This window comes from Acetivibrio straminisolvens JCM 21531, from assembly GCF_000521465.1.
Taxonomy (GTDB): Bacteria; Bacillota; Clostridia; order Acetivibrionales; family Acetivibrionaceae; genus Hungateiclostridium; species Hungateiclostridium straminisolvens.
The window spans coordinates 1-43,812 of record NZ_BAVR01000030.1; the positions used below are offsets into that span (position 1 = coordinate 1).

Sequence of the window (43,812 nt, forward strand, 5' to 3'; positions counted from 1 at the left end):
TTCACGAAGTTTTATATTGACTGATATCCTTCTAAGTGGTAAAATAATTGGTAACAGTAAAAAAATTGATAATAAAGGCAATGAAGGGGTAAAGTAGATTATATATTCTTTTTAAGCGAGCTGGGGACGGTGCGAGCCCGGTAAAAGGATTATAATTGAAGTTCACCGCCTGAGCTGTTGGCTGAAAAGCTGAGTAAATCGCTAAAGTAGGCTTAACCGGAGCTTTCACCGTTAAAAGAAAGGTTGTATCGGATTATTTGTATGTAGTCCCGTACAATAATGAGTGGGCATTATGCAATTTGGGTGGTACCGCGTGGAAAATACACTCCTCGTCCCTTAAGAAATAAGGAATGAGGAGTTTTTATTTTGCCTCTTGGAATGAAATGAAAGAGGCAAAAGCGAAGGGACTCGATGTCCCGAGCTTTTATTTTATCTTTTGAAGTAAAAATCTAAGAAGCAAAAGCATAGAAGCTGGAAAATATTAAAAAAATAATATATGGAGGTTATTACTATGATTATTGTAATGAATCAGAATGCTACAAAAGAACAGATTGACAACGTAGAAAAAAAACTTTTGGATCTGGGTTTCAAAACTCATCCATTGTCGGGGATGTAAAAACAATAATTGGTGCAATTGGAGATAAAAGACTTCTTAACACCCACTCCATATCTACTATGCCGGGAGTTGAAAGCATTGTTCCCATCATGAAGCCTTATAAGCTGGCAGGCAAAGAGTTAAAGCAGGAGCCAACCATTGTTGAAGTAGGCGATGTGCGAATCGGAGGCAATGAAGTAGTAGTTATGGCCGGCCCCTGTGCAATTGAAAACGAGCAAATCTATGTTGAAACAGCAAAAAAAGTAAAAGCGGCAGGAGCAAAAATACTTCGTGGCGGTGCTTCAAGCCCCGTACATCCCCTTATGCCTTCCAAGGCTTGGAAGAAGACGGACTTAAAATAATGGCTGTTGCCCGTGAAGCAACCGGACTAAAACTTGTCACCGAGGTTGTGGACACAAGAGATGTGGAACTTGTAGCTTCCTACACAGACATCATTCAAATCGGCGCAAGAAACATGCAAAATTTCAGGCTGCTTAAAGAAGTTGGAATGTATAATAAACCTGTACTCTTAAAGAGAGGATTGTCCGCAACCATTGAAGAATGGCTGATGGCTGCCGAATATATTATTTCCGAAGGCAATCCCAATGTAATACTTTGCGAACGGGGTATCCGAACTTTTGAAACAGCCACAAGAAATACTATTGACATGAGCGCTATTCCTGTGGTAAAAGAACTGTCCCATTTACCAATAGTGCTTGATCCCAGCCATGCAGCAGGTACATGGAAGTATGTAGAGCCCCTTTCAAAAGGTGCAATAGCAACCGGAGCCGACGGATTAATCATTGAAGTGCATAGCCAGCCTGAATGTGCTTTGTGTGACGGTCAGCAGTCCTTGATCCCTTCAAGGTTCGAACAGCTAATGAAAGAGCTTGAACCTGTAGCTCTTGCAGTGGGAAGAAAACTGTAAAAGAAGTTTTTTAAAAGAAAAAGTAAATGAAAAAGCTCAAAGACATATAATTTAATGTCTTTAGAGCTTTTTTACTTGCTTAAGTAGGTATCTATATCAATCTGCACCGCTTCTCTGAGCTTGCCTATTTCATCATAGCTAACAACAATATTCTTTCCTATTTCCTTTGCGTAGTACAGCGCCCTGTCAGCATAATCAACAACCTTTTTTATATCGTCAGAATGTGTAGGAAATTGGGCAACACCGCAGCTTACGGTAACTTTACCTTTGTTATTGCCTTCACCGGCAAACAGATTCTGCTTTTCAAGCTGACGCCTAATCCTGTCTCCTACACTTTTGGCAGTCTCAAGGTCAAGGTCCCTTATGAGAACCATAAACTCCTCTCCCCCATAACGAAAAGGAATATCCGTCTTTCTGATACTTTGCATTATTATGTCGCCAAAAAGCGACAGAAGCTTATCTCCCCAGACATGACCATAAGTATCGTTGAATTTCTTAAAATTATCAATATCAAACATGAGTATATTTAACGGTTTTTTTGAATACTCACAGTAAAGCGCTTCTTCCTCAAGTTTCTGATCCAGCATATGCCTGTTGGCAAGCCCTGTAAGCTTATCCGTCCTAGCAAGCTTAAACTCCCTTTTATGCATCTCATCATATCTTTTGACTTCCAAAATAACTATTGACACACCGTATGCGACCAGCAAAACGAAAAAATCTCTTATTAGAAGTTTCAAAAAGTTTAATTCTTCAATATTATCCGCTTTTACCAGAATAGATGAAACCGTGTAAAGCATTATACTGAAAATACTGATATTTATGGTGCCCGAAACATCTTTACCAATACCGTAATATGCAATTACAAAAAACATGAGTATGTATATATCGGAATCAATTCCATTAAAAATGTAGGAGAAAGCACAAATGAAAACTATATCGAAATAAAAAGCAAGACTTATAAATTTCTTTATCCAATTATTCGGCCGCATGAACAAAAGAATCAAAGTTTGAAATCCGTTGTATAAAATTGCCAGTAAAAAGGTAAACCAGAAAGACTTTTCTGTCCGCGAACAACCAGAAACCAGAAAAAAAAGAGGTATAACAAGCAACAGAGCCATCCATCTGAAATAAACAAAATTTCTCTGTTGGCGAAAGCTATTGGCCCGCTTTTCCTTTAAAAATCCATTTATTATATCATTCATCGTATCTTTTTTTCCCCAAAACGATAGAATATTTTCCCTTTACATACTCATATTTTATATTTGTTTTTAATTTTTGTCAATTACTCATCTTTCAAACCTATACAAACTTCTTCCATATTCCCTCCCAATAAAGCATTACAGCCATCCCTAAAAGTATAAGAGCTGTACCCAATACAAGATTTAAAGTAACTCTTTCACTAAGAAATACAATTGCAAACAAGCTTGCCAAAACAGGCTTCAGAAAAAAGACCATAGAACCGCTGCCGGCCCCCGTTCGGGTCAACCCCATAAAATAAGTCAGGTAAGCAATCCCTGTGACAAAAACCGAAAGATATACAACCTGGAGACATGCCGAATAATCGAATTTAAAAACCGGAATATCCTTTATCAATAAAAAAGGAAGCAAGGCAAGGCTGCCGATTAAAAATGAATAGGCATTCATTTTTAGGCTGCCGATTTTAGATGATGCCCTTCTGCCAACCACAGTGTATAGTCCGTATAGAACCGCCGACATCAATGCAAGAAGGGGACTTAATATATTTATATCCCCAAGAGCCTGTCCATCAATGCTTATTGCCGCTATGCCCAACACGCCAAGAAGCATGCCCACAGCTTTAAACAAAGGTATTCTTTCCTTGTCCATAATAGCTGCAAAAATTGCTACAAATATCGGATTGCTGCTAAAAATAACCGCCACTATGGCTGCTTTGGCATACGCAATACTTAAACTCAACTGAAGCAAATTCATACTGAATACTACGTTGAGAATTCCTGCCAAAGCAACAATTGCCAGGTTTTTTTATCAATTTTCAAATCATGCTTTATCAATAAAAACAAAAAGAGCAGAGAACCTCCGATAAAAAACCTCAGAAAATTGATTTGAAAAGGGTTGACTCTACCTATAATTGTTTTGCTTACCACCTCATATGTACTGAAAAAAATTACCGTAATCATTAGAAAAAGATAGCCAAAGTTGTATTTTTTCACTGTTTTCCCCCGCTTTAACATATCATACTTACTAAACAACATCTCATTACCGCAACCATAGGACTTCTTTACTATTTGATGCCGCCCAATTTAAGTCAATATAACCATTAACACAGAAACGATATCGGTGTATAATTAAAGTGTAGGATGGTGTTATAATAATTAAAATAGGGTGAGTTCTATGATAGATATTGTAACTTGCGAAATATGCGGAAAACTATATAATCCAAACGGTTTCTTCAAAGTATGTCCTATGTGTCAGGAAAATGACGAACTTGATTTCAAAAAAATCAAGGATTATCTTAATTTGCACCCTTGTGCCAAAATCTTTGACGTAGTAACAGACCTTGATATTTCTGTAAAGAAAATCAAGCGTTATCTTCGTGAAAGCAGGCTTGAAATCCTAGAAAAGGATAATCATTTCCTGTTCTGCGAAAGCTGCGGAAAAAGCATACGCACAGGCAGATACTGCGACGAATGCTATAAGAGCCATCACAAGAATATGAAAGCCGTATATTCCGACAACAGCAACACCAAGCACTCAAACTCCATACGCTTTAGAACCGACAGCCACTCAAAGCGTGCCTCATCAATTTAGTTTGCTCATGAAATATCACCCAATACTGCTTTTACACATTTTTTATGCGATGTTCATTTCTGTGCTCTTCATCCGGTTTTCACAAATATCCGCTTTTTCAGCGACATCAATGTCCGGCCTTTCGAATACATCCTTTTATAAAATATCACTAAATATCTTTTTCGTAAAGCATTTTATAAATACTGTAGAAATTCTCCACCCTTTTAGTGTAAATCTCTGTTTCTTTGTAAGGTATAACATCAAGACTTTCTCCCGTTGCGCTGTACTTGCTGTCGTTCAGCCAGGAACGCACACATGCAGCACCGGCATTGTATGAGGCCACCACAAGGACACGACTGTCAAACTGCTTCTCCAAGTTGTTTAGCAGCCAGCATCCAAATTTTATGTTTGTATCAGGATCGTATAAATATTCCACCTTAAAATCCTTTATACCCATCATTTCTGCAATCCAGAATGCCGTATCATCGGTTACCTGCATGAGCCCCCGTGCATTTTTAGGCGAAGTTGCATCGGGGTTAAAGCTGCTTTCTGCTTTTATAATTGAAAAAACAAGGTACGGGTCCAAATTATATTCGGAAGAATACCTGAAAACGTATTCCTTATATTTCAGAGGAAACAGCATTTTAATAGCTCCTTCTAAAATGAATACAATAGAAACCAATACCACTGCAAAAATAAAAATAACTTTCAAATTTCTTTTAAATTTGCTAGCCACAAAAATACCCACCTTAACGAATTCTTTTTGCCATGCTAAGACCGCTTGTTATAGTTTGCTTCAACCATTCTTACAAGCTCTTCATAAGTACCGTCGTTTTTAATTATTACATCGGCAAGGCTGCAATAATATTCATCGCTTAACTGCGCGTTTATTCTTTCCAATACTTGTTCATAAGTTAATCCGCTTCTTTCCATTACCCTTTTTATCCTGTTTTCCATATCTGCCACTACCACCCAGACTTCATCAGCAATATCAAGGAATCCATGCTTTATCGGAATAGGTGCATCTATAACAATAGATTTTCCCAATCCCTTTAAAATTTCATGTTTTTCTATAATAATTTCTGCTACATGTCTGTGAGTTATGCTGTTTAAAACCTCTAATTTGTCTTTATTGTTGAAAACCTCTGCCGCAAGCTTTTTCCTGTCAATTTCTCCGTCGGGCAGAAGTATTTGAGACCCAAAGTATTCCACTATTTCCCTGTATGCTTTACGGTCTTTTCGGGTAATATCTTTTGCAATAACATCAGCATCAATTATCTGGGCACCCAGTTCGCCCAAAATTTTAGATACTGTGCTTTTTCCGCTCCCTATTCCTCCGGTAACTCCAATTGTCCTCAATTTCAACATCCCTCTATATCATATTACTTAGTCTCGTACCAGTTGTTCCCCGATTTAACCTCTACAACCAACGGTACTTTCAGGCTTACGGCATTCTGCATGCCTTCGGACAGAATCTTTTCGACTTCTTCCTTTTCTTCCTTGAAAACCTCCACAATAAGCTCATCGTGAACCTGGAGTATCAGCCTGGACTTAAGCTTCCTCTTTTTGAGTTCTCCATGTACCTTTACCATCGCAATTTTGATTATATCCGCAGCACTTCCCTGTATCGGAGTATTCATTGCAATACGTTCTCCAAAAGACCTTATGTTGAAGTTGCGCGATTTTAGCTCCGGAAGATACCTTCTTCTTTTGAACATTGTGGTTACAAAGCCTTTTTCCTTGCCCTCTTCTACAATGTCATGCATGTATCTCTTTACATTGGGATACCTGTCCAAATAACTGTCTATATACATCCTTGCTTCTTTCCTGCTTATCTTAAGATCCTTGGCAAGGCTGAAGTCCCCTATTCCGTAAACAATTCCGAAATTGACAGCCTTCGCTCTTGATCTCATAATAGGAGTAACCTCTTCCTTCGGTATTCCAAAGACACTTGCAGCGGTAGAAGTATGGATATCTTCGTTATTTAAAAACGCATTTATCATATTCTCATCATCGGTTATATGAGCCAGAACCCGAAGCTCAATCTGAGAATAATCCGCATCAAGAAGCTGATAATTCTCATTTGAAGGGATAAAGACCTTTCGTACCTTCCTTCCCATTTCAAGTTTTATGGGAATGTTCTGGAGATTGGGCTCTGTACTGCTTATCCTTCCCGTCACCGTCACCGTCTGGTTGAAACTGGAATGAATCTTTCCCGTATGAGGATTTATGACAGCCAGAAGTCCTTCTGCATAAGTGGATTTGAGCTTTACAAGCTGTCTATATTCCAGTATTTTTTCCACAATTTCATGCCTGTCGGACAACTCATCCAATACTTCCGCATCGGTTGAATATCCGGTCTTTGTTTTCTTTATAACCGGAAGGCCCAGTTTCTCAAAAAGGATAACCCCCAGCTGTTTTGGAGAATTGATATTAAACTCCTCTCCTGCCAGAGTGTATATTTCCTTTGTGACAACATCTATCTTTTCCTGCAGCTCTTTTGAAAACTCCACAAGGGCATTTACATTAACCTTAAAACCGTAATATTCCATATCTGCCAAGGCTCTTACAAGCGGAAGCTCGATATCGTAATAGAGCTGCTCCTGATTGTTTTCTTTAAAAAGACCGTCTATTTTCCGGCTGACTTTGTTTATGACATAGGGATAAATGCCGACAGTCTTCGAAAGAACATCGGGCTGCATATCCCGGTATAGGGTAAAATTTTTGCCTTTCCCCGTCAGCTCCTCAACTGCCTTGACATTCAAGTTTAAATACTCCTGAGCCAGCTCGGATATTGTATAGGTATCCTTTGACGAGTTTATTATATAAGCTCCAATCATGGTGTCAAAAGCCAAACCGTTAAAGTCTATTCCCCGATTATTTAAATATACTATAAAATTCTTGAAATCATGACCGTATTTTTTATATTTTCATCCTCTAATATGTCCTTAAACTGCCTAAAAAACTCATCTTCATCTATATTGCCGGTAAAGTCCACATACCATGCTTCATCTTCTTTTGATGAAATTGCAAGAGCAGCAAGCTTTTGAGAAAAACTTCCCGTTTTATCAAGCAAATAATAGATATAAACTTCTCCATCTCTTTGGATATTGTCTTTTAAATCCTTTAGCTCATCACTTTTTTTAACAATTTTAATCTCCATCTCTACACTATCCTGGCTTTGGACATCATTTAATCCAAACTTATCAATAAAGCTTTTAAACTCCAGCCTTTTAAATATCTCATAGGTCTTTTGCCTGTCAATCTCCACCATTTTAAGCTCTTCAATATCACAAAGGGACGGCATATTCCTTTCAATCCGGGCAAGCTCCCTGCTCATTAAAGCTTGTTCCTTGAAAGTCTCAAGCTTTTCCTTAAGGCCTTTCTTTTTGATGCTGTCCAATGAGTTATAGAGGTTTTCGAGATTATTATACTCTCTTATGAGATCCAAGGCCGTCTTTTCACCAATACCGGGAACCCCGGGAATATTATCGGAGGTATCTCCTGCCAAAGCCTTGACCTCAATAAACTGTTGGGGCTCAATGCCGTAAACTTCTACAATCCGGTTGTAGTCATATTCCTCAACCTCTGTCTTCCCGCCTTTCGTTCTGGGAAGTTTAAGTCTTGTGGAAGGTCCCACCAACTGATAGGCATCCCTGTCTCCAGTAACCAGTATTACTTCCATTCCCTTTTTCTCGGCGCACAATGAAATGGAACCCAATATATCGTCAGCCTCAAAACCCTCCATTTCAAGCCTTTTTATATTCATTGCATCCAAAACGTCCTTAAGCAGAGGAACCTGAACCCGAAGCTCTTCCGGCATGCCTTTCCTGTTTGCCTTATAACCTTCGTATTTGTTATGCCTAAAAGTTGGAGCTTTAAGATCAAACGCAACACAAATATATTGGGGTTTCTCCTCTTCAATAAATTTTTGCATTATATTTATAAAGCCATAAATTCCGTTGGTATATGTACCGTCGGATGTTACCAAAAGTTCACGGAGCCCGTAGAAAGCTCTATTAAGAATACTGTTTCCATCTATAGCCATCAATTTTTGTTTGCTCATTCTATAAACCTCTCAGTTTCTTTATCTTTAAGTTGATATTTTATCATATCGTTTTTTCTGCAATTAGTATAACTTTATCCTTTATTAGTAGGATTTCTCTTTTTAGTTTGTTTATCCGTCAAGCATTTAACTGTGCCGTCATTATCGATAATTAAAGAAACATTTTCTCCTTTCATATACATTGTTTCCCCTTCTTTAACAGGAATGCTTACCTCAAGGCAGCAATCATCGGATACCAAAACTGCATATCCGTTCTCAATCCTCTTTACCACTGCATCTATAAACAATTTTAACCATCACCTTTTTTTATTTTGTCTGATAATACTGTCCACATAAGGAAATAATCTTTCCCGTATTTTAATGCTAAAAACAAGTAATCGTACACATACAAAATAATTGTACACAAAAAAGGGACAGCAGTAAACAGCTGTCCCTTAATTTTTTATACGTGTTATAATACTTATTTAAGACTATTGGATACAAACTCAGCTTCATTGCACTCGAGGCGATAAATCAGCTTATCAAGTTTGTCTTTGTTGATTTCATCTATTTCAACAATTTCCAAACCGTACTCGTTGTATATTTCCCGGTTTATTATCCTGTTTATTTTTGCTTTAAATTCTAAAGATTGTATTTTGTCAATAGAAGCACTTACAAACACATTTACAAGGCTTTGAGGCTTGATTTCTTCTCTGAAAACTGCTCCCACTCCAGTCATGCTGATATTCTTAATTATGGCATATATGCCGGTATCCGATCCCTTTGTATAAAACCTTGACTGAAAATTAGTGAGGTATCTTTTTGCATTTCTATTATTCTTTACTCTGCTGACGCTCTTTATTGTAACCTCTACCAGCCATGGATAAGTTACTTCGAACTCGCTTATTATCCCATTAATAATATATTCATACTCTCCCTGCATAACCTGGCAGGAAACCAAATCGCCTTTAAATACATTATTTTTCAAGAACTCTTCAGGAATTCTGAAATAGACGCACTCACCTTCAGTCTTTTGTATAACCGAGAGAACCGGTTCAAAAATATAGCCATGCTTAATACTGATAACAGCTCCTCGCTTGAAAATCTCTTCTTTTTCCTTAACAGACAATACGTATTCTTCTTTCTGAATCGGAACCCAATTGGACAACTCGACATTCATCATTATGATCCCTCCTTAGACTCGTGGACATTTCAATCCTTTGAAACACAAAACCACAATGATGATGTATATTCGACAAAGCGAACAAAATATCCTTCTTAATATGAAGAATTTTTCTTTTTTAACATATATCCTACTCTTTAAGTATTGATATTTCGACTTTTATCGTTGCATCTTGGTCATTTAATTTTTCATCCAAGGAGAGATTTACGCCATATTCTTTTTTCAGCTCGTTTACAAAACTGTTGTATTTTGTACTGTCCACATCAAAACTCAGCACCTTTTTATTCTCATCCGGGCTGGAAACGGAAGCATCTTTCGAACCGTATGTTTCAATTTCTATATTGCACAAATGGGCAATATTATTAATATTATCCGTTTCTTTTTCAATATCCGATGAAGTGATTGTAATATACACGTCATAAGAAGGCGCATTTAAAGCTGTAATCATTGAAAGTGCCGGTTCTTCCGAAGGAGGATCCACTGGAGAAGAAGCATCATACTGTCGAAATCCTTTCGCTTTAGTATCTCCAGCCCCAATATCATATTTTTGGTCTTGAGAAGAGTCCTTAGAACCTTCATTGAATAAAATTTCTATTTGAGAATCCTCCTCATGTCCAAATATATTGGAATTATTATCATGATTTAGAGTAGCTTCTGATGCTCCCCCGTTTTTCATTAACAGTTTGTTGCTGTCTTTTGGAGCATTGCCCAATAAACCCCGGGTTAAAATTAGGCTTCCTGCAACAAATACCAGTACAAGTCCCGCAGCAATAGATGATGCAAAACCGGCAAACTTTTTCCTAAATTGCACAGTCTTGTTCTCTAATTCATTTTGATTCTTTTCGGCCACAAGTTTCTCATGAAGCTCCTCTTTAAATCCTAAAGGAAGCTCAACCTCCTCAAAAGAGCCCAATACGCCGACAATTTCTTTTAGTGCATCAAGCTCACTTTTACAGCTTTCGCATGTTTTTATATGTTCATCAATCTTATTTCTTGTCTCATTGTCCAACTCATTATCTATATATAAAGACATTAATTCAATTACTTCATTACATTTTTTCATTTCCAACCCTCCTTTCAATATTATTTGACGTATTCCTCATTTATAAGTTCCTTCTTTTTTTGAAGTATTTTTTTTAGAGCCTGTCGAGCCCTGTTGATTCTCGACTTAACCGTTCCTTCGGGACATTTTATTATGTTGGCTATTTCTTCATAGCTAAATCCCTGAATATCTCTTAGCACAATAACTGTCCTGTACTCTTCAGACAACATGTTTATCGAATCCTTTACAGCCCTTTTGAGTTCATTATCCTCAGCTGCCAGTTCAGGACCCGGTGAGTCATCCTTAATCTGACGTTTTATTTCATTCCCGCCAATTTCAACGTCTTCATCGAGAGAGACAACTTTCTTATTTTTTCTTTTACGAATCTCATCGAGGCAGGCATTCGTTGTGACCTTATATATCCATGTATTAAAAAGGGAATCTCCTTTAAAATTCTTTATAGATTTATATGCTTTCAAAAAAACTTCCTGTGCCAACTCACTGGCATCATCATAATTTCCCAGCATTCTGAAAGCAATATTGAATACTTTCTTTTGACAGCCTTCTATAAGCTGCTCAAACGCTTCAATATCGCCCTTTTTAGCCCTGTTTATCAATTCCTTCTCCGTATTGCTCATATTACCAGCCTCACCTCCGGCTCCAAAATGATATGAATCCAACTATTGAAAACTAAAAAATATCATCTAAAATGCATCTCAAATTCTTATTATACAATTTTTTTTATCGAATTTAAACCGTAACAGTTATTTTTCATATAAAATTAACATAACCTCATCCCATATATTACCAAAGGTTTTTTTATAATTTATAGAATATACTTATCATTAGATTAGATTAAAATTAAAAGGGGTAGTACTATGATCAATACAATTCTAGTAATTGATGACAATGTCTTTGACAATGCCATCATCAAAAATTACCTTTACGGTGAAAGATACAGCATTGTTTCCGCTTTAAACGGACGCGAGGCTTTAGAGCTTATTGAAAGCCGCAATATCGACTTGATACTCCTTGACATAGTTATGCCTATAATGGACGGATACGATTTTTTGAAAGAATTTTCAAAAACATCTTATTACAAGGAAATTCCCGTAATTGTTACATCAAATCTCGACAGCACAGAAAATATAGAAAAAATTCTCGAGTTCGAAATATTTGATTATATTATAAAACCAATAGAGCAAATCAATAAATTTATACTTTCAAACAAAATTAAATCGGCTCTAAAATACAGAAATGCTATTTTAGAACTTAATAAAGCCACAAAGCTCATTAATCAGTTATCAATCAAAGAAGCATAAATCTATCATGCAAAAGCACCAGCCGTATAAGCTGGTGCTTTTGATATTTTACTATTGAGTAAGTCTATAAGCCGGGTTCTGTATTTGATAGTCATCTATCTAGCTATATATTTCTATATAGCTCAAGCCACCTACCCGGGACTGGCGGGCCACCTTAACGTCCCTCTATACGGTGTTGCTCCAGGTGGGGTTTACATAGCCGGTAAGTCGCCATACCGCTGGTGAGCTCTTACCTCACCTTTCCACCCTTGCCATACTGAAAACCGAAACAAATTGCTTCAATTTCCAGCAGGCGGTATATCTCTGTTGCACTTTCCTTGAAGTCGCCTTCACCGGGAGTTACCCGGCACCCTGCCCTATGGAGCCCGGACTTTCCTCGTGTACGGCCTTTCGGCACTGTACCCGCGACTATCTGGCTTACTCAACATTTTTAGTTTTCATCAGTAAAATATATTATACGGACACAAGATACAAATGTCAACAAATTTTAAATGGATCCTCTTCCAAATTGCTTTTCATAACCTCAACTTGTGGAAAATTCTCTTTTATTAACTCAACAAGCCTATCTGCAATAATCCTTTCAGTATTAAAATGACCGGCATCTATAACGCACATTCCCATTTCCAACATGTCCATAGCATCATGATACTTTACATCTCCGGTAACCAGTACATCCGCTTTTGATTTTGCAGCCTCCATCACTTCCCGGTCAAAGCTGCCGCAGAATACTGCCACTTTCCCAATCTTCTTCCCGATGCCGCCAATTACTCTTACATTTTTTACATTAAGCTTTTCTTTTACAACAGCTATAAATTCCTCAAGGCTTTTGGGAGATTCAAGTACACCCACATTTCCCATGCCATACTGTTTTCCATTTATCTCAAGGGGGTAAATGTCATAAGCCACTTCCTCATAAGGGTGAACCTTTATCATCGCTTCTATTGCTTTTTTAAGGTCTTTTTGGCTGACTACAGTTTCCAGCCTGTACTCGTCAACCTTCTCCAGATTACCCGTAGCTCCAATATAGGGATTTGTCCCTTCCAAAGGCCTAAATGTCCCCGTCCCTGCTGTCATAAAGGAACAGTCACTGTAATTGCCTATCCACCCGGCTCCGACCCGGCTCATTGCATCCCTGACCGCATCCACATTGTCATGGGGTACGAATACTACTATCTTGTAAAGCTTTTCAGCCTTGTAATCCTTAAGATTGCTTATATCCGTAAGCCCTAAAAGCGAAGAAAGGTAATTGTTAACTCCCCCATGGGCAACATCCAGATTGGTATGGGCACTGTAAACCCCAATATCGTTTTTTATCAACCTGTAAATGATACTTCCCTTTGGGTCATCCTCATTTATCCTTTTAATGCCTTTAAATATGACAGGATGATGGGATATAATCAAGTCAGCTTTTTTGGAAATAGCCTCATCCACAGTCTTTGAATTGACATCGAGACATACAAGAATTCTTTCTATGAGGCTTTCCCTGTTTCCCACAAGCAGCCCGACATTGTCATAATCCTCCGCAAGGCTCTTTGGGGCCAGTTCCTCCATGTATTTTATTATCTCTCTTGCTTTAATACTCATAAAACCACTCCTCTTAAGCTTTTTCTTTGTATTCCATAAAAAGCTTTGATATTTCATCTCTAATCCTTACGGTGTCCATTCTTTTCTTGGAGTTTTTATCGTTCATTTTCTCCATTTCCAAAATAATTTTTTCCATCTGTCCTATTTTCTTTTCAATAAGCTCCGGTAAAAGCGGGTCTTTATTTTCAAAAAGCTTCTCACCGATATAATAGTATGCTTCCTCTTTTGATTGGGCCTTGCCCGTCCACTTTACAATCATGGCATTGTATATTCTGTCTTCCTCTTTTGCAAGCTTCTCGTCAAAAATATCAAAACCCTTTTCGTAAAGCCACTGGCGAATAAGTTCTATAGCATTCATCGGTTGAATAATCAGCGCCTTTGCTTTTTGAGCCTTGGCAAGACTCCTTTCCAGTATTTCCTTTATGAGCTGTCCGCCCATTCCTGCAATAATTATAACATCAACCTCGTTTTCCTCTATGGGGTCCAATCCGTATCCTATCCTGGTACTTATGTATTGTGAAAGACCATATTCATCTATATTTTTGTCTGCAAAACTTATAGGGCCTTTTCTGACATCACAGGCCAATGCCCTTTGACACTTTTTATTCATCACAAGATAAATGGGAATATATGCATGATCCGTCCCGATATCGCATACAATATTGCAATTAGGGGTCATATCTGCAATAAGTTTCAAACGTCCCTTTAACTCCATGACAGCTTCCTTTCATGATAAAAGTTTGATATCGTACGGTAACAATTATATTAGATTTTTTGAGCATAATAAATAGTATAAAAACATTTTTAAAATTTATAAAAGGAGATGTTTTAATGATACAAAGCCAGAGGCTTGCCACAAGGGACACAGAAAGACCTTTCGAAACGATAATCGCCGGTATCTCAAAGCCTTTAAATCAAATCACAATCAATAAAAAAAGCACCCCTGTCTCAAGTCAAAGAGAGTCAAATGAAAATTTTGACACCTTTATTGAGATAAAAATAAAATAAGGAGTCATTCTCGACTCCTTATTTTATTTCTTATTGGTGGGCCTTCAGGGACTCGAACCCCGGACCAACCGGTTATGAGCCGGTTGCTCTAACCAACTGAGCTAAAGGCCCGCTTGGCTCCTCAAGTAGGACTCGAACCTACGACCCTGCGGTTAACAGCCGCATGCTCTACCGACTGAGCTATTGAGGAATATATTTGCCTTAGCAACAACTTGCCAGGCACAGAATATATTATACTTATGCATCCCCCCAAGGTCAAGAATTGTTTTGCAGTCATTATAAAGATTTACAGCCGTTTTCCTTTTATTTTCAACTCCTTTCTTCGATTTTCATGATATGAATTTTTTTCGTAAACTATTTGCCGCCCAAAAGTTCAAAACTAATTGGTTGTCCTGGGGGTTTTATTTCTATATTCGAGCAAAAGCTCCCTTAGCTCAGTGGCATGCTTTCCTTCTTCCTCTGCATATCTTTTGAAAATTTTCTTTATCTTTTCGTCATCTATTCTTTTAGAATACATTTCATAGTCCCTTACCAACTCCATTGAATTCTCCCATGCCCTAAGCAGTCTGTCATAAGTTGTGATCTCCACTTCGTTTCTGTTCATCTCATCCATGTTCTTCACTCCATTGTAAATATTTTTATTTCATTCATATATTGCTTCAAACGATATTATTTTATGCAGCTATATTAAAAATCCCATTGTCTTGAATAAATTAATGTCCATATTCCAACTATGTTCCTTTGGTGTATAAACATGTTAAACACTTTTAAATAAATTTAAAAAATGACTTGATTTTTATTATTATATCTATTAATATACTACTAGTATAATAATTATACTCCCCTAGATCCTGCAAATAAGCACTCAGCTAATTTGCGGGATATTTTTTAATCAATTCGTTAAAATATTTTCACCGGTTTTACTTTTCAAATTCCAATAAAAGCTCAGGACATCGAGTCCCTATGCTCTTGCCTCTTTCATTTCACTCCAAAAGACGCTAAACGAAAAAGAGCCAGGTTACAGTTCCTGACTCTTAAAATCAATCCAAATAGTCCTTTAATTTTTTACTCCTGCTCGGATGTCTCAACTTTCTCAATGCTTTTGCTTCAATCTGACGAATTCTTTCCCTTGTGACATTAAACTCTTTTCCAACCTCTTCAAGGGTTCTGGCCCGTCCGTCATCCAAGCCGAATCGAAGTCTTAAAACTTTCTCCTCCCGGGGAGTCAAAGTATCCAAAACATCCATCAGTTGTTCTTTCAAAAGGGTATATGCAGCTGCCTCCGACGGTGCCGGAGCATCATCGTCGGGTATAAAGTCCCCAAGGTGGCTGTCTTCCTCTTCACCAATAGGCGTCTCAAGGGAAACAGGCTCTTGGGATATTTTCATTATCTCCCTTACCTTTTCAACAGGCATATTCATCTCCTTTGCAATCTCCTCAGGATGAGGTTCTCTTCCCAACTCTTGCAGGAGCTGTCTTGAAACTCTTATGAGTTTGTTGATGGTCTCAACCATGTGAACAGGTATCCTGATGGTTCTCGCCTGGTCCGCAATCGCTCTTGTAATTGCCTGTCTAATCCACCATGTGGCATAAGTACTGAATTTGAAACCTTTTCTGTAATCAAACTTTTCCACTGCTTTTATAAGTCCCAGATTCCCCTCTTGAATTAAATCAAGGAAAAGCATGCCTCTTCCAACGTATCTCTTGGCTATACTTACAACGAGCCTCAAGTTTGCCTCAGCCAATCTTCTTTTAGCTTCGGTATCCCCCTGCTCCATCCTGTGAGCCAGCTCGATCTCTTCATCTGCAGTTAAAAGAGGTACTTTACCAATCTCTTTTAAATACATTCTGACAGGGTCATCTATACTTATACCCTCGGGAATGGAAAGATCCAAGTCATCTTCCGTGAGTTGGATATCCTCCATTTCCGCCTCAATATCTCCTACTACATCTATGCCCATATTTTCTAATCCTTCGTAAATTTTTTCAATTTGCTCCGGATCGATGTCAATTTCATCAAAAGCATCCATAATTTCTTTGTATGTCAGCATGCCTTTTTGCTTACCTTTTTCAATAAGCTCTTGCACAATTGCTTTTTTATCGCTATTGGGTTTCACTTACTGCCCCTCCGTTCATTAAAATGTATCTCTCTACATATTTTTCATTTTCAATAGTATTGTCTTCAACTCCAACTTCAGCTTCTCCGAATCTTCAACCGACAGATTTTCGGAAGAAAGCAGTTGAAGAATCTCTTTCTGTCTGTTCCTCAGTCGGTATAATTCCATTTTACCAATTATGTCCATAACTGCCTTTATGTTATCATCAAAATTACATTCCCCCTGTATTAATTTCGCAAATACGCTCGAAGATTCTTCACCGGCCAAATTTATGAGCTCGGCCGGAACTATTCCCTTCTTGTCTTCAAAGCGTTTAAAAATAATCTTTGCAATTTCTTTGTTTTTTTCATTTTCAAATTCATCAATATTTACTCTGTCTTTGACAACTTTATATAATGAATTATCAATGCTAAGCAGGCACAGCAACATTCTTTCACAATCTACAATTGTATCGTATTTGCTTTTTTCGCTGTTTCTCTCACTCTTAAGCCTGTTATTGTCAGGTTTCGCCACTATCGGCTTAAATCCTGTCTTTGGCTTTATCCTTCTCAATACTTCTGCATATATAGATTCTTGGCTAATATCATATTCATTTGAAATTTTCTTAATAAACATTTCTCTTTCCATATTGTTGTCAATCTTTGACAACAAATCCGCAGCCCTATTAAGAAAATTAATCTTTCCATCAGTAGTATTTGTATCTATGGTGGATTTTAAAGCCTTTATTTTATACTCAACTAATGAAAGTGCATTTTCCACCAAGTTTTTAAACGCTTGAGGGCCGTTCTTCTTAACAAACTCATCAGGGTCCTTCCCTTGAGGTATAATAAGAACCTTTACATTGCAGCCAATGTCACTTAGCAAATCAAGCCCTCTCATTGTAGCAGCCATCCCTGCAGTATCTGCATCGTAGGATATAATTATCTCTTCTGCATATTTTTTCAGTAATCTTCCCTGGCTTTCAGTCAAAGCTGTGCCAAGAGAAGCTACAGTATTTATTATTCCAAACTGAAATAGGGATATTACATCCATATATCCTTCGACTACTATTATTCTTTTTTCACCCGAATTCTTGGCAAAGTTTAGGGCGTAAAGATTTCTCCTTTTATTGTAAACCAGCGTTTCCGGAGAGTTCATATACTTTGGAGAAGAATTGCCCAAGACTCTCCCGCCAAAACCAATAACATTTCCCCTTAAATCAAATATTGGAAATATAATTCTGCCTCTAAACCTATCGTAACAACCGCCGCTTTTACCTTTTAAAACCAAGCCGCTGTCCAAGAGTATCTCATCGTTATAGCCTTTTTTCTTTAAATAACTGTATAAAGCATCCCACTCTTCCGGGGAATATCCCAGGCCAAATTTTCTTGCAATGCCTGCACTGACTTTTCTATTGCTCAAATACTCTCTTGCAGCAGAATTTTCTTTCTCATTAAGCTTCTCATAGAAAAAACGAGCCGCTTCAATATTAATTTTCAAAAGCTCCTGCTTTTTCGGGCGATATTCCTTTCTTCTTCACTGCTTCCTTCGGGCAGCTGTATCCTTGCTCTTTCTGCCAACAGCTTGATTGCTTCAATGTAGTCAAGGTTCTCAGCATCCATGACAAACTGTATGACGCTTCCGCCCTTGCCACATCCAAAACAATAATATAGCTGCTTACTCGGGTCTACACTGAATGAAGGGGTTTTCTCACTGTGAAATGGACATAGTCCGAAATAGTTCTTGCCTTTTCTCTCCAGTTTGACGTACTCCCCCACAACACTCAAAATATCATTGCTAATTCTAATTTCTTCAATCAATTCTTCCGGATAATGTCTATACATTCTATACTCTTCTTTCCAAAACAACTCCTTTATAAAAACTTTTCATTTAATAAATAGACCGTTTACCATAGTTCAACTATATTCTTCGACATATTTGCTCATATTCCTTCTTTTTTTGCTAATCGGCATATTTATTTCTAAACCAAACAAATACGCCCCACTATTATAGCATGGAAGCAAAATTAAAAATACCATAATACGATTTTATTTTATTCTTCATAAAAATAAATTTTCCTTCTTTAATTAAAAACAAATATTTTTAGATATTCTTTCAACTTTATTGCCAATTTATACGTTTAGCATAAATTCAAGCCCAAAAACAAAAGTTATTGGGCTTTTTATGTCTAGTGCCATGATTTAGGTATAAATATTTCGTGAAATTTTTTTACTGCATATCGATCGGTCATTCCGGCAATATAATCGCAAACAACCCTGTCTATATCCGTATGTTGAAGCATTTTTGCCGCTTCATCCGAAAGAAATTCAGGCCTTCTTTTAATGTAGTTGTAAAGCTCTTTTATAATATTTTGGGCCTTCATTTCATCCTTTTTGGCCTCTGACCCTATATACACATTGTCAAACATAAATTCCCGCAGTTCATTCATTGCCTCCTGAAATTCACTGCTCATTTTTACTGTGTCCTTGTCTTTACTATTGGTTATAATATTTACAATCATATTGTTTATCCTTCGGCTGGAACTGTTGCCCAACACTTTGGTACACTCTTTAGGAAGACTGTCTTCCGAAATAATACCTCCTCTTATGGCATCATCTATATCGTGATTTATGTATGCTATTCTGTCGGCAAACCTTATAATCTGTCCTTCCAAAGTTGAGGGAATGGTGTCTCCGGTGTGGTTTAGTATCCCGTTTCTTACTTCCCATGTGAGATTGAGTCCGTTGTCTTTTTCCAGTATATCAACAACTCGTAAGCTTTGCTCGTTATGCTTAAACCCATGGGGCATATCTCGTTTAATACTCTTTCACCGGCATGCCCAAAGGTGTATGCCCTAAATCATGACCTAAAGATATTGCCTCCGTCAAGTCCTCGTTTAATCGCAGGCTCTTTGCAAGAGTCCTTGCTATCTGCGAAACCTCAAGGGTATGGGTAAGTCTCGTCCTGTAATGGTCTCCCTCAGGAGAGAGAAAAACCTGTGTTTTATGTTTTAATCTTCGAAAAGCCTTTGAATACAATATTCTATCTCTATCTCTTTGAAATCGCGTCCTTACATCGCACTCTTTTTCTTCATGCAGCCTGCCGCGGGATTCGGCACTTTTGCCGCAAAAGGCGACAAAATTTCGGCTTCAAGCTTTTCCAATTCTTCACGTATCAGCATAACAAGTTACACCTCCCTACAAATAAAAAAACACCTGTATTTATTATATTATACAAAATCCACAGGTTCCCTTCCAAAAAAAACATAATATTTTTATTCGCATACTTAATTACATATTAAGTATTTCCAATTTTGATTATAATATTTCTTGTATTTTTAATTCCTTTTCCACCGTAAGATCAATATACTTGTCATCTACTTATAATCGGTCTTGACACATGTCTTGGATTTATATGCACAATTTCACATACTTCACCTGTATTAAGCTTTGCAAAATCTCCAATATAATACGCAGCTATATTACTTAGAAAAGCATTGACCACAGCTACATCAAGCTTACCGACATATTCTTCCTCCATTATATGAAATACCTCAAAAGGACTCTCTTTCTCTCTATATACCTATTTGATGTCATAGCATCATAAATATCCGCTACTGCTATCACCTTTGCCATCATGCTTATTTTATCGCCTTTAGCACCGGTAGGATAGCCGCTTCCGTCCTCCCTCTCATGGTGCATTAGAACAGCAATGCGTATCTCCCGATCTATCTCGGGTTCCTTTTCAAGCATTCTGTAACCGTAAACAGTGTGTTTCTTAATCTCTTCATATTCATCCGGAGTCAGTTTTGAAGGTTTGTTCAAAATTTCCTTAGGTACCTTTGATTTGCCTATATCATGAAGCAACCCCGCCTGAACAAGCATAAGGAGTTTATCCTTGCTAAAGCCCATCCATTTTCCCAATAGCATGCAAAGAAGAGATACATTTATAGAATGAGTATAAGTATATTGGTCCGCACTCTTGATTTGATTTATACATCTTACTATATCCCTTTTTTCGTCCAATCTTGCAACCACAGAAGTAACAACTTTGTCAACCTTATCCATATTAAGATTTTTCCCGACAGCCGCATCATAAAGAACACTCTTAAAACAATTGACACTCGCATTATATGAAGTATTAAAGCTCTCGGAGATTTCCGAAGAGGAGAAGTTATTTTCCTTCTCTACAACCCTAACCTTGCTGTAGTTAAGGTTAAAGAGCTTCTTTATCATGTGATCGTCCAATATTGTTCCTTCCGAAATCACTATTGATCCATAATCATTCAGTATGGTTTCGGCAATTCTCATGCCCGGTTTTACTTCTCTTAGAGGTAAAAATACTTTTGACACATTATTCCCCCAATTCTAAGTATATTAAATTTTTTATTTATATTATTATCGTATTTTTTTCCTGTATAGTTTATAAATATTTGAATTCAATTCTTTGATGGTAAACTTTTTGCATTGATGATGTATGTATTTTATGTTAACATTTATAAAGTGCATCAATACTTTTTACTGTATTATTAGTATTTTTATAACCATATATGGATTACGTTAACTTGTGAGGAATAAAAATTAAATGAAATTGTGACTTAAATGAAATTTTTTTCACCAAAATACTGAAAACCATCCCCTAAGGGATATTTATTATAATTTATATCATGTAAAGGGGTGTTCATCAGAATGCAATTAAATAATATGAAGAAAATAGAAAAGATAGCCAAAGAATTTAATAAAATAAACCGTCTTTCAAAACTTATCATAAAATACGGATTTTTTACTTTCATCGCAATGTTTTTGCTTGGAGCATTGACAATTCTCATGTATCAGACAGTACTTTATTCAAACGACTATACTTATTATTTGGGAACCCTGATTGTAAAAACCAGCTTTACCATTCTCGCAGAAGCAGTAATCGGAGGTCTGGTTATCGATTTTATAACAGCAAAAGGTTAAGAACTGATTAATCCCGAATAAGGGATTTTTCAATTCTTAACCTTTATATTTCTCCATGCTTCTCTTTGCTTTTGATATCAATTACCTTATTCTTTTCATCTACAAACAGTATTTTCGGGCTAAATGACTTTGCCTCTTCCCTGTCAAATATTCCATAGGAAATTATAATTATCAAATCGCCGGGATGTACAAGCCTTGCGGCAGCACCATTGAGACAAATCATCCCGCTTCCTCTCTCTCCTTTAATGACATAAGTTTCAAACCTGTTTCCGTTGTTATTGTCAACCACCTGAACCTTCTCATTTTCCATTATATCGGCAGCATCCATCAAATCTTCATCAATTGTAATGCTGCCCACATAGTCCAAGTTCGCTTCGGTTACTGTGGCACGATGAATCTTAGATTTCATCAATGTTATAAACATACTCTTTACACCTCCACAATTATATTGTCAATAAGCCTTGTGTTCCCAAATCTTACAGCCAATGCTATAAGGACTCTTCCTTTAATTTCATCAATATTTTCCAAAGTGTCGGCATTTACCGCTTCAACATAATCAATCACTGCATTTTTTTCTGTCTGTATTCTGTCAATTATATATTTTTTGATTTTTTCCCCGCTAGTTTCACCTTTTTTTTATAAGCTCTTCCGACTCCATCAAGGATTTTGAAAGTATTAGTGCCGATTTTCTCTCCTCGGGGCTTAAATATACATTTCTCGAGCTCATGGCAAGTCCATCTTCTTCGCGTACTATAGGACAGGTTATTATTTCAATATTCATATTAAGATCTCTTACCATTTTCTTTATCACTGCCACCTGTTGGGCATCCTTCTGTCCGAAATATGCCCTGTGAGGCTCGACAATATTAAAAAGCTTGGCTACAATCGTCGTCACACCTCTAAAATGTCCCGGTCTTGATTTGCCGCAAAGAACTTCGGTTATACCCTCAACATTAACATACGTATTATATCCGTCAGGATACATTTCTTTAACGGACGGAGCAAAAACCACATCAACTCCTGCCGATTCCGCAAGCTTCAAATCTCTTTCCATATCCCGCGGGTATCTGTCAAAGTCCTCATTAGGACCAAACTGTGTCGGATTTACAAAAATGCTCATAATGGTATAGTCATTATTTTGCAGCGACATATTTACCAAGGATAAATGGCCTTCGTGAAGATATCCCATTGTAGGTACAAAGCCAATTGTCCTTCCCATGCTCTTTTGTGTTCTCACTATAGCTTTTAAATCACTGATTGTCTCAATTACTCTCATGTTGTTTACTCTCCTATTTTTTTATGTCCAATAGTACAATATTAATACATGCAATATTTAAATGTCAAATTTAATTTTATCAAGCTCATCAATAATCCAATCATCCACTATAAATGAATTTTTTGCTGTTGGGAATATTCCGCTTTGTACTTCTTCTATATAGCTTTTTACCGCCGTGGATATTGTTTCTCCCATGTTGGCATATTTCTTTACATGCTTTGGAGTAAAGTCCGTAAACATTCCCGTCAAATCCTGTATGACAAGCACCTGCCCGTCACAGTCCGGCCCGGAACCGATTCCTATTGTAGGTATGTCCAGCCTTTTGGATATAAACGCCGCAAGCTTGTAGGGTACACACTCCAAAACCACGGCAAAAGCCCCTGCTTTTTGCAATAAAAGTGCATCCCGGTATATTTTTTTTGCTGTGTCAATAGTCTTGCCCTGCGCCTTGTGGCCCCCAAAAACATTTATAGACTGGGGAGTATATCCAAGGTGCCCGACTACAGGTATTCCAGCGCTGATAATGGCCTTTACGTCTTCAATTATGTCCTCGCCGCCTTCGAGCTTTACAGCCTTGCAGCCCCCTTCGGATACAAGTCTTCCGGCATTTTTGACACTGTCATTCTTTCCTGTATGGTAGGATAAAAACGGCATGTCTGCAACAACCATTGCTCTTTTGACTCCCCTTACAACTGCCTTTGTATGGTGAAGCATATCATCCATTGTCACCCGAGTAGTATCCTCGTATCCCAAGACCACCATCCCGAGGGAATCGCCTACCAGTATGGAATCCACTCCGGATTCATCTAAAATTTTAGCTGTCGGATAGTCATAAGCCGTCAGCATGCTGATTTTTCTTCCCTCTTTTTTCGACTCTATAAAACTTGCTGTTGTAAACTTGTTATTCATAATCATACCTTCCCTTTTTTAATTACCACATTGCACATCCTTTAACACATTCGTATGGTAAATCTCGTTTTCACCTTCAAGAAACACTTTTTTCCAAATCAAAAAAGCCAATCCGACAGGATTGACCGATATTCGACAATAAAGGCAAATATATTTCCCCTATATCCCCCTGTCTCTGTCCCCTTTTACGGATCAAAGCAGAATGCAATAAAAAAATCAATTCTTCTCGTTTAATATCTACAGTGCGGTTCAAATTGATACCACCTGAGTATAGTTAAATATTAGCACAGTCAAAGTTATAAATCAATAATTTCAACAGAAAAATTGAAATTTAATGCAAATTGATAGAAGTTTTACCTCTATCCAATTTGCATATTAATTATCATAGTTAATATACTCTCTTAAGCCTTTGCAGGTGCAGCAGCCTTTCTCTCTGCTTGCTTTTCCTTAAGCAATTCCCAAAGAGGAGTTGCAATAAATATTGAAGAATAAGTTCCGCTGATAAGACCGATTATCAATGGGAAAGTAAACTCCTTCATTGAACTGATTCCGTTATACGCTGCGAAAGCAAAAACCGTTATTACACATATTAACGTGGTCACAGTAGTATTTATCGTCCTTGACATGGACTGAGCAATACTGCTGTTTACAAGAGTGCTTATGGATTCCTTTCTGGATGCCTTGCTGTTTTCCCTTATTCTGTCATATATTACTATAGTATCGTTAACAGAGTATCCCAGTACAGTCAGTACAGCTGCTATAAAGGACTCATTAACAGGTATATTGAATACGGCATATACCGCAACCATCATAAGAACGTCGTGAAGTACTGCCACAACAGCAGTAAAGCCTGCTACAAGTCCCGACATGATATTAAATCTTATTCCAATGTATAAAATCAACAATACCATGGACAAGGCAACTGCAAGCAAACCTTTTGTAAGCAATTCGGCTCCTATCGAAGGGTCAACATCCCTTACTATCATTTCACCGTATTCCTTTACATTAAGTTCGGATTTCAATGCTGTAAGAACTTTGTTGCGCTCATCATCGGTAAGCTTTCCGCTGGACTTTATAACAAGAAAACTGATAGTTTCATTGTCGTGTGTGGTATCGAATGTCTGAGACTTTTGGGCATGAATACTACTTTTCCCGATAGCTTCTTTTGCAATATTCTCGGCCCTATTCGCATCAAAATCTCCGTTTTCCATCTGTATTTCTATTTGGGTTCCACCCCTAAATTGAACATCAAGATTAAGTCCTTGCCTTGCTATCAATGCAACAAGACCAATTAGCAACAATACAGAGGACAATATGAAAAAGTATTTTCTCTTACCGACGTAATCAAACATTTGCAGTACCTCCTTTAGCTCCAAAAAGCCACGGTTTTCTTAATACTCGGATTTCTGACAGGGCAGTCAAAACAATCTTTGTTGCAAATATTGCTGTAATGAAGTTGACAATTATACCAAGCCCAAGGGTAATGGCAAAGGATCTAACTGCTCCTGTTCCAAAGTAATAGAGAACCCCCGCAGTTATCAATGTAGTCAGGTTGCCGTCAAGTATTGCTGTAATTGCCCTCTTAAAGCCCAAATCAACAGCAGCATTAACAGTTTTACCGCTCCTAATTTCTTCCTTGATTCTCTCAAATATAATTACATTGGCATCAACACTCATACCCACAGTAAGAATCAAACCTGCTATACCCGGAAGAGTAAGGGACATGCCGCTCAAAACCAAAACCAATATAATAGCTGCAATCTGCCCAAGGAGCGTAATATCCGCCACCAGTCCCGGAACTCTGTAATACAAAAACATAAACAACCATACCAAAAGAATTGCAACTGCTCCTGCATATATACTTATATTAAGTGCATTCTCACCGATAATCGGGCTAATATGGTTGACATCCTTTGCCTCAAGCTTAAAAGGCAAAGCACCGGACCTTATTATGGCTGCAAGCTCTTTTGCTTGTATTATGGATTCTTCCTGGCTAGAAGTACCGAGAGTAATTACTGCTCTGTCCTTACCGCTTATTTTTTCATTGACTATAGGAGCTGAAATCATCTGATCATCAAGATATATAGCAATTTTTTGACCAACCAGTCTTTCAGTTGCCTCTTCAAACTTTTTAGCTCCCTCATCACTAAATATCAATCTTACATTAGCTAATTGCGTTTCGGGGTTTGTCTCAGCCACAGCGTCTACTATGTCCTTACCCTGAAGAACTATCCTGTCGGTCATTTCATAAGCTCCCGTTTCAGGATCAAACTTGTCTTCATCAACTTCTCTGAAAGACATCATTGCCGTAGCTCCAATATCGCAATGGTATCATATGGGTTACCATATTCACTGCCTTTTTTGTACGGTATTTCAACAAGTACTCTCTTGTTAACCTTGTCCACCGTTACAGTCTTGTCATAAATTTGCTTTCCTTCAAGTCTTGTATCTATTATTCCTTTAACAGTATCCAACTCATCATCAGTGGGTACTATCCCATCGGGAGCCGTAAGAACAGCACTGACTCCACCACTTATATCAATTCCGTATCGGATACCTTCATAAGCTCTGGGAATGGAATAATCTGACTTCGGAATGTTTAGTCCGACAAGAACAATAGCGGTCATAGCTGCAATAATCGCCAAAACCAAGAAGCTTTTAATACCGCTGACTAATCTCATTTGTAAAATTCCCCCTTTTAAATCTTTTCACATGTGGATATTATATAACTACAACAAATTCGCGTCAATATACTATTTTCTCACAATACACCACTATAATACATAATTCTACAATACCAAACTTTTCCTTTAATAAAAATACATTTTAAAGAAGATGAGTTCCGTTGATTATAAGCTGAAATTTAAGCCCTAAAAATTCAGCAGCCCTCCGATTCATGGTCATTCGAACCAAGAAGATTTCAAAATAGTCCATTACCGGGCAAATTTCTGTATCTATATGAAGCTCTAAAACCACCACTTTCTTTTCGTTATCCACATATAATTCAGAGCTATCAACTGCATAGTTTACTCTGTCATGAATATCAAAGGTAGCTATGTCATTGTTTCTGACCCGGGTCCTGTGAACATCAGATTTGTCCGCTAGAATAAGAGCTGCAGAAATATTGCTTACAGGAGCTCCCGAATTCTCATCGTGATTTCCGATAGCCATCATTATTTCCGCCGCTTCACTGTAGCCCATACCCATCTTGGTCAAAATGCCGTAAGCCAATATTGCACCCGAATGGGCGTGATCTATCCTGTTTACCGCATTTCCGATATCATGGAGATAACCGGCAATTTTGGCAAGCTCAACTTCCCTTTCGGGAAATCCCAATGTCTCAAGTATTTCTCCCGCCTCTTTAGCAACCAATCCGACATGCCTAAAGGAATGCTCAGTATATCCCAATGCTGCAAGCTGCCTGTCCGCCACTTCAAAAAGCGACTTGATTTCCTCGTTGTTTTTTAAATCCTTTAATGTTATGAGCCCATACAAAACCTCCCATATATGACGGATATTTTTTACATCTCCTGCGCCTTTATCCACAAAGCACATTCCACTCTCTTTTTCTCCAGTTCGCAGCCAACTTTGTACGGAACATTGATATCGCTGTGAAAATTATATGAATTGGCAGCACAACCTCCGCTGCAGTAAAATTTTGCCCAACAGCTGTCACATTCTTTTTTGGTGTATACATTCGAGTTTTTGAAATAGCTTTGAATATCTCTGTCAAGGACTCCCTCTTTGACATTACCCATTTTAAACTTCTCATTTCCCACAAACTGGTGGCAAGGGTAAATATCTCCTTCGGGAGTAATTGCAAGATACTCATGTCCCGACCCGCAGCCTGTCAACCTTTTTACGATACACGGCCCCTGACTTAGGTCTATCATAAAATGAAAGAAATTAAACCATTTTCCCTCTTTGCTTCTCTTCACATACTCATATGCCAGTTTTTCATACTCTTCAAACAATTTAGGAAGGTCTTCTTCCCTCAAATCATATCCGCTGTCTTTTGCAGCTACTACAGGCTCCACCGAAATCTGCCTAAAGCCCTCATCGGCCAAATGGGTAACATCCTTGGAAAAATCCAGGTTTTCTCTTGTGAAAGTCCCGCGGACATAATAATTATCCTGGTTTCTGGACTCTGCTACATATTTAAACTTCGGCAGTATATCTTCATAACAGCCTGTGCCGTCAACTCTTTTGCGCATTCTGTCGTTTACTTCCTTGCGCCCGTCAATACTCAGTACAATGTTGTGCATGTTTTCATTTATATACTTTATATTATCATCATTCAAAAGCAAACCATTCGTTGTCAATGTAAACCTGAAATTTTTATTATGTTCCTTTTCCTTTTGCCTTGCATATTCAATAATTTCTTTGACCGTTTCAAAATTCATCATCGGCTCTCCGCCAAAGAAGTCCACTTCAAGGTTTCTCCTATTTTTCGACTCCGAGATTAAAAAATCAATGGCTTTTTTGCCCACTTCCGGCTCATCATGCTTCTTTGGCCGCCAAAATTTCCGGTGGATGCAAAACAGTATTTACATCTTAAATTGCAGTCATGGGATATATGAAGACACAGTGCCTTTACCACCGACTTTCTGTTCATGGAAGGAATATATTCCTTGTAAGGATCTTCAGAATAAATTAGCCCATCCGCTCTTAGACTCTCAATCTCTTTTAGAGCCTCCTCAATCTCATCGGCACTGTACTTGCAAATAAGCTTATTCTTAATCTCGTCAGCTCTACAATCCTTATAATAATCCAATATGTCAAAGGTTATATCATCCACCACATGAACAGCACCACTGTTGACATCAACAACTATATTGGTGCCCATTAACGAAAACTTGTGAATCATTGTCATCTTACTTAACCACCTTGTTTTATACAATTCCTATAAAATTAAAATAGTGCTAAAAAAGTGAAAAAGCGAAATATTTGTTTCACTTTTCACTTCATTGACTGTACCGAAATCAGATACATATTATTTTCTACCCTTTATGTAAAGGATTACTTTTTTTCGCAGCTTTGGTTTGCTACGGTGCAGGAAGTCTTGCAAGCTGACTGACAGGAAGTCTGACATTCGCCGCATCCACCTTTTTTCAAGCCATCTTTTAATGTTGATCCGTTTAAAACCTTAATATGCTTCATTTGCTTTCCCCCTATAGTGAAATTTACACGTTGTATTATAACACAAATTGCTAGTGTTGAAAAGAACAATGTATAAAACAAATAATCTTTTTCTACATCTTTAACTTTTTCAAAAGTTCTTTAAAATACATAGGAATCGGCGACTCAAATTCCATATACTCTCCTTTTACGGGGTGGACAAATCCAAGCTTTTTTGCATGAAGTGCCTGTCCGTTTACATTATATACATCATTTTTCCTTCCATAGACAGTATCACCGATAATGGGATAGCCAATATAGGACATATGCACACGTATCTGATGAGTCCTTCCCGTTTCTAAAGTAACTTCAATATAAGTGGCATCTTTAAATCTCTCAAGCACTTTAAAACGGGTCACAGCCCGCCTGCCGTTCTTGGTATTCACAGCCATCTTTTTTCTGTCAACGGGATGTCTTCCAATGGGAGCGTCAATTTTCCCCTGCTCCTCGCGGATTATGCCATGGACCAGCGCAACGTATACTCTTTCAATATCGTGGTCTTTAAGCCTTCTGGATAGTCCCTCATGAGCAGCATTACTTTTTGCAACTACCAGCACCCCGGAAGTATCCTTATCAATCCTGTGAACGATACCCGGCCTTATAATGCCGTTTATGTCGGAAAGATTGTCACCGCAATGATTCAAAAGAGCATTTACCAAAGTACCGGAATAGTTTCCCGCCGCAGGATGCACCACCATACCCTTTGGCTTGTCCACCACTATAATGTGCTCATCCTCATATAATATGGGCACACTAATGTCTTCTGCCACTACATCAAGAACTTGCGGCTCCGGTATTTTTGCCAGTATCTCGTCCATGGGCTTTACCTTGTAGTTTGATTTTACTGGTTTTCCGTTTACAAGTATCATCTCATCGCTTATAAGCTTTTGAATATATGACCTGGAATAATCTTTGAGCTTTCCGCAAAGCCACGCATCAATCCTTATTCCGTTGTCATTTGAAACAAATGCAATTTCCTCCATAACCTCTCCATGCCCTAATTTATGCAATATATCTTAAATCCTTATTTAATAATATTATTCCTTATGTTCCTTATATATAAACAAAGTATAATAGGCCAGCAATATGGTTCCCACTACCACAAAGGTATCCGCAGCATTAAATACGGGAAAATGGTAACTGCCGAATTGAAAATCAAGAAAATCCACAACCCCTTCGGGCCTAAATATCCTGTCGATGAGGTTTCCCAATGCTCCTCCGAGAATCATGCTTAGGGAAAACCTGTAAAACTTGTTGCGGTTTTTAAAAATAAAGTATGCCAATAATGCCGAAAGAGCTATTGTAACGGGAACAAGTATATACCTTCCGTTCTGCATGATGCCCCAGGCAGCACCGGTATTTCTCCAATGAGTAAGATAAAAAAAGTTGTTGATTACACTTATTTTGTCTCCAAACTCAATATTGCTGATTACAATATACTTTGTCAATTGGTCAATGGCTACAAAACCAGCTATCAATATTAAAAACAACATACAAGCCCAGCCTTCCTCATAGATTTGTCAGTAAAATTATATACGCTTTCCATCATGATGTAAAGTTTAATTGAATATATCTTATCTCATTCAACAGGTATATACCACTTGGTAAAATCATAATATCTGCCCCATACGCTGGGATTTAGCTCGCCTCTTAATCTTTTGTTGTAAATAACCGCTTCATTATAGAAGTATAACCCCAGATAAGGCAAGTCCTGATTTATTATTTCTTTCATGTTAATAAAATAGGCTTTTTTCATTGACGGATCCTTTTCCTTTAAAATCAAGGACAAATACCTGTCAACCTGTTCATTGCTATATCCTGATATATTAAGACCCGTTCCGATTTCTGCAGATGAATACAGGAAAGATATATCCGGTACCGATGTTACGGTACATCCGATAAACACCATGTCAAATTTGCCGGTTTGTACCTTCCCAAGCTCCTCATCCCATCTGACCTTTTTGATTTCTATTCCTATTCCCGCTTCTTTGAGCTGCTCTTTTATCTTTTCCGCCACAGCCAGCCGGATCTCATTGTCATCATTCACCATCAACTCCAATGAGAGAGGGGTGTTTACGCCGTTAATCCTCTTGTAATAAATGCCGTTGTTATCCTTCCACCCGCTGTCAACGAGTATCTGTTTTGCCTTCTCCACATCCCTCTCGTACGATACAACGTTGGTATCGTTGAGCCATGTATCGGGAATAACAGGCAAATCCGACGCCACAGCCTCTCCGGGCATAATACTGCTTATAATTTGTCCTCGGTCAACAGCATATGCTATAGCCGTTCTTACTTCCTTTTCCTTTAGTATTTTGTTCGAGAGATTAAACGCAATAAACTCAAATTGATTACTCACATGTTTTTTCAAAACTATATCCGTTCTTCCGCTATAACCTATCCAATTGGTTCTGTCTGCAGTAATAACATCTACTTCCTGAGACTGAAAAGCATTCATTACAGATTGATTCTTACCGTATATTTTTATATTGACCTCTTCGATATAGGGAAGGCCAATACTGTTTTCGTCCCCACCACCTTTGTTCCACCAGCTTTCATTGCTTGTAAGCCTGACATACTCACTTTTTTTGTATTCCGCAAATTTATACGGTCCGGTACCTATCGGACTGTTATTTTTCGGAGTTGTCAAAATATCTTCCCCAAGAAAATAATGCTTTGGGATTATGGGAAAAGTCATTAGTTCGGGAGTGAAAGAATTGGGACTTTTCAAAAGCACCTTAAACGTCGTGCTGTCTTGCGCCAGAAAGCTTTCGACATTTTCGAAGCATGTCTTGTACGGACTGTTCACACCCGCATTCATTATAGTACTCGCCGTAAATTCCACGTCTTCTGCCGAAAACGGTATGCCGTCATGCCAATAAACATTTTCCTTCAAGTAAAATGTCCATATCATCCATCGTCGGATCCTTCCCAACTCTCGGCAAGAAGAGGCACAGCCTTCTGATTCCCATCCAACCTCACAAGGCTTTCAAACACAAAACAGGAATACTCCTTCACATAGGCATTGGCAGTCAATATGGGATTTAAGGTATCGGGCTCGGTGGAAAACAGATTCAAAACACCGTTCTTTACAGGCCCTGTATCCAGTACGTCATCCATACCGCCATTTAGAAAATCGTAATCTTTGTTTTCTTCTTCCAACAAACTGCTTAAATCGATATTGCAAGCTGAAAAAACAGTGCTAATAATCATCAGCACAGTAAGCAAAAACACTCTTTTTTTCAAAGCGTATCTCTCCCTGATTGTATTCTTCGTATATTTAACTTCTCCAGGACTTTTCCTTTGCAATTTCATTTATCTAATTATCTTTACACACTATCCGTTTATCTTCATAATCCCGACCATCGTCCCCGTTTTGCCATTATCCCCTCTGTGGGAAAAGAATAAATCCTTATTGCATTTGGTACATATACCGCTCAATACAATATTCTCCTCTTTTACTCCTTCCTCTATAAGAGTCCTCTTAATTATTGACGGAAGGTCAAAATGCCACTTTTGGTCTTTTCTTTCACAAAACTCTACGCTCCAGTCAATTTTCGCCTTAAACTCATCATACACATCATCGCCTACTTCAAAGCAGCACTTGCCGATGGAAGGCCCGATTGCGGCAACAATATTTTGAGGCTCACATAAAAAATTCTCTTTCATTTTCCTTACCGCCTCCTTCGATATTTTCATCGCTGTGCCGCGCCATCCGGAATGGGCAATTGAAATAACCGTCTTTTCAGGGTCAAAAAGAAAAACCGGAACACAATCGGCATAAAACGTAACCAGAGTAACCTCTTTTGAGCCGGTAACAAGACCGTCATAGCCTATAATATCGCTTTCCCTTTTTATACCTTTTCCCCTGTCTTCTTCCGTCACCACACGAATTCTGTTTTGATGCACCTGATTGGAAAATACCATACTGTCAATGTCAATATTCAAGCATCGGCCACTCTTCTGTAATTCTCCTCAACATTTCTTCTATCGTCAGTTTTGTTGAACGCCATATTCAAAGAATCATACTCACCCTTGCTCACTCCGCCCCGCCGTGTGGTAAAGCAGTGGGTGATAATGTTTTCATATTTTAGCAAGTTGTTAAACTGAATAAACTCAACATGATTCTTCGTTTTGTACGTAATATTCTTGTTTGATGCAAATCTGCTGTCCAAAACCGGTATCCTCCATCTAAGCAAATTTGTTTCATACCTTTAATATATATATGAATATATATGAATAATAACATACATTATTCCTCTAAACAACATATCAATTTATAAATTGCGCATAAGAATAACTTCCCGAAAACCTTGAGATATCACAGCAAAAGCCTGTGAACCGACCGCAACGCAGCCACAAAACCCTTATATTACCAATTGACAATAAACAAAGGCATTTTTTAATACGAAGTTTAAGTCAATGCAATAAAAGCTCGGGACATCGAGTCCCTTCGCTTTTGCCTCTTTCATTTCATTCCAAGAGGCCAACTATAAAAAGACTGCACTTTAGGTTTTATCCTAGTTGTGCAGCCTTTACATTTCTAACTGTATTTCCCTTTACTGACGTTTTCAATTGCCTGAGCACTACTTAAAATGTTTGCTCATAATTCCGTAGTAAACAGGCATTCACGTATTATTACTCATGGAAGAAATATGGAAGAGCATCATAAATATAGTGTCTTACATATCCCCACCAGTGGGTAAGACCCGGAGCTACAAGGAAGTAGAAATTACCCTTGGAAAAATCTGAAGTATATACAAATTGCGGCTTCGTTTTCATAGCTTCAATTTGAGGTACCATATTAGCATATGCAATATCCTCGGAGCCTGTGGCCGCAAGTACAAAGTACTCCCTGTTTGAAAGTCCGAAATTATTAATTGATGCAACAAGGGCATTAGCTTTTTCCTGACCGGAATTTCCAGCCCAGTAGTCTCCGCTGAGAGGCATAAAATATGCAACGTAATCAAGGCAATTAGCCATTACCGTCCATGTTGTCAATCCTCCCATTGAGAATCCTCCAAAGGCTCTGTGCATTCTGGAAGCTTTAATTCCCTCAGGTGTTGTTGACTCTGCATAAGTAGAGTACTTGCCTTCTACAAAAGGAATTACATTTGCTCTGAATTCCTGATAAAAATTCTGGGCTGTGCAGTTTCCTCCATTGAAGGTTGGTGTTACCACTATCAAAGGCTCAAGCTCATCGTTCATAATCATGTGGTCAAGGATATTTTGCAATTTAACGTCATTGCTGAAAATTGTATTTTCATTTTCTCCACCGCCATGCATTAGGTAGAAAATGTTATATTTCTTGTTGGAGTCATAGCCGTACGGAAGATATACATTTAAACTCTTGGTTCCGTTTATACCGGTGTAAGTTTCTTTAACAATTCTCCCTGCCTGAGAACACGTATTCAGATAATTATCGGGAGCGGCCCTGTATTGCAGGGCCGCATCATAGTTAAAAGGAGTTTTATTTTCATCAGGCTGTTGAGAGACTTCCTTATAAGGCAACTTATCAATCATTTTCAAGAGATAGCGTGAAAGAATTGTGATGTCAGTGCTGTTTACTTTTCCATTCTGGTCAACGTCAGCTGCAAGCTGGGATTGCTCGCTGAGAGTTATTAACTTCAGTACGCCTCTCCTTAACATTGTCAAGTCGGTAGAGTTAATAGAACCGTCCAAGTTTACGTCTCCAGCTTTAACTTTAGGTTCCACAGGTCCATCAATTACAGTTCCGGCAATAGCTCCGATTGCTTCATCTATATAGAAGTTGATAGTATCGTCTGCTGTTTCCACATAGACATACATATCAGTTGCATCAGCAGGAATTCTGTATTCAGGGTTGTACAAGTGAACCCATTGGTTTGGAAGTGCATCCTTCATATCAATAGTATCATATCTGGCTTCACCGTTTGCATCCACATACTGCAGTTTCATGCAGAATGTTGTTGAGGTAGCACCTTCAATAAACATTGCAACAGAACTGAAACAATATTTATTTCCGGGCACAAATGTTCTTGGGTTTAATGCACGCTGCGCTCCGTTCCATGCAGCTGTACGATCCCTTATTAAAAGGGACTCCGAGCCTTTATATGCTGTTCTGCCGCTTGTCAGAACTTCTGCAGGTCCCCTACCGGTCCATTGTCCTACACTGCCTTCGAAGGTATCATGATAATAATATCCGTTTTCATCCGGCTCCTCCGGATTACCTCCTCCGCCGCCAACAGGATTGTCGCCATCGCCCCATTCGGACTGTGGAATAATGGATGCCACCGAATTGTATGCCGGCTTTGGTTGATTGTTTCTGTCAAACAAAAGAGGTGCATTTTCAGAACCGATCCACGTATTGGCATCATTCGGTCCCCATACACAAACAGCTGTAACCTTTCCTTTGTTGGAGGTTTTGTTTATATCAACAGCTGCCTGGAAAACAGCTTTGTATTTGTCAGCCTGCTGCTGTAAGCTAAATTTACCGTTTTCAGTGCTAATATCAAGCTCGGTAATCTGGACATCACAACCGATATTTATATATTTCTGCAAAGCTGCTTTATAATTTTGAATACCTGAAAATCCATTCATATCCGAATTGATATGGGATTGCATTCCCACACCGTCAAGCAAGCCCTTGTTGTATAAAGATGTACATATTGAAGCAATACAGTCTCTCTTATGATCCCAATATTCGTTGTAATCGTTGTAGTAAAGTTTACAATTTGCCGGAGCATATTTTCTTGCATATGTAAATGCCTTCTCAATAAACTTGTTGTCTCCGTAAATTTGAACCCATGGAGATCTACCGTTTCCGTATCCAGGTTCTCTCGCCCCGCCATAATTTCTGGTCCTGTTTGAATCATCACTTACTGCCTCGTTTACAACGTCATAAGCATAAAGATTTAATGAAGGATACTGTCTTTGTATTTCGGCAAACATATTTTTTATGTAGCTTTCCATACGTTGATCCATAACTGATGCGGATACCCAATTGCCGTTGTCCTGGAAATTGTCTTTGAAAAACCATTGCGGTGTTTGACTGTGCCATACAAATGCATGACCTCTTACAGCTATATTATTTCTTGCACAGAAGTTTAATATACTTGCCGCACGGTTTAGAGATACTCTGATATTTGTATTGGTTGAACCTGACTGAACCAGTGTGGCATCAGGCTTCATTTCATTCTCACAGGTGATACTGTTAAACTCTCTTATAATCATTGCCGTTATTGATGAATTGTTTACTGTTCCTGAGTTAAGTACCGAACCTACTCTGAAATAGTTTGCATATATATCCTTTAATACACGATTACCTGCTGCAGATACTGTATTTTCTCCGATTGCTCTTTTTTCAGTTATAGTTACATCATCAAAAATGAAATCTGAAGTGCTGTCGGTTGTAATAGACAAAGTAATATCCAAAGCAGTTTCAGGTGCCTTATATTTTGTTGAAATCTCAACCCATTCTCCTCCGGCAACTTCTTTGGCTGCAATTACTTCCGATTTACGTTCTTCTGTTTCTGCATCAAGGTAAGACAATGAAAGTTTGAAGTTTTCAATGCCAGTCCCGCTGTGCTTTACAAAAACGCTGTAATTATATTCCTTACCGCCATCAACATAAAAACCTTTTTGGGAATAGGCACCGTCATCTTTAGATGAACGATTTGATACCATCATACCTCTTGTATCATTATTTCCCTGGTTTTCCACTGCCGTTAAAACAGTATCAACTCCTATATTGCACCATCCGTCATAGTTAATCTCGAAGTCGTCATAAACCACTTCAAAATCAGCATAGATTTTGCCTATGTTTAAGGGCAATACGGAAAACACTCCAATCAGTACTACAAGAGCTGTCATCTTTGCCAGAAATCTCTTGATTTTCATAAGATACCTCCTTTTAAATCTTTTAAAAAACTATAAATAATGTTGTTAGGGAAAATATAATATTGCTTTGGAAAATTCAACAAAATATACCCTTAATTCATCCCCCCTTTTTATTAAAACACAATTAATTCTTTTTGAGAATATGTAATTTTGCAGACTGAAATTGCTTAATCTCACCCCCTACTTATACTTAATTCAACATAGAAAGTTACGAATTCTGAGATAAAGCATGTTTCTACGACTTATTGCCCCAAATTTCCCCTTTGCGTTATTTATTCGTAAGACATGCATTTTTTCAGTTGGGATTTTAAATGCAATTTCAATTTTTTTTACTCAAAAGTTCAATTTCTAAAACAGAATCCGGCGAAAAACCTCAAAAGCATTATAAATCAATACATAATATAATAATTGCCATATAATACTTAGATATGGTAGAATAAGTGCAAAGTTCTATAGAATTTGATTGTTGGCCAGTGTTAATAATACGTTTAAAAAGGGGGCGAATTTCAATGGTGAATAACTTAAAAAATATTATAGCAAAGCAAAAAGAAATCCTCTCAAGTCTCGAAAATGAAGTTTCCAACATCGAAGCCAACGATATTGTAAAAGAAAACCAAAAATTAAAAGAAGAGCTCGAAAAATATAAATTGAGCCTTAAGAAGGAGGAAAGCGAAAACGAAAAGCTCTCTGTAGAAAACAAAAATCTGAGAAATATATTATACGAACAGTTTTACAACGAAAAAATCAGTATTTTAAACTCAGCAGAAAAAAGAATGGATGCTTACTTTAAAGCGCATGTTGAAGGGGAAATGAACAGACTGGCAAGATTTGAGCTGTCGGTAAAAAGACGCATAGATGAAATGACAAGAGTACTTAGGGCCAACAGAGTAAACCTTCAGGATGAAATTTTTGTAAAGCTTGAAGAACTGCGAAACCTCCTTAATGTTAAAGTAACCGAGGCCCGCCAAGAAATTATGCGGCAATCGGGAGCCTTCAGTGAAAGAAGAAACGAAGGCCTTGCCCAGCTAAAGCAAGAGCAAGTTACGGAAGAGGAAATAAAAGCCCGGGCAAAGCAAAACAATATCGAATCCCTTATAGCTTAATATCCTCAACAAGCTGGGTATATTTTTGCTCATTATAGGAGTAATCACAGCATCACAATTTACATATTTCAGGCTGCCGGACCCCTTAAAGAGTGTCTTTACCTTTGCAGTCGGTATTGTGCTGCTTATAGCCGGTGAAATATTAAACCGCAAAAAACCCAATGTCTTTTCATTGGGTATAACCAGCGGAGGTATTGCAGTATTGTATGTAGCTCTTTCCCTTAGTTACTTCCAGTTCAATATACTGGGAATGTATCCCGCTTTGGGATTGTGTATCCTTATAACCGCAGGGGCTTTTGTGCTTTCGCAGCGGTACAATTCCCAAACCATATCGGCTTTTGCACTGATTGGAGGATACCTCCCCATCTTCTCCATAGCCGGCAACGACGTAATAGTTTATGGTGCCATGGTTTACTTTGTCATCCTGAATATTTTGGCACTTATTATATCTGTCAATAGAAAATGGATTGTAACGGCATATATAGGATTTGTGTTAAACGTTATAGGTTCCATATATATATCATCAACAATGTTCGGCGGACTTTTCACAACACGCGAATTTTCTTACAACTCCATTATAACCATAATTTATATTTTATTCGCCTTTGTAATCTATACTCTTATCCCTATAGCAGGAACCTTCAAGCAAAAACTTAGTTTTAAAGCTTCTGACATTGTGCTGTTGTCGTTAAACACCTTTGTCAGCAGCCTTCTTCTTTACTGGGCATTTTATGCGTCCAACCTCGGAGACTTTACCGGAGTTCTTGCCCTCGCCTTCTCAATTATTTATTTGTCGCTGGGAAGGTTTATTGAAAGAAACATGGCAAAGGAAAAGAAAGTTACTACACTGTTTTATCTCACGGGACTCACTTTTGTCGTATTGATAATACCTTTCCAATTCGGAAAAGTATGGCTGTCTTTGGGCTGGCTGATTGAAGGTATTGCTCTGCTTTCCTACGGTATATGCAAAGAAATGAAAGGCTTTAAAAAAGCGGGAGTTGCAATTTCACTCCTTTGCCTGTGGACCTTTATATGCTTCGATGTGCTGCTGTATCGAGATTCTCTCTTCACCTTGAAATATTTTGCAATAACTTTAGGCAGCATTATCGTCCTTGGGACTCTCATATACAAAAAAAATCTGGCAGACGATGCATCAAAACTGTTTAAATACGCTTCATCCATAAATCTCTTAATCTTTCTGCTATATGTAATCAACAACGAACTAAGACCATTTTTATACGGGTTTATTGAGGACACCGGCTTTAATTTAAATTATATGATTGTTTCGGCAATGATTCTTACAAGCTTCCTGGTGGCATATACCTTCCAAGGATAAAGATTTTGTGTGACAATGTTATAAAAGGCATTTCCATCACAATATATACTTTGGCATTGCTGACCCTCTTTTCCTTAAACTTCACTTCACCTGTAAAAGGGTATATTAACCAAATGCCTTTGCCAATCAGCATTGTCGGAACCTTGGAGCTTGCTATAATAGCTTTTCTGTCTATTCTTGCGGCAAGGGATTTGATATTGTATTTCGTAATAGAGCGCAAGCTGGGTATTGAATGGTATCCTCTTGTAATATCTCTTTACTTTGTAATAATACTGACACAAAATCTAATAACCCAATACGGACTTGAATTCAACAATGCAGTAATAAGTATTATTTATCTTGCCACAGCCCTTGCGTGGATAATATTCGGATTTGGCAGAAGATATGTATTTATACGTCGCTTTGGTCTTGCCATGTCCATACTTTCGGTAGCAAAACTTTTTATTATCGACCTTGCTTTCTTGACCCAGGGTTATAGGATATTGTCCTACTTTGTGTTTGGTATAGTACTCTTGGCAATATCTTTTGTATATCAGTATTTCAATAAAAAATTAGAAAATTTATGTGAGGTAATGCCCGATGATAAAAAAAGCACTAATTAGTATAGTTTTGTTTGTTGTTCTCTTTAGCTCAAGTGTGTATGCCCTTGACTTTGCTTACACTGCCCGTATTGAAAATGCGGGAAGTAAAAAGTATAAGGCTATTCGGCTCACGCCCAGAATATACAACAATATCGGCTCAAACATGGCAGACCTTGTACTCTATGACGAAAACGGCGAACCTGTTCCCTATTTTATAAACAGCTTTGCAGAAAGCGAATTCGAAGCAAAAAAGAGCTACACAATGAATCTTGTCAACTCCTTTGTAAAAGGCGAGGATTATTACTTTGACTATACTGTCGAAAATCTTCCCGATGAAGATGTCATCGCAACCTCCATTGAAATAAAAACCGGCAAGGATGGCTTTGCAAAAAGAGTAGAAATCCTCGGAAGCTACGACAATATCAATTGGGAAAAGGTTCAGGACGATATTCTGTATAATGTAGACGGCATCAAGAAACTTGAAATAAACTTTGATACCGTAAAAAAGTACACCCATTATCGTTTTAAAATACCAAACAATCTAGAAAAAATTTCTTTTTCGTCAGTGGAACTAAGATATAATATAGTTTATCACGAAAAAGAATATTTTTCGGAAACCATTAATCCCGAATACACCGTTCTTGAGCAAGAAAATAAAACTGTGGTAAAAATCAATGGGTTAAAAAACCTGAAACTTACCGGCATTACATTAAAAACAGACAGCACTTTTAAAAGAGAAGTAAGTTTTGACGGCAGGGCATCCAAGACCCTTTACAATCTTAATTTCAATGACACGCAGTACACCGACTTGACCCTTCCCGTAGAACACTATAAAGTTGACTCGGATACTTCTGAGTTGGTAATAAACAATAAAGACGACAAACCCATAAACATACAGGGAATTGAAGTGAAATATCTGTTTGATGAGCTGGTATTCGAAGGTTCGAGTTCAAAGGAGTATGTTCTCAAGTTTGGCAGCAACGAAATTTCAACTCCAAAAAGCTATGACATCTCAAGTTACAGAGAGTATATTTTAGATGAAGGATATGATATTTTAAACATCAAGGAGATTATCGGGGAACCGCCGAAAGCCACTGAAAATCCGCCAAAATACGATTATAAACTGATTTTTAATATTTCGATTTGCTTAGTTGCTGTAATTATGGCTGTAATAATATTTTTAAAAATAAAAAATAGTTTCCATAAGCTACCCACTTTATGTTTTTTAACTTGCATTTTTGTGTTAAAATACGGATATATTATTTATCAGGAGGTTCAAAACACACATGAGCAATACATCAAATAAGCATATAAATTTGGAAAGCGGCAGATTGAGTGTCCAAATCGCCCATCCGGGCTCGGTATACAACGGTTCCCGTTTTGATTGGACTGCTTTTATCACCAAAATAGTATTAGACAACAAATACTCCTTTTGCGTGCCCGAATCCGAGATTCCCGGCCAAGGCTCCGGCGGCTTCGGGTTATGCAATGAGTTTGGAATAAATACCCCCATAGGCTACGATGAGGCAAAACCTCAAGAAAAGTTTCCGAAGCTCGGAACCGGTCTTTTGACCCGTCCGGATGAGTCGGATTACTTCTTCTTTGACAAATATGAAGTTGAGCCTTTTCCCGTCAAGATTTCAATGGATGCTAATGCTGTGGTATTCGATGTGGAGCCTGTAGATTGCAACGGGTATGCCGTCAAAATGACCAAGGCTGTCACTCTAAAAGACAATATACTGACCGTCGATTATTGTCTTAAAAACGTGGGAAGCAAATCAATAAAAACCGAAGAGTACTGTCACAACTTTTTTTCCGTAAACAACAACAGGATTGGAGACGGATTTGTACTGAAATTCCCCTATGATATCAAACCCATAGAAATACCTGAAGTAATGAACATAAAAGGGAATGAAATTCGATGGAACTTCGTGCCCAAAGGTGATTTCTACTGCCAAATAGAAGGCTTTGAATCAGTACGGCAGCATTATTGGGAATTGGTATATGAACCCGAAAGAGTCGGTATCAGAGAATACAGTGAATTTGAGATTTCAAAAGTTGCGGTATGGGGTACTACCCATGTTGTAAGTCCGGAAATATTTATAAATGTAGATATTGCACCGGGGAAAACTCAAGAGTGGACAAGAAGATATGAATTCTTTACTTTCTAAATCTAAATTTGTCTATTAAAAAAAGCGGGGCAAGCTCAAAGCTTCCTCGCTTTTAATTCTCTCATCTTCAAAACTTCATTTCTTTAGTCTTTATTTGCAATCTTTGCCCAAGTGTCCTTAAGGGATACCGTTCTGTTAAATACCAGTGCCCCCTCTTTTGAATCCACAGCATCAACACAGAAATATCCCAAACGGAGGAACTGGAACATATCTCCTGGTTTTGCACCGGCAAGTCCCGGCTCCAACTTGCATGAACTTAATACTTCCAATGAATTTGGATTTAACTCTTCAATAAAGTCAACATTTTCATCGGCACCGGGATTTGGCACAGTAAACAAATGGTCATACAGACGCACCTCTGCATCAATGGCATGGTCTGCCGAAACCCAGTGAATGGTCCCCTTCACCTTGCGCCCGTCAGGAGCATTTCCTCCCCTGGACCCTGGATCATAGGTGCAGTGTACTTCAATTATTTCACCTGTTTTTTCATCCTTTACAACATCCACACATTTTACTATATATGCGCTCTTAAGTCGGACCTCCTGTCCGGGAGCCAGACGGAAATACTTCTTTGGAGGGTTCTCGCAAAAATCATCCTGCTCAATATAAAGAACCCGTGAAAAAGGCACTTTCCTGGTTCCCGAATCGGGATCCTCGGGATTGTTCTGAACCTCAAACTCCTCAACCACTCCCTCGGGATAGTTGTCGATAACAAGCTTTAAGGGTCTTAGTACCGCCATTACTCTTTGAGCCTTTTCATTAAGTTCCTCCCTAATGCAGTGTTCAAGGAGCGATATATCGACGGTACTGTTGCTCTTGGCAACTCCTATGCGGGCACAGAAATTCCTTATAGACGACGGAGTATATCCTCTCCTTCTAAGACCCGATATAGTAGGCATTCTCGGGTCATCCCATCCCCTCACGTGCCCTTCCTGCACAAGTTTTAACAGTTTTCGTTTGCTCATCACAGTATAATTCAAGTTCAGACGGGCAAACTCAATCTGGCGGGTCTTGCACTCCATATTCAAAGTTTCTATAAACCAGTTGTATAGCGGCCTGTGGTCCTCAAACTCCAGTGTACAAATAGAGTGGGTTATCCCCTCAAGGGAGTCGGATATGGGATGGGCAAAATCGTACATCGGATAAATGCACCACTTGTCACCGGATCTGTGATGATGAGCCTTCATAATTCTATAAATTACCGGGTCCCTCATGTTGAGATTGGGAGATGCCATGTCTATTTTTGCTCTCAGCACTCTTGAACCGTCCTCAAATTCACCGTTTTTCATTCTAATAAACAAATCCAGGTTCTCTTCAACACTTCTGTTGCGATACGGACTTTCCCTGCCGGGCTCTGTCAAAGTACCTCTGTATTCCCTTATCTCATCGGCACTCAAGTCGCAAACATAAGCCTTTCCCATCTTAATCAGCTGAATTGCGTACTCATACAACTTGTCAAAATAATCGGATGCATAGAACAATCTGTCCTCCCAGTCAAATCCAAGCCATTTAACATCAGCTTTTATGGATTCGACATATTCTGTGTCTTCCTTCGAAGGATTGGTATCGTCAAATCTCAAATTGCACAAGCCGCCGTTCTGCTCTGCAATTCCAAAATTAAGGCATATTGACTTGGCATGTCCTATATGAAGATAACCGTTAGGTTCCGGCGGAAACCTTGTATGCACTCTCCTGCCGTATCTATTCGTTCTATTGTCCTCGTCAATAATATCCTGAATAAAGTTTGAATATATTTTTTCAGTCTCTTCTGTTGAATTTAATTCATTTACTTTGCCCTCAATCTGAGCATCCATTCTTTTGATCCTCCTTGTCAGTTTTAAAATACTGCA

The 43,812-nt window shown here is 38.2% G+C and carries 38 protein-coding genes, 2 tRNA genes, 1 other RNA gene, 8 pseudogenes and 1 other annotated feature; of the genes and pseudogenes, 11 read left to right on the plus strand and 38 right to left on the minus strand.

The features are described from left to right. Window positions 1-71 precede the first annotated feature (71 nt). Window positions 72-340, plus strand: a binding site (T-box leader). Between the two features lie 183 nt (window positions 341-523). After that, window positions 524-651, plus strand: a pseudogene (locus tag JCM21531_RS24425) (3-deoxy-7-phosphoheptulonate synthase); the annotation flags it as partial. A 150-nt stretch (window positions 652-801) separates the two neighbouring features. Further along, window positions 802-1,523: pseudogene (gene aroF / locus JCM21531_RS09220) on the plus strand (3-deoxy-7-phosphoheptulonate synthase). A 71-nt stretch (window positions 1,524-1,594) separates the two neighbouring features. On the opposite strand, the gene JCM21531_RS09225 reads toward aroF, so the two are convergent. From JCM21531_RS09225 to JCM21531_RS24430, 3 genes and pseudogenes are all read right to left on the minus strand, one after another. Then, window positions 1,595-2,395, minus strand: a complete 801-nt coding sequence (locus JCM21531_RS09225; protein WP_243467473.1) for a GGDEF domain-containing protein — start codon at window positions 2,393-2,395, stop codon at window positions 1,595-1,597. Between the two features lie 427 nt (window positions 2,396-2,822). Further along, on the minus strand, window positions 2,823-3,368 hold the full coding sequence (locus JCM21531_RS09230) for a DMT family transporter (protein ID WP_369347608.1): 546 nt from the start codon (window positions 3,366-3,368) through the stop codon (window positions 2,823-2,825). Beyond that, window positions 3,354-3,754, minus strand: a pseudogene (locus JCM21531_RS24430) (DMT family transporter); the annotation flags it as partial. The pseudogene JCM21531_RS24430 and the gene JCM21531_RS09230, both read right to left, overlap by 15 nt. Window positions 3,755-3,893: 139 nt before the next feature. On the opposite strand from JCM21531_RS24430, the gene JCM21531_RS09235 reads away from it, so the two are divergent. After that, entirely contained in the window at window positions 3,894-4,310 is a 417-nt protein-coding gene (locus JCM21531_RS09235) for a flagellar protein (protein WP_038289234.1), read from the plus strand. 148 nt (window positions 4,311-4,458) lie between these two features. Here JCM21531_RS09235 and JCM21531_RS09240 read toward each other — a convergent pair whose 3' ends face one another. The 7 genes and pseudogenes from JCM21531_RS09240 to JCM21531_RS09270 all read right to left on the minus strand — a co-directional run bounded on the left by JCM21531_RS09240 (window position 4,459) and on the right by JCM21531_RS09270 (window position 11,197). Beyond that, entirely contained in the window at window positions 4,459-5,025 is a 567-nt protein-coding gene (locus JCM21531_RS09240) for a lytic transglycosylase domain-containing protein (RefSeq protein ID WP_038289236.1), read from the minus strand. Window positions 5,026-5,060: 35 nt separating this feature from the next. Next, entirely contained in the window at window positions 5,061-5,648 is a 588-nt protein-coding gene (gene coaE / locus JCM21531_RS09245) for a dephospho-CoA kinase (protein ID WP_038289238.1), read from the minus strand. A 23-nt stretch (window positions 5,649-5,671) separates the two neighbouring features. Continuing rightward, window positions 5,672-8,355 (minus strand): annotated as a pseudogene (gene polA, locus JCM21531_RS09250) (DNA polymerase I). A gap of 74 nt (window positions 8,356-8,429) precedes the next feature. Further along, entirely contained in the window at window positions 8,430-8,642 is a 213-nt protein-coding gene (locus JCM21531_RS09255) for a hypothetical protein (protein WP_038289240.1), read from the minus strand. Window positions 8,643-8,815: 173 nt separating this feature from the next. Further along, window positions 8,816-9,517, minus strand: coding sequence for a PilZ domain-containing protein (locus JCM21531_RS09260; RefSeq protein WP_038289241.1), 702 nt, complete (start codon window positions 9,515-9,517; stop codon window positions 8,816-8,818). Window positions 9,518-9,647: 130 nt separating this feature from the next. Further along, a complete protein-coding gene (locus tag JCM21531_RS09265) occupies window positions 9,648-10,580 on the minus strand; it encodes an anti-sigma factor family protein (RefSeq protein ID WP_038289243.1) in 933 nt (310 codons plus the stop codon). A gap of 20 nt (window positions 10,581-10,600) precedes the next feature. Continuing rightward, on the minus strand, window positions 10,601-11,197 hold the full coding sequence (locus JCM21531_RS09270) for an RNA polymerase sigma factor (RefSeq protein ID WP_038289245.1): 597 nt from the start codon (window positions 11,195-11,197) through the stop codon (window positions 10,601-10,603). Between the two features lie 240 nt (window positions 11,198-11,437). Here JCM21531_RS09270 and JCM21531_RS09275 point away from each other — a divergent pair, with 240 nt between their 5' ends. Then, entirely contained in the window at window positions 11,438-11,881 is a 444-nt protein-coding gene (locus JCM21531_RS09275; RefSeq protein ID WP_038289247.1) for a response regulator, read from the plus strand. 51 nt (window positions 11,882-11,932) lie between these two features. Here the strand turns inward: JCM21531_RS09275 and rnpB are convergent. From rnpB to JCM21531_RS09285, 3 genes are all read right to left on the minus strand, one after another. Further along, an RNA gene (gene rnpB / locus JCM21531_RS09415) (RNase P RNA component class A) lies at window positions 11,933-12,305 on the minus strand. Between the two features lie 53 nt (window positions 12,306-12,358). Continuing rightward, a complete protein-coding gene (locus tag JCM21531_RS09280; RefSeq protein WP_038289273.1) occupies window positions 12,359-13,465 on the minus strand; it encodes a Nif3-like dinuclear metal center hexameric protein in 1,107 nt (368 codons plus the stop codon). A 13-nt stretch (window positions 13,466-13,478) separates the two neighbouring features. After that, the gene (locus tag JCM21531_RS09285) at window positions 13,479-14,180 is read right to left on the minus strand and encodes a tRNA (adenine(22)-N(1))-methyltransferase (RefSeq protein ID WP_038289249.1); all 702 of its coding nucleotides are present in this window, start codon (window positions 14,178-14,180) and stop codon (window positions 13,479-13,481) included. 116 nt (window positions 14,181-14,296) lie between these two features. On the opposite strand from JCM21531_RS09285, the gene JCM21531_RS19290 reads away from it, so the two are divergent. Continuing rightward, window positions 14,297-14,473: a hypothetical protein gene (locus JCM21531_RS19290; protein ID WP_173400179.1), complete on the plus strand. Its 177-nt coding sequence runs from the start codon at window positions 14,297-14,299 to the stop codon at window positions 14,471-14,473. A gap of 34 nt (window positions 14,474-14,507) precedes the next feature. Here JCM21531_RS19290 and JCM21531_RS09290 read toward each other — a convergent pair. The 9 genes and pseudogenes from JCM21531_RS09290 to JCM21531_RS09325 all read right to left on the minus strand — a co-directional run bounded on the left by JCM21531_RS09290 (window position 14,508) and on the right by JCM21531_RS09325 (window position 20,921). After that, window positions 14,508-14,584: transfer RNA gene (locus JCM21531_RS09290), tRNA-Ile, on the minus strand. A gap of 3 nt (window positions 14,585-14,587) precedes the next feature. Then, window positions 14,588-14,663 (minus strand) — tRNA-Asn (locus JCM21531_RS09295). 189 nt (window positions 14,664-14,852) lie between these two features. Continuing rightward, window positions 14,853-15,086: a ferritin family protein gene (locus tag JCM21531_RS09300; protein WP_038289250.1), complete on the minus strand. Its 234-nt coding sequence runs from the start codon at window positions 15,084-15,086 to the stop codon at window positions 14,853-14,855. 427 nt (window positions 15,087-15,513) lie between these two features. Continuing rightward, window positions 15,514-16,590 (minus strand): RNA polymerase sigma factor RpoD, encoded by a 1,077-nt coding sequence (rpoD, locus tag JCM21531_RS09305; RefSeq protein WP_038289252.1) that lies wholly within the window; start codon window positions 16,588-16,590, stop codon window positions 15,514-15,516. Between the two features lie 33 nt (window positions 16,591-16,623). Beyond that, window positions 16,624-18,069, minus strand: coding sequence for a DNA primase (gene dnaG, locus JCM21531_RS09310; protein WP_243467475.1), 1,446 nt, complete (start codon window positions 18,067-18,069; stop codon window positions 16,624-16,626). Beyond that, window positions 18,066-18,413 carry a CHC2 zinc finger domain-containing protein gene (locus JCM21531_RS21555; RefSeq protein WP_038289254.1) on the minus strand — a complete coding sequence of 116 codons (348 nt, stop codon included), beginning with the start codon at window positions 18,411-18,413 and terminating at the stop codon, window positions 18,066-18,068. The genes dnaG and JCM21531_RS21555 overlap by 4 nt, the downstream gene beginning before the upstream one ends. A 344-nt stretch (window positions 18,414-18,757) precedes the next feature. Further along, a pseudogene (locus tag JCM21531_RS09320) lies at window positions 18,758-19,750 on the minus strand (deoxyguanosinetriphosphate triphosphohydrolase). A gap of 191 nt (window positions 19,751-19,941) precedes the next feature. Then, a complete protein-coding gene (locus tag JCM21531_RS21560) occupies window positions 19,942-20,109 on the minus strand; it encodes a hypothetical protein (RefSeq protein ID WP_243467476.1) in 168 nt (55 codons plus the stop codon). Next, the gene (locus JCM21531_RS09325; RefSeq protein WP_243467477.1) at window positions 20,109-20,921 is read right to left on the minus strand and encodes an HD-GYP domain-containing protein; all 813 of its coding nucleotides are present in this window, start codon (window positions 20,919-20,921) and stop codon (window positions 20,109-20,111) included. Before JCM21531_RS09325 ends, JCM21531_RS21560 begins: the two co-directional genes overlap by 1 nt. 336 nt (window positions 20,922-21,257) lie before the next feature. Between JCM21531_RS09325 and JCM21531_RS09330 the strand changes: the two genes are divergently transcribed. Further along, window positions 21,258-21,530: a hypothetical protein gene (locus JCM21531_RS09330; protein WP_038289256.1), complete on the plus strand. Its 273-nt coding sequence runs from the start codon at window positions 21,258-21,260 to the stop codon at window positions 21,528-21,530. Window positions 21,531-21,573: 43 nt separating this feature from the next. Here the strand turns inward: JCM21531_RS09330 and panD are convergent, their stop codons facing one another. The 15 genes and pseudogenes from panD to JCM21531_RS09390 all read right to left on the minus strand — a co-directional run bounded on the left by panD (window position 21,574) and on the right by JCM21531_RS09390 (window position 36,771). Then, on the minus strand, window positions 21,574-21,954 hold the full coding sequence (gene panD, locus JCM21531_RS09335) for an aspartate 1-decarboxylase (RefSeq protein ID WP_038289258.1): 381 nt from the start codon (window positions 21,952-21,954) through the stop codon (window positions 21,574-21,576). 5 nt (window positions 21,955-21,959) lie between these two features. Beyond that, window positions 21,960-22,806: pseudogene (gene panC, locus JCM21531_RS09340) on the minus strand (pantoate--beta-alanine ligase). A 57-nt stretch (window positions 22,807-22,863) separates the two neighbouring features. After that, on the minus strand, window positions 22,864-23,715 hold the full coding sequence (panB, locus tag JCM21531_RS09345) for a 3-methyl-2-oxobutanoate hydroxymethyltransferase (RefSeq protein ID WP_038289260.1): 852 nt from the start codon (window positions 23,713-23,715) through the stop codon (window positions 22,864-22,866). A gap of 401 nt (window positions 23,716-24,116) precedes the next feature. Beyond that, window positions 24,117-25,067, minus strand: a complete 951-nt coding sequence (gene secF, locus JCM21531_RS09350; RefSeq protein ID WP_038289262.1) for a protein translocase subunit SecF — start codon at window positions 25,065-25,067, stop codon at window positions 24,117-24,119. Then, window positions 25,060-26,019, minus strand: a complete 960-nt coding sequence (gene secD / locus JCM21531_RS09355) for a protein translocase subunit SecD (RefSeq protein ID WP_243467478.1) — start codon at window positions 26,017-26,019, stop codon at window positions 25,060-25,062. The genes secF and secD overlap by 8 nt, the downstream gene beginning before the upstream one ends. Then, entirely contained in the window at window positions 26,016-26,396 is a 381-nt protein-coding gene (locus JCM21531_RS21565) for a preprotein translocase subunit SecD family protein (protein ID WP_243467479.1), read from the minus strand. Before JCM21531_RS21565 ends, secD begins: the two co-directional genes overlap by 4 nt. A gap of 145 nt (window positions 26,397-26,541) precedes the next feature. Next, window positions 26,542-27,261 carry an HD domain-containing protein gene (locus JCM21531_RS09360; RefSeq protein ID WP_243467480.1) on the minus strand — a complete coding sequence of 240 codons (720 nt, stop codon included), beginning with the start codon at window positions 27,259-27,261 and terminating at the stop codon, window positions 26,542-26,544. After that, window positions 27,237-28,588, minus strand: a pseudogene (gene scfB / locus JCM21531_RS09365) (thioether cross-link-forming SCIFF peptide maturase). The gene JCM21531_RS09360 and the pseudogene scfB overlap by 25 nt, the downstream one beginning before the upstream one ends. Window positions 28,589-28,734: 146 nt before the next feature. Next, window positions 28,735-28,875, minus strand: a complete 141-nt coding sequence (scfA, locus tag JCM21531_RS17730; RefSeq protein ID WP_059387193.1) for a six-cysteine ranthipeptide SCIFF — start codon at window positions 28,873-28,875, stop codon at window positions 28,735-28,737. 92 nt (window positions 28,876-28,967) lie between these two features. After that, a complete protein-coding gene (locus JCM21531_RS09370; RefSeq protein WP_038289264.1) occupies window positions 28,968-29,876 on the minus strand; it encodes an RluA family pseudouridine synthase in 909 nt (302 codons plus the stop codon). Window positions 29,877-29,930: 54 nt separating this feature from the next. Then, window positions 29,931-30,386, minus strand: coding sequence for a signal peptidase II (gene lspA / locus JCM21531_RS09375; protein ID WP_038289267.1), 456 nt, complete (start codon window positions 30,384-30,386; stop codon window positions 29,931-29,933). A gap of 86 nt (window positions 30,387-30,472) precedes the next feature. Then, a complete protein-coding gene (locus tag JCM21531_RS09380; protein WP_243467481.1) occupies window positions 30,473-31,807 on the minus strand; it encodes a peptide ABC transporter substrate-binding protein in 1,335 nt (444 codons plus the stop codon). Beyond that, complete coding sequence (locus JCM21531_RS21570) at window positions 31,804-32,139, minus strand: hypothetical protein (RefSeq protein WP_243467482.1); 336 nt, start codon at window positions 32,137-32,139, stop codon at window positions 31,804-31,806. The genes JCM21531_RS09380 and JCM21531_RS21570 overlap by 4 nt, the downstream gene beginning before the upstream one ends. Window positions 32,140-32,229: 90 nt before the next feature. Further along, window positions 32,230-33,068, minus strand: a pseudogene (gene pgeF, locus JCM21531_RS09385) (peptidoglycan editing factor PgeF). Window positions 33,069-33,531: 463 nt separating this feature from the next. Further along, window positions 33,532-36,771, minus strand: coding sequence for an endo-1,4-beta-xylanase (locus JCM21531_RS09390; protein ID WP_038289268.1), 3,240 nt, complete (start codon window positions 36,769-36,771; stop codon window positions 33,532-33,534). Between the two features lie 509 nt (window positions 36,772-37,280). Between JCM21531_RS09390 and JCM21531_RS21580 the strand changes: the two genes are divergently transcribed. From JCM21531_RS21580 to JCM21531_RS09405, 5 genes are read left to right on the plus strand one after another with little or no spacing between them, the layout of a single operon-like run. Beyond that, window positions 37,281-37,874: a hypothetical protein gene (locus JCM21531_RS21580; protein WP_243467485.1), complete on the plus strand. Its 594-nt coding sequence runs from the start codon at window positions 37,281-37,283 to the stop codon at window positions 37,872-37,874. Window positions 37,875-37,899: 25 nt separating this feature from the next. Beyond that, window positions 37,900-39,210 (plus strand): DUF2339 domain-containing protein, encoded by a 1,311-nt coding sequence (locus JCM21531_RS21585; RefSeq protein ID WP_243467486.1) that lies wholly within the window; start codon window positions 37,900-37,902, stop codon window positions 39,208-39,210. Between the two features lie 5 nt (window positions 39,211-39,215). Further along, window positions 39,216-39,812 (plus strand): DUF2339 domain-containing protein, encoded by a 597-nt coding sequence (locus tag JCM21531_RS21590; RefSeq protein ID WP_243467487.1) that lies wholly within the window; start codon window positions 39,216-39,218, stop codon window positions 39,810-39,812. Next, entirely contained in the window at window positions 39,790-41,097 is a 1,308-nt protein-coding gene (locus tag JCM21531_RS09400) for a hypothetical protein (protein ID WP_243467488.1), read from the plus strand. The genes JCM21531_RS21590 and JCM21531_RS09400 overlap by 23 nt, the downstream gene beginning before the upstream one ends. Then, entirely contained in the window at window positions 41,078-41,962 is an 885-nt protein-coding gene (locus tag JCM21531_RS09405) for a hypothetical protein (RefSeq protein ID WP_038289269.1), read from the plus strand. Before JCM21531_RS09400 ends, JCM21531_RS09405 begins: the two co-directional genes overlap by 20 nt. Before the next feature lie 83 nt (window positions 41,963-42,045). On the opposite strand, the gene JCM21531_RS09410 is transcribed toward JCM21531_RS09405, so the two are convergent. Further along, window positions 42,046-43,776 carry a glutamine--tRNA ligase/YqeY domain fusion protein gene (locus JCM21531_RS09410; protein ID WP_038289271.1) on the minus strand — a complete coding sequence of 577 codons (1,731 nt, stop codon included), beginning with the start codon at window positions 43,774-43,776 and terminating at the stop codon, window positions 42,046-42,048. Window positions 43,777-43,812: the final 36 nt, after the last annotated feature.

What these genes read in the sequence shown, in the direction of transcription:
- JCM21531_RS21560 (WP_243467476.1), bottom strand. Translation starts at nt 20,109, where the DNA reads ATGGAGGAAGAATATGTCGGTAAGCTTGATGTAGCTGTGGTCAATGCT.
- JCM21531_RS09405 (WP_038289269.1), top strand. Translation starts at nt 41,078, where the DNA reads ATGAGCAATACATCAAATAAGCATATAAATTTGGAAAGCGGCAGATTG.
- scfA (WP_059387193.1), bottom strand. Translation starts at nt 28,875, where the DNA reads ATGAAGCATATTAAGGTTTTAAACGGATCAACATTAAAAGATGGCTTG.
- JCM21531_RS09370 (WP_038289264.1), bottom strand. Translation starts at nt 29,876, where the DNA reads ATGGAGGAAATTGCATTTGTTTCAAATGACAACGGAATAAGGATTGAT.
- secD (WP_243467478.1), bottom strand. Translation starts at nt 26,019, where the DNA reads ATGATGTCTTTCAGAGAAGTTGATGAAGACAAGTTTGATCCTGAAACG.
- JCM21531_RS21565 (WP_243467479.1), bottom strand. Translation starts at nt 26,396, where the DNA reads ATGAGATTAGTCAGCGGTATTAAAAGCTTCTTGGTTTTGGCGATTATT.
- JCM21531_RS09260 (WP_038289241.1), bottom strand. Translation starts at nt 9,517, where the DNA reads ATGATGAATGTCGAGTTGTCCAATTGGGTTCCGATTCAGAAAGAAGAA.
- JCM21531_RS09235 (WP_038289234.1), top strand. Translation starts at nt 3,894, where the DNA reads ATGATAGATATTGTAACTTGCGAAATATGCGGAAAACTATATAATCCA.
- JCM21531_RS09270 (WP_038289245.1), bottom strand. Translation starts at nt 11,197, where the DNA reads ATGAGCAATACGGAGAAGGAATTGATAAACAGGGCTAAAAAGGGCGAT.
- JCM21531_RS09265 (WP_038289243.1), bottom strand. Translation starts at nt 10,580, where the DNA reads ATGAAAAAATGTAATGAAGTAATTGAATTAATGTCTTTATATATAGAT.
- JCM21531_RS09230 (WP_369347608.1), bottom strand. Translation starts at nt 3,368, where the DNA reads ATGGACAAGGAAAGAATACCTTTGTTTAAAGCTGTGGGCATGCTTCTT.
- panD (WP_038289258.1), bottom strand. Translation starts at nt 21,954, where the DNA reads ATGTTTATAACATTGATGAAATCTAAGATTCATCGTGCCACAGTAACC.
- JCM21531_RS21555 (WP_038289254.1), bottom strand. Translation starts at nt 18,413, where the DNA reads ATGTATAGACATTATCCGGAAGAATTGATTGAAGAAATTAGAATTAGC.
- JCM21531_RS09225 (WP_243467473.1), bottom strand. Translation starts at nt 2,395, where the DNA reads ATGTTTTTTGTAATTGCATATTACGGTATTGGTAAAGATGTTTCGGGC.
- JCM21531_RS09275 (WP_038289247.1), top strand. Translation starts at nt 11,438, where the DNA reads ATGATCAATACAATTCTAGTAATTGATGACAATGTCTTTGACAATGCC.
- JCM21531_RS09285 (WP_038289249.1), bottom strand. Translation starts at nt 14,180, where the DNA reads ATGGAGTTAAAGGGACGTTTGAAACTTATTGCAGATATGACCCCTAAT.
- JCM21531_RS21580 (WP_243467485.1), top strand. Translation starts at nt 37,281, where the DNA reads ATGGTGAATAACTTAAAAAATATTATAGCAAAGCAAAAAGAAATCCTC.
- JCM21531_RS09300 (WP_038289250.1), bottom strand. Translation starts at nt 15,086, where the DNA reads ATGGATGAGATGAACAGAAACGAAGTGGAGATCACAACTTATGACAGA.
- secF (WP_038289262.1), bottom strand. Translation starts at nt 25,067, where the DNA reads ATGTTTGATTACGTCGGTAAGAGAAAATACTTTTTCATATTGTCCTCT.
- JCM21531_RS19290 (WP_173400179.1), top strand. Translation starts at nt 14,297, where the DNA reads ATGATACAAAGCCAGAGGCTTGCCACAAGGGACACAGAAAGACCTTTC.
- JCM21531_RS09380 (WP_243467481.1), bottom strand. Translation starts at nt 31,807, where the DNA reads ATGATATGGACATTTTACTTGAAGGAAAATGTTTATTGGCATGACGGC.
- JCM21531_RS09400 (WP_243467488.1), top strand. Translation starts at nt 39,790, where the DNA reads ATGATAAAAAAAGCACTAATTAGTATAGTTTTGTTTGTTGTTCTCTTT.
- lspA (WP_038289267.1), bottom strand. Translation starts at nt 30,386, where the DNA reads ATGTTGTTTTTAATATTGATAGCTGGTTTTGTAGCCATTGACCAATTG.
- JCM21531_RS09280 (WP_038289273.1), bottom strand. Translation starts at nt 13,465, where the DNA reads ATGAGTATTAAAGCAAGAGAGATAATAAAATACATGGAGGAACTGGCC.
- JCM21531_RS09330 (WP_038289256.1), top strand. Translation starts at nt 21,258, where the DNA reads ATGCAATTAAATAATATGAAGAAAATAGAAAAGATAGCCAAAGAATTT.
- JCM21531_RS09390 (WP_038289268.1), bottom strand. Translation starts at nt 36,771, where the DNA reads ATGAAAATCAAGAGATTTCTGGCAAAGATGACAGCTCTTGTAGTACTG.
- panB (WP_038289260.1), bottom strand. Translation starts at nt 23,715, where the DNA reads ATGAATAACAAGTTTACAACAGCAAGTTTTATAGAGTCGAAAAAAGAG.
- JCM21531_RS09410 (WP_038289271.1), bottom strand. Translation starts at nt 43,776, where the DNA reads ATGGATGCTCAGATTGAGGGCAAAGTAAATGAATTAAATTCAACAGAA.